The organism is Kitasatospora sp. NPDC127067, from assembly GCF_042724755.1.
Taxonomy (GTDB): domain Bacteria; phylum Actinomycetota; class Actinomycetes; order Streptomycetales; family Streptomycetaceae; genus Kitasatospora; species Kitasatospora lactacystinica.
The window spans coordinates 1-53,796 of the sequence record NZ_JBHXEM010000049.1; the positions used below are offsets into that span (position 1 = coordinate 1).

53 protein-coding genes and 1 riboswitch (1 of these 54 only partly in view) are annotated in these 53,796 nt (G+C 73.0%); of the genes, 27 read left to right on the forward strand and 26 right to left on the reverse strand.

Translation table 11 applies throughout. The annotated features are described in order from the left end of the window. Positions 1 to 294 precede the first annotated feature (294 nt). Positions 295 to 945 carry a hypothetical protein gene (locus ACFWJ4_RS20500; RefSeq protein WP_380545794.1) on the reverse strand — a complete coding sequence of 217 codons (651 nt, stop codon included), beginning with the start codon at positions 943 to 945 and terminating at the stop codon, positions 295 to 297. 100 nt (positions 946 to 1,045) lie between these two features. Here ACFWJ4_RS20500 and ACFWJ4_RS20505 point away from each other — a divergent pair, with 100 nt between their 5' ends. Together ACFWJ4_RS20505 and ACFWJ4_RS20510 are read left to right on the forward strand one after the other, a co-directional pair. Next, a complete protein-coding gene (locus ACFWJ4_RS20505; RefSeq protein WP_380545796.1) occupies positions 1,046 to 1,693 on the forward strand; it encodes a TetR/AcrR family transcriptional regulator in 648 nt (215 codons plus the stop codon). A 5-nt stretch (positions 1,694 to 1,698) separates the two neighbouring features. After that, positions 1,699 to 2,451: a TrmH family RNA methyltransferase gene (locus ACFWJ4_RS20510; protein ID WP_380545798.1), complete on the forward strand. Its 753-nt coding sequence runs from the start codon at positions 1,699 to 1,701 to the stop codon at positions 2,449 to 2,451. Between the two features lie 40 nt (positions 2,452 to 2,491). Here the strand turns inward: ACFWJ4_RS20510 and ACFWJ4_RS20515 are convergent, their stop codons facing one another. From ACFWJ4_RS20515 to ACFWJ4_RS20535, 5 genes are all read right to left on the reverse strand, one after another. Next, complete coding sequence (locus ACFWJ4_RS20515; RefSeq protein WP_380545800.1) at positions 2,492 to 3,790, reverse strand: peptidoglycan-binding protein; 1,299 nt, start codon at positions 3,788 to 3,790, stop codon at positions 2,492 to 2,494. A gap of 157 nt (positions 3,791 to 3,947) precedes the next feature. Continuing rightward, entirely contained in the window at positions 3,948 to 4,856 is a 909-nt protein-coding gene (locus ACFWJ4_RS20520) for a pyridoxamine 5'-phosphate oxidase family protein (protein WP_380545802.1), read from the reverse strand. A gap of 32 nt (positions 4,857 to 4,888) precedes the next feature. Then, a complete protein-coding gene (locus ACFWJ4_RS20525) occupies positions 4,889 to 5,359 on the reverse strand; it encodes a VOC family protein (RefSeq protein WP_380545804.1) in 471 nt (156 codons plus the stop codon). Between the two features lie 196 nt (positions 5,360 to 5,555). Next, positions 5,556 to 6,563 (reverse strand): XRE family transcriptional regulator, encoded by a 1,008-nt coding sequence (locus tag ACFWJ4_RS20530; protein WP_380545805.1) that lies wholly within the window; start codon positions 6,561 to 6,563, stop codon positions 5,556 to 5,558. A 300-nt stretch (positions 6,564 to 6,863) separates the two neighbouring features. Further along, positions 6,864 to 9,020, reverse strand: coding sequence for a protease pro-enzyme activation domain-containing protein (locus tag ACFWJ4_RS20535; protein ID WP_380545807.1), 2,157 nt, complete (start codon positions 9,018 to 9,020; stop codon positions 6,864 to 6,866). A 256-nt stretch (positions 9,021 to 9,276) separates the two neighbouring features. On the opposite strand from ACFWJ4_RS20535, the gene ACFWJ4_RS20540 reads away from it, so the two are divergent. Then, complete coding sequence (locus ACFWJ4_RS20540; protein WP_380545809.1) at positions 9,277 to 9,843, forward strand: CGNR zinc finger domain-containing protein; 567 nt, start codon at positions 9,277 to 9,279, stop codon at positions 9,841 to 9,843. Between the two features lie 151 nt (positions 9,844 to 9,994). Here ACFWJ4_RS20540 and ACFWJ4_RS20545 read toward each other — a convergent pair whose 3' ends face one another. The 3 genes from ACFWJ4_RS20545 to ACFWJ4_RS20555 all read right to left on the reverse strand — a co-directional run bounded on the left by ACFWJ4_RS20545 (position 9,995) and on the right by ACFWJ4_RS20555 (position 14,730). Further along, positions 9,995 to 11,485, reverse strand: coding sequence for an FAD-dependent monooxygenase (locus ACFWJ4_RS20545; RefSeq protein WP_380545811.1), 1,491 nt, complete (start codon positions 11,483 to 11,485; stop codon positions 9,995 to 9,997). Positions 11,486 to 11,630: 145 nt separating this feature from the next. Then, the gene (gene paaN / locus ACFWJ4_RS20550) at positions 11,631 to 13,331 is read right to left on the reverse strand and encodes a phenylacetic acid degradation protein PaaN (protein WP_380545812.1); all 1,701 of its coding nucleotides are present in this window, start codon (positions 13,329 to 13,331) and stop codon (positions 11,631 to 11,633) included. 160 nt (positions 13,332 to 13,491) lie between these two features. Further along, positions 13,492 to 14,730: a hypothetical protein gene (locus ACFWJ4_RS20555; protein ID WP_380545814.1), complete on the reverse strand. Its 1,239-nt coding sequence runs from the start codon at positions 14,728 to 14,730 to the stop codon at positions 13,492 to 13,494. A gap of 159 nt (positions 14,731 to 14,889) precedes the next feature. On the opposite strand from ACFWJ4_RS20555, the gene ACFWJ4_RS20560 reads away from it, so the two are divergent. After that, positions 14,890 to 15,474, forward strand: a complete 585-nt coding sequence (locus tag ACFWJ4_RS20560) for a TetR/AcrR family transcriptional regulator (protein WP_359905207.1) — start codon at positions 14,890 to 14,892, stop codon at positions 15,472 to 15,474. An 81-nt stretch (positions 15,475 to 15,555) separates the two neighbouring features. Here ACFWJ4_RS20560 and ACFWJ4_RS20565 read toward each other — a convergent pair whose 3' ends face one another. Next, positions 15,556 to 16,002 (reverse strand): Lrp/AsnC family transcriptional regulator, encoded by a 447-nt coding sequence (locus ACFWJ4_RS20565; protein WP_359905204.1) that lies wholly within the window; start codon positions 16,000 to 16,002, stop codon positions 15,556 to 15,558. A gap of 164 nt (positions 16,003 to 16,166) precedes the next feature. On the opposite strand from ACFWJ4_RS20565, the gene ACFWJ4_RS20570 reads away from it, so the two are divergent. The 4 genes from ACFWJ4_RS20570 (at position 16,167) to ACFWJ4_RS20585 (ending at position 21,696) form a co-directional block, all read left to right on the forward strand. Next, complete coding sequence (locus ACFWJ4_RS20570; RefSeq protein ID WP_380545816.1) at positions 16,167 to 17,309, forward strand: thiamine pyrophosphate-dependent dehydrogenase E1 component subunit alpha; 1,143 nt, start codon at positions 16,167 to 16,169, stop codon at positions 17,307 to 17,309. A 104-nt stretch (positions 17,310 to 17,413) separates the two neighbouring features. Beyond that, the gene (locus tag ACFWJ4_RS20575) at positions 17,414 to 18,382 is read left to right on the forward strand and encodes an alpha-ketoacid dehydrogenase subunit beta (protein ID WP_380545877.1); all 969 of its coding nucleotides are present in this window, start codon (positions 17,414 to 17,416) and stop codon (positions 18,380 to 18,382) included. Next, a complete protein-coding gene (locus tag ACFWJ4_RS20580; RefSeq protein WP_380545879.1) occupies positions 18,382 to 19,740 on the forward strand; it encodes a dihydrolipoamide acetyltransferase family protein in 1,359 nt (452 codons plus the stop codon). The genes ACFWJ4_RS20575 and ACFWJ4_RS20580 overlap by 1 nt, the downstream gene beginning before the upstream one ends. 234 nt (positions 19,741 to 19,974) lie before the next feature. Further along, positions 19,975 to 21,696 carry a globin domain-containing protein gene (locus ACFWJ4_RS20585; RefSeq protein WP_380545818.1) on the forward strand — a complete coding sequence of 574 codons (1,722 nt, stop codon included), beginning with the start codon at positions 19,975 to 19,977 and terminating at the stop codon, positions 21,694 to 21,696. Here ACFWJ4_RS20585 and ACFWJ4_RS20590 read toward each other — a convergent pair whose 3' ends face one another. After that, entirely contained in the window at positions 21,697 to 22,266 is a 570-nt protein-coding gene (locus ACFWJ4_RS20590; RefSeq protein ID WP_380545820.1) for an NUDIX domain-containing protein, read from the reverse strand. Positions 22,267 to 22,504: 238 nt separating this feature from the next. Here ACFWJ4_RS20590 and ACFWJ4_RS20595 point away from each other — a divergent pair, with 238 nt between their 5' ends. Both ACFWJ4_RS20595 and ACFWJ4_RS20600 read left to right on the forward strand, forming a co-directional pair. After that, positions 22,505 to 23,404: an IclR family transcriptional regulator gene (locus ACFWJ4_RS20595; protein WP_380545822.1), complete on the forward strand. Its 900-nt coding sequence runs from the start codon at positions 22,505 to 22,507 to the stop codon at positions 23,402 to 23,404. A 196-nt stretch (positions 23,405 to 23,600) separates the two neighbouring features. Then, entirely contained in the window at positions 23,601 to 24,026 is a 426-nt protein-coding gene (locus ACFWJ4_RS20600) for an SsgA family sporulation/cell division regulator (RefSeq protein ID WP_359905190.1), read from the forward strand. A gap of 102 nt (positions 24,027 to 24,128) precedes the next feature. Here the strand turns inward: ACFWJ4_RS20600 and ACFWJ4_RS20605 are convergent, their stop codons facing one another. After that, positions 24,129 to 24,509, reverse strand: a complete 381-nt coding sequence (locus ACFWJ4_RS20605; protein WP_359905187.1) for a phage holin family protein — start codon at positions 24,507 to 24,509, stop codon at positions 24,129 to 24,131. 120 nt (positions 24,510 to 24,629) lie between these two features. Here ACFWJ4_RS20605 and ACFWJ4_RS20610 point away from each other — a divergent pair, with 120 nt between their 5' ends. Further along, positions 24,630 to 24,947 (forward strand): cupin domain-containing protein, encoded by a 318-nt coding sequence (locus ACFWJ4_RS20610; RefSeq protein WP_359905184.1) that lies wholly within the window; start codon positions 24,630 to 24,632, stop codon positions 24,945 to 24,947. 26 nt (positions 24,948 to 24,973) lie between these two features. Next, positions 24,974 to 25,645, forward strand: a complete 672-nt coding sequence (tenA, locus tag ACFWJ4_RS20615) for a thiaminase II (protein WP_380545824.1) — start codon at positions 24,974 to 24,976, stop codon at positions 25,643 to 25,645. Between the two features lie 82 nt (positions 25,646 to 25,727). On the opposite strand, the gene ACFWJ4_RS20620 is transcribed toward tenA, so the two are convergent. Continuing rightward, a complete protein-coding gene (locus ACFWJ4_RS20620; RefSeq protein WP_380545826.1) occupies positions 25,728 to 27,017 on the reverse strand; it encodes a hypothetical protein in 1,290 nt (429 codons plus the stop codon). A gap of 260 nt (positions 27,018 to 27,277) precedes the next feature. Between ACFWJ4_RS20620 and ACFWJ4_RS20625 the strand changes: the two genes are divergently transcribed. After that, positions 27,278 to 27,478, forward strand: coding sequence for a DUF5326 family protein (locus ACFWJ4_RS20625; protein WP_049653234.1), 201 nt, complete (start codon positions 27,278 to 27,280; stop codon positions 27,476 to 27,478). A 220-nt stretch (positions 27,479 to 27,698) separates the two neighbouring features. Then, positions 27,699 to 27,833: riboswitch (TPP riboswitch) on the forward strand. Beyond that, the gene (gene thiC, locus ACFWJ4_RS20630) at positions 27,828 to 29,642 is read left to right on the forward strand and encodes a phosphomethylpyrimidine synthase ThiC (protein ID WP_380545828.1); all 1,815 of its coding nucleotides are present in this window, start codon (positions 27,828 to 27,830) and stop codon (positions 29,640 to 29,642) included. It overlaps the preceding riboswitch by 6 nt. Before the next feature lie 109 nt (positions 29,643 to 29,751). Here thiC and ACFWJ4_RS20635 read toward each other — a convergent pair whose 3' ends face one another. Beyond that, positions 29,752 to 30,183: a hypothetical protein gene (locus ACFWJ4_RS20635; RefSeq protein ID WP_380545830.1), complete on the reverse strand. Its 432-nt coding sequence runs from the start codon at positions 30,181 to 30,183 to the stop codon at positions 29,752 to 29,754. A 410-nt stretch (positions 30,184 to 30,593) separates the two neighbouring features. Here ACFWJ4_RS20635 and ACFWJ4_RS20640 point away from each other — a divergent pair, with 410 nt between their 5' ends. Further along, on the forward strand, positions 30,594 to 32,309 hold the full coding sequence (locus tag ACFWJ4_RS20640) for an ice-binding family protein (protein WP_380545832.1): 1,716 nt from the start codon (positions 30,594 to 30,596) through the stop codon (positions 32,307 to 32,309). 387 nt (positions 32,310 to 32,696) lie between these two features. Here ACFWJ4_RS20640 and ACFWJ4_RS20645 read toward each other — a convergent pair whose 3' ends face one another. Together ACFWJ4_RS20645 and ACFWJ4_RS20650 are read right to left on the reverse strand one after the other, a co-directional pair. Beyond that, positions 32,697 to 33,143 carry an SRPBCC family protein gene (locus ACFWJ4_RS20645; protein WP_380545834.1) on the reverse strand — a complete coding sequence of 149 codons (447 nt, stop codon included), beginning with the start codon at positions 33,141 to 33,143 and terminating at the stop codon, positions 32,697 to 32,699. 17 nt (positions 33,144 to 33,160) lie between these two features. Further along, on the reverse strand, positions 33,161 to 33,517 hold the full coding sequence (locus ACFWJ4_RS20650) for a VOC family protein (protein ID WP_380545836.1): 357 nt from the start codon (positions 33,515 to 33,517) through the stop codon (positions 33,161 to 33,163). A 112-nt stretch (positions 33,518 to 33,629) separates the two neighbouring features. On the opposite strand from ACFWJ4_RS20650, the gene ACFWJ4_RS20655 reads away from it, so the two are divergent. After that, positions 33,630 to 34,430, forward strand: coding sequence for a helix-turn-helix transcriptional regulator (locus ACFWJ4_RS20655; protein WP_380545838.1), 801 nt, complete (start codon positions 33,630 to 33,632; stop codon positions 34,428 to 34,430). Between the two features lie 96 nt (positions 34,431 to 34,526). On the opposite strand, the gene ACFWJ4_RS20660 is transcribed toward ACFWJ4_RS20655, so the two are convergent. After that, entirely contained in the window at positions 34,527 to 34,952 is a 426-nt protein-coding gene (locus ACFWJ4_RS20660; protein WP_359905161.1) for a CBS domain-containing protein, read from the reverse strand. A 370-nt stretch (positions 34,953 to 35,322) separates the two neighbouring features. Between ACFWJ4_RS20660 and ACFWJ4_RS20665 the strand changes: the two genes are divergently transcribed. Next, entirely contained in the window at positions 35,323 to 35,718 is a 396-nt protein-coding gene (locus ACFWJ4_RS20665; protein WP_380545840.1) for a DUF5994 family protein, read from the forward strand. Between the two features lie 160 nt (positions 35,719 to 35,878). Beyond that, positions 35,879 to 36,316, forward strand: a complete 438-nt coding sequence (locus ACFWJ4_RS20670; protein WP_380545842.1) for an SRPBCC domain-containing protein — start codon at positions 35,879 to 35,881, stop codon at positions 36,314 to 36,316. A gap of 93 nt (positions 36,317 to 36,409) precedes the next feature. On the opposite strand, the gene ACFWJ4_RS20675 is transcribed toward ACFWJ4_RS20670, so the two are convergent. Further along, positions 36,410 to 36,796 carry a VOC family protein gene (locus ACFWJ4_RS20675; RefSeq protein ID WP_359905153.1) on the reverse strand — a complete coding sequence of 129 codons (387 nt, stop codon included), beginning with the start codon at positions 36,794 to 36,796 and terminating at the stop codon, positions 36,410 to 36,412. Between the two features lie 129 nt (positions 36,797 to 36,925). Between ACFWJ4_RS20675 and ACFWJ4_RS20680 the strand changes: the two genes are divergently transcribed. Continuing rightward, positions 36,926 to 37,849, forward strand: a complete 924-nt coding sequence (locus ACFWJ4_RS20680; protein WP_380545844.1) for a LysR family transcriptional regulator — start codon at positions 36,926 to 36,928, stop codon at positions 37,847 to 37,849. Between the two features lie 48 nt (positions 37,850 to 37,897). Here the strand turns inward: ACFWJ4_RS20680 and ACFWJ4_RS20685 are convergent, their stop codons facing one another. After that, the gene (locus tag ACFWJ4_RS20685; protein WP_380545846.1) at positions 37,898 to 38,734 is read right to left on the reverse strand and encodes a helix-turn-helix domain-containing protein; all 837 of its coding nucleotides are present in this window, start codon (positions 38,732 to 38,734) and stop codon (positions 37,898 to 37,900) included. Between the two features lie 101 nt (positions 38,735 to 38,835). Between ACFWJ4_RS20685 and ACFWJ4_RS20690 the strand changes: the two genes are divergently transcribed. Further along, on the forward strand, positions 38,836 to 39,432 hold the full coding sequence (locus ACFWJ4_RS20690; protein WP_359905145.1) for an NAD(P)H-dependent oxidoreductase: 597 nt from the start codon (positions 38,836 to 38,838) through the stop codon (positions 39,430 to 39,432). Positions 39,433 to 39,532: 100 nt separating this feature from the next. Here ACFWJ4_RS20690 and ACFWJ4_RS20695 read toward each other — a convergent pair whose 3' ends face one another. The 5 genes from ACFWJ4_RS20695 to ACFWJ4_RS20715 form a co-directional block, all read right to left on the reverse strand. Continuing rightward, a complete protein-coding gene (locus ACFWJ4_RS20695) occupies positions 39,533 to 40,093 on the reverse strand; it encodes a hypothetical protein (protein WP_380545848.1) in 561 nt (186 codons plus the stop codon). A gap of 199 nt (positions 40,094 to 40,292) precedes the next feature. Next, complete coding sequence (locus ACFWJ4_RS20700) at positions 40,293 to 41,819, reverse strand: alpha/beta hydrolase family protein (RefSeq protein WP_380545849.1); 1,527 nt, start codon at positions 41,817 to 41,819, stop codon at positions 40,293 to 40,295. 141 nt (positions 41,820 to 41,960) lie between these two features. After that, entirely contained in the window at positions 41,961 to 42,863 is a 903-nt protein-coding gene (locus tag ACFWJ4_RS20705; RefSeq protein ID WP_380545851.1) for a hypothetical protein, read from the reverse strand. 329 nt (positions 42,864 to 43,192) lie between these two features. Beyond that, positions 43,193 to 44,635, reverse strand: a complete 1,443-nt coding sequence (locus ACFWJ4_RS20710) for a metallophosphoesterase (protein WP_380545853.1) — start codon at positions 44,633 to 44,635, stop codon at positions 43,193 to 43,195. Between the two features lie 172 nt (positions 44,636 to 44,807). Continuing rightward, positions 44,808 to 45,965 carry a LacI family DNA-binding transcriptional regulator gene (locus tag ACFWJ4_RS20715; protein WP_359905133.1) on the reverse strand — a complete coding sequence of 386 codons (1,158 nt, stop codon included), beginning with the start codon at positions 45,963 to 45,965 and terminating at the stop codon, positions 44,808 to 44,810. 341 nt (positions 45,966 to 46,306) lie between these two features. On the opposite strand from ACFWJ4_RS20715, the gene hisC reads away from it, so the two are divergent. From hisC to ACFWJ4_RS20740, 5 genes are all read left to right on the forward strand, one after another. Then, on the forward strand, positions 46,307 to 47,386 hold the full coding sequence (hisC, locus tag ACFWJ4_RS20720; protein WP_380545855.1) for a histidinol-phosphate transaminase: 1,080 nt from the start codon (positions 46,307 to 46,309) through the stop codon (positions 47,384 to 47,386). A 342-nt stretch (positions 47,387 to 47,728) separates the two neighbouring features. Beyond that, positions 47,729 to 49,120 (forward strand): efflux RND transporter periplasmic adaptor subunit, encoded by a 1,392-nt coding sequence (locus tag ACFWJ4_RS20725; protein WP_380545856.1) that lies wholly within the window; start codon positions 47,729 to 47,731, stop codon positions 49,118 to 49,120. 8 nt (positions 49,121 to 49,128) lie between these two features. After that, positions 49,129 to 49,953 carry an ABC transporter ATP-binding protein gene (locus ACFWJ4_RS20730; protein WP_380545858.1) on the forward strand — a complete coding sequence of 275 codons (825 nt, stop codon included), beginning with the start codon at positions 49,129 to 49,131 and terminating at the stop codon, positions 49,951 to 49,953. Then, complete coding sequence (locus tag ACFWJ4_RS20735; protein ID WP_380545860.1) at positions 49,950 to 51,161, forward strand: ABC transporter permease; 1,212 nt, start codon at positions 49,950 to 49,952, stop codon at positions 51,159 to 51,161. The genes ACFWJ4_RS20730 and ACFWJ4_RS20735 overlap by 4 nt, the downstream gene beginning before the upstream one ends. 12 nt (positions 51,162 to 51,173) lie before the next feature. Continuing rightward, a complete protein-coding gene (locus ACFWJ4_RS20740) occupies positions 51,174 to 51,881 on the forward strand; it encodes a DUF5666 domain-containing protein (protein WP_380545862.1) in 708 nt (235 codons plus the stop codon). 83 nt (positions 51,882 to 51,964) lie between these two features. On the opposite strand, the gene ACFWJ4_RS20745 is transcribed toward ACFWJ4_RS20740, so the two are convergent. Then, positions 51,965 to 52,216 (reverse strand): hypothetical protein, encoded by a 252-nt coding sequence (locus ACFWJ4_RS20745; protein WP_380545863.1) that lies wholly within the window; start codon positions 52,214 to 52,216, stop codon positions 51,965 to 51,967. Next, positions 52,213 to 52,575 carry an ATP-binding protein gene (locus tag ACFWJ4_RS20750; protein WP_380545865.1) on the reverse strand — a complete coding sequence of 121 codons (363 nt, stop codon included), beginning with the start codon at positions 52,573 to 52,575 and terminating at the stop codon, positions 52,213 to 52,215. The genes ACFWJ4_RS20745 and ACFWJ4_RS20750 overlap by 4 nt, the downstream gene beginning before the upstream one ends. A gap of 217 nt (positions 52,576 to 52,792) precedes the next feature. Here ACFWJ4_RS20750 and ACFWJ4_RS20755 point away from each other — a divergent pair, with 217 nt between their 5' ends. Next, complete coding sequence (locus ACFWJ4_RS20755; protein WP_380545867.1) at positions 52,793 to 53,659, forward strand: helix-turn-helix domain-containing protein; 867 nt, start codon at positions 52,793 to 52,795, stop codon at positions 53,657 to 53,659. Continuing rightward, positions 53,652 to 53,796, forward strand: the 5' portion of a protein-coding gene (locus ACFWJ4_RS20760; protein ID WP_380545869.1) for a DUF397 domain-containing protein. The gene runs 59 nt beyond the window's last position; only the first 145 of its 204 coding nucleotides appear in the window; its start codon is at positions 53,652 to 53,654; the stop codon falls past the right edge of the window. The genes ACFWJ4_RS20755 and ACFWJ4_RS20760 overlap by 8 nt, the downstream gene beginning before the upstream one ends.

Here is a 53,796-nt window from a genome sequence, read left to right on the forward strand (position 1 = left end):
CCGGGGGCGGCTCCGGGGGTGGGTGCTCCGGGGGCTGGATGATTTTCAGACTGCCCACTCCGAGGGGTGGGGCGTTGAGACCGTTGGCAGTCTGAAAATCACCCGTCACGCCCCTCTCCGCACCCACCCCCTGCGCCGCCCCCTTCCGCAGCGCGTCCCTCTCGCGGGGGCCTCGCTGGGGAGGGAGGGGCACCTTTCGCGCTGGGGAGGGGGCACCTTTCGCGGTGGGGAGGGAGGGCACCTTTCGCGCTGGGGGTGGGGGTGCTCCTCCCGGTTGGGGGTGGGGTGTTGGGGTCAGGCGGCATGGGCGGCTTGGAGCCAGTTGGTGAACTCGCAGGCGAAGTGCCACTGGTGGCCGGTGGGGAGGAGGTCGGGGGCGGCTTCCGGGAACTGGACGGTGAGGCGGATGCGCAGGCCGTCGGGGGTGTCGGCGAATTCGTGGAGGACGTGGAGGACCTCGGTGCCGTCGGCGAGGGTGCCGGTGCCGCCGATGCGGACCGGGAAGGTGTCGTCGCCGGGGAGGTCGTGGTGGAAGTGGAGGAAGAAGCGGGCCGGGCCGGTGCCGATGGTTTCGATGATCTCGACCTGCTCGCCGGTGGAGTCGGCGAGGTAGTGCTCGGGGTTGGCGGCGAGCAGGGCGGCGCGGTCGCCGGTCTGCAGGCGGGACTGCCACCAGGTGAGGAAGGTGTCGGCGTCGATGCCGGTGGCGGTGAGTTCGGTGACGGCGGTGCGCCGGCGGCCGGCGGAGGCCCGGGCCCAGCCGGCCAGGGCGGTGTCGGCGGCGGTGGTGTCGGGGGTGAGCAGTTCGCGCGTCCGGTCGTCGCCGAGGCGCTGCTTGAGCAGGCGCAGGGCGGCGCGGGCGCGGTCGAGTTCCCAGGCGAGGACGGCCTCCCGGGGGTGGGGGGTGCCGTCGATCTCGGTGCGGATGGTGAGGCCGGGCTGCATGGCGTCGCTCCTTGAAGAGGGCGAGAAGACGGAGGAATTTTCTCCGCTTCTGGTGACGCTAGCATAGGGGGAGAGATTTTCTCCGGTTAGGGAGTTGTGGATGAGGGCCGACGCGGAGCGCAGCCGGCGCAGGATCCTGGACGCCGCCTGCGAGGTGTTCCTGGAGCGGGGCCCGGACGCCCCGTTGGACGCGGTGGTGCGGCGGGCCGGGGTCGGCCCGGGCACGCTCTACCGGCGGTTCCCCGACCGGGAGGCGCTGGTCCGCGAGCTGGTCACCGACCTGCTGGCCCGGCTCACCGAGGCCGCCGAGCAGGCGCGGGCGGCCGAGCCGGATCCGTACCTGGCGCTGCGCCGCTTCGTGCACGCCGCCGCCGATCTGCGGATGGGGGCGGCGATCGTGGTGCTGTTGGAGCACCTGGTGGTGGACGAGGAACTGGTGGCCGTTCGCCGGGGCACCGTCGTGGCGGTCGAGGGGCTGCTGCGGGCCGCGCGGGAGGCCGGGCGGCTGCGCCCCGACGTGGGGATGGGGGACCTGGTGCTGCTCTGCGTCCGGGTGTCCCGTCCGCTGCCGGGGGCGCTGGCGGCGCTGGACGCGGACGGCTCCTTGGTCCACCGGCACCTGGACCTCGCGCTGGCCGGGTTGGCCGGCGAACCGGACGGACCGCCGGGGCGCGCGTTGGGCTTCGACGAGGTGATCGCCGCGGCCGGGCGGCCCGGTGAGCCGGGTCCGGGGCGGGTGACAGAGTGACCGCCATGGACGAGGACGAGCTGGTGCGGGCCTGGCGGGCGGGCGAGCGGGAGCCGGGGGCGGTGCTGCTGGACGGGTTCCACGCGCTGAAGCACGCGCTGCGGTTCGGCGGCGAGGTGCGGCGGGTGGTGACCGCCGACCGGGCGGCTCTGCTGGCGTTGGCGGGTGAGCTGGCGCCGGATGTCGTGCCGGCGCTGGAGGGGCTCGCGGTGGAGGTGCCGGAGGCCGTGCTGCGGGGGCTGGTGCCGCGGTTGCACCCGACGGGGGTGGCCGCGTCGGCGGTGCGGCCCGGTGCGCGGGCGAACCGGGCGGTGCTGGCCCGCCGGCCGCGGACGGCGCCGGTGGTGGTGCTGGAGAATCCGCGCAACCTGGGGAACGTCGGGGCGGTGATCCGGCTGGCGGCGGGCTTCGGTGCCACCGGGGTGGTGACCACCGGGGACCTGGATCCGTGGCACCCGAACGTGCTGCGGGGCAGCGCGGGACTGCACTTCGCGACCGCGGTCGAGCGCTTGGATCCGGAGCAACTGCCGGACGGGCCCCTGTACGTGCTGGATCCGGAGGGGGCGGACATCCGGGACGTGCCGTTCCCCGACGAGGCGCTGCTGGTCTTCGGCACCGAGCGGCACGGCGTGTCGGAGGAGCTCAAGGCGCGCGCCGACCACCTGGTGGCGGTGCCGATGCAGCCGGGGGTGTCCAGCTTCAACCTGGCGACCAGCGTCGGGATGGGCCTCTTCCACTGGATGTCGGGGCGGCGCTGAGGCGCGGTGCCCGGGTGGGCACCGCGCCCCGGTGGGGCCGTCAGGAGAAGAGCCGGCGCCAGGTGTCGGGGCCCGGGTAGCCGTCGGCCTCGCTGCCGCGCCAGCCCTGGGCCTGCTGGAAGGCCTGGACGGCGCGGCGGTCGCTCTCCGTCCAGCGCGGGCCGGGGCCGACGCCGTACGAGCCGCCGAAGCCCTTGCGGACCAGCTGTTCGCCGAGCAGACGGACGTGGTCGTTGTTCTGGCCGGGGCCGAAGTACCGCGCACCGGGGAAGGCGGAGCCGCCGATGTCGCGGCCCTTGCCGTTGACCAGGTAGTCCCAGGTGTCCTTGCCGGGGATGCCGTCGGCCTCGTTGCCGCGCCAGCCCTGGGCCTGTTGGAAGGCCTGGGTGGCCCTGCGGTCGGCCTCGCCCCAGCGCGGGCCGGGGCCCTCGGAGTAGAACGCGGCGCCGCCGCGCCGCACCAGCAGTTGGCCGAGCTCGGTGACGTACGCGTTGTTGGCGCCGGGGCCGAACTTGGCGGTGCCGGGGAAGGCGGTCGAGGAGGTGCCGCCGCCGTCGTTGCCGCCGGCGGACAGGCCGGTGTACCGGTACGGGACGTAGCCGCCGGAGTTGTTCCAGTACGCGTACGGGGTGGAGCGCTTCTTGGTGGCGGGGCCGGTCTGCTCGTAGGCGACGTACTTGGTGCGGGAGGAGTCGGTCCAGCCGCCGAAGATCGTCACGTGCGAGCCGGCCTGGGGGTTGGCCGGGTTGTTGTAGATGAGGACGTCGCCGGGCTGGAGGTCGTTCTTGCCGATCCGCTCGGCGAAGCCGGGCAGTGTCCAGGTGGTCTGACTGCTGCCCAGGCCCCAGGCCATCGAGACGAAGCCGGAGCAGTCCTGGCGGTAGCCGTCCGACCAGTAGCGGCTCATGCTGTACGGCACGCCCTGGTCGACCCAGGTCTGGGCGCGCTGGATGATCTGGGCCCGGGTGAGCGGCGCCGCGGCGGTGCGCGGGGCGGCGAAGGCGCGGGCGCCGGGGGCCTGGCCGTAGAGGCCGCTGACCTCGCCCTGGGGGGTCTGCGACCGGGCGCTGCTGCTGCCGCCCGGGGTGGGGCCGGGTGCGGGGGCCGCGGTGGCGGAGCCGGCGGCGGCCGTTCCGCCGCCTATCGCGGTGCCCACGGCGGCCATCAGGACGGCGGCCCGGCGGCGGACGCTGCGGGCGGCGGCGTGGCCGCCCTCGTGGACCGGTGCGGCGTGCAGCCGTGCGCGTCGGCGGGCGTTGCAGCCCCCGCATATGCAGTCCTCCGCCGGTTCGACGTCGTCGAACTCGATGAGCGGGGACAGGGGGTCGGTCAGGGTCATGCTCCGCCTCTTTCCCGGACTATTCCGCGTGTTATCCGGACCAAAGTCCCAAAGCGGGCGGGATGAGTCACGGCGGGTTAGGCCGAACGGGTGAGACCCGTTCGGCTCCCGGGCGTGGCGTCGATCGGCGTTAGGGCCTAGGGGAGGTGAGGTGCGGTCAGCGCGGGATGGCGGCCGAGTACTCGGGGTCGCTCCAGGTCAGCGGGGTGGCGTCGGCCAGTTCGACGACGCCGGTGACGGTCAGTTCGACCATCCGTTCGGCGCCCGGGACGCCCTGCCGGGCCTCCTCGGACCAGTCGGTGCGGGCCTCGCCGGTCACCAGCAGTGCCCCGCCGGTCTCCCAGTCGGGCAGCAGCAGGCCGGCGCGCGGGTCCAGCTCCAGGTTCCCGAGCGTCAGGAACATGCTGTTGCCCGGGTACTCCGGCCAGCGCAGCCGGTCCGGTGCCACCGGTCGCAGGAAGCCGGGGAGGCCGCCGCGGTGGGAGGCGTCCACGCTGGCGTCCGGGCCGGTGCTGGCGATGAAGAAGGTGTCCGCGGTGGCCGCCGCCAGGCGCTGCGCGGTGGTCAGCGCCGGACCGGTGGCGACCGTGCGGGGCGGGCCGGCGGCCGGGCGGTCCGTCGGGGTGCGGCGCTGGATGTACTTCGGGCAGTTGGCGACCACCTCCTCGGCGTGCACCAGCAGCCCGCCCCGGCCGTCCGGGACGGAACGCCCGTTGAGCCGCATCCGGCGCCGGCCGGCCGGGTCCAGTGCGATGGTGCCGACCCGGGCCGGGCGGTCCAGCGCCCCGGCCAGCGGGTCGGCCCCGGCCGGGAGGGCGGCGACGGCCAGGGTGTGTTCGTCCGGGGCGGAGAGGAAGCCGGCCGGGCCGGCCAGCTGGGTGGCCCAGACCCGGCCGTCCCGGTCGGCGGCGCCGACGACCAGCATCCGGCGCTCGGTCAGGAAGCGGGCGGCGACCGTCGGGACGGTGCGGCGGATCGACCGGCCGGCGTGGTCGGCCCGTCCGGTCCGGTCGGCCCGGGCCTGGACGGTCCGCTCGCCGGGGTGGTACGGCGTGCTGGTGGTCATGGTCGGCTCCCTGGCGGTGGTCGGGGCGCGTTCTAGAAGAAGCCGCAGGTCGGGGCATCGGCGGTGGGGGCGGCGGCCTCGGTGCCGTCCACGCCGGTGCGGGTGTAGACCTCCAGCCGGATGCCGTCCGGGTCGGTGAAGAAGATGCCGCCGGAGGCCGAGCCCTCGCTGTGCGGGACGACGCCGTCGTAGGCGAACTCCGCGCCGAGCCCGCGCAGCAGCCGTTCGGTGGCGCGTACCTCGTCGAGGCTCTCGACCTCGAAGGAGAGGTGGTGCAGGCCGGGGCCGGTGGTGGCGAAGGTGCCCGCGCTCTGCTGCCAGAGCGTCACCACCAGGCGGCCGTCGCGGCCGAGCAGGGCGTAGCGGCGTTCGGGGTCGGTGCCTTCGGCGGTGACCTCCAGGCCGAACACGGCGCGGTAGAAGTCGAGCGAGCGGGCCAGGTCGGTGACGTTCAGTCCCACGTGGCCGGTCTGCAGGGTGCGGAGCTGGGTGGTGGCGGACATGCCTGGTCACTCCCGGAGGCTTCGGCGTCCGGCGAGGCTGCTGCCTAACCGGTACTCATGAGAGTAAGAGTTAGGTGATGCAGCGTCAACCAGTGAATGGCACTGGAACGGTTAGGTTTTGCGGTGGGTACGCGAAAGCCCCGCCGGGCCTGACGGTCCCGACGGGGCTCGGAAGGAGGGAGGGCCCGGCCGCTGGCTAGGCCCACTCCCAGCGGATGCCGATGTGGCCCGGCTGCTGGTCCGGGGCCAGGACGTGGGCGCTCGCCGAGGCACCGATCCACAGCTGTTCGCGGCGGTGGTCGACGTCGGCGCCGGGCTCGCGGTCGTAGCGCTCGCAGTGCGCGGGGACGGCCGCCGGGTCGAAGTGCACCTGGAGCACGTACTCGCGCACCGGGCTGGCGAAGCGGCGGCTGTACTCCATGGTCGGGCCGCCGGGCGGGATCTCCACCTCGTACTCGAAGACCGTGCTGTCGCCGAGGCCGAGCGGGCGGTCCAGCATCAGCTCGGCGACGATCAGCCCGGCCTCGGGGCGGCGGCGCACCCGGCCCAGCCGGCCGTGCCGCACCGAGGTGATCTCCGGACAGCCGGCCGCCTCCTCGTCGGCCATGTGCACCACCAGGCAGCGGCCGACGCCGCCGACCGTGGCGCGCACCACCTGGCGCATCCGCAGCAGGTTGCCGCGCCGCTCGGCGTCCACGTAGTAGGAGTCGTGGATGCTCAGCCGCTCCAGCTCGCCGGCCGGCGGGGCGTTCAGCTCGGCGAAGATGTTGGCGATCTCCTGCTCGCCCGGCCAGACGTCCTCCAGTCCGAGGTGGCAGGTGTTGGCCGCGGCGGCCCAGCGGCCGCGCGGGCGCGGCGGGCCGAGCAGGGAGGAGAGCGCGCTGTGCGGCAGGCCGAGCAGTTCCTCCAGCAGGTGGACGGCGCGCAGCGAGCTGGCCCGTTCGGGCTGGCTGCGGCCCCGCCGCCAGTAACTCAGGGTCGTGACACTGACCCTGACACCCCGTCCGGCGAGGGCGGCGCGGATGCGGTCCAGGCTGAGGCCGCTGGCCTCGATGGCCAGGTGCAGGGTGTCCGCGAAGCCGCCGACCGGGGCGAGCCGGCCGGGCGTTGGTGCGGGGGCGCTGGCGGGAGCCGGTCCGGGGCGCTCCGTGTGCGACCCGACCAGCCGCAGTCGCGCGGCGTCCTGTGGTTGCTGTGCGGCCATGCGGTGACCCTCCCCACCAGGTGAGTTCGGCGGGACCGGGCCGGCGCCGGGGCGCGCCGCCAGCGGCTTCACCGAGCTTTGGGGAACCCTATGCACGGTCGAGAGGCTACGTCATCAGTCGTGCGTATGACAGTGGTCACGGCAGGTGGACCGAAGGGTTAGCGATCTTGAAACAGTCCGGAAACACGAGCCGCCGACCTGGGCCCGCACACCGCCGTGGGCGGGCCCGGACGGACACCGCCGGGGCGGGCCCTGACGGCTCCGCCCCGGCGGGGGTTCGGTGGTGCTACCGGTCGGTGATCAGCTCACGTTCAGCGCGACGTCGTCGATCACGAAGCTGGTCTGCTGCGACGAGTCCTCGGTGCCGGTGAACTTGATGGTCACGGTCTGGCCGGCGAAGGAGGTCAGGTCCAGGGTGCGCTGGACGTAGCCCGCGGCGGCGTTCGCGTTGGAGTAGGTCGCCAGCGTGGTGCTGTTGGCCTGGACGGTCAGCTTGTCGTACGCGGTGGTGCCGGTCTCCGCGGTGTCGATGTGCAGCCAGAAGGTCAGCTTGGCGGAGGCGCAGCCGGCCGGGATCGAGACGGTCTGCGACATGGTGTCGGTGTGGGCCGAGCCGTAGCCGTTCATCCAGGCCTTCCAGCTGCCCGAGTGGGCCGCCTGGGAGGAGCTGTTGTCGACCACGCCGCTGGAGGTGGTCCACGGGGAGGCGGTGCCGGTCTCGAAGCCGCCGTTGGTGACGAGCTGGGCGGCGGTGCAGCCGCCGGACGGCGGGGTGGTGCCGCCGCCGAGCAGGGCGGTGGTCAGCGCGTCGGCGACCGGGGAGCCCCAGCCGGTGACCTGGTCGTAGCCGGCCTTCGCGGAGAAGTCCTGGTTGGCGCCGGTGGTCACGTCGTGGAAGGTGCTGCCGTAGGCGCTGCTGTTCGCGACCGAGTACAGCCGCGGGCTCGCCTCGCCCAGGACCGGCTGCCCGGCGGTCTTGGCCTTCTGGTTGAACTGGGCCGCGTAGCCGGACCAGAGCGGCGCGGCGGCGCTGGTGCCGCCGTAGACCTGCCAGCCGCCGGCGGTGTAGATCGCGAAGCCGCTGGCCGGGTCGGCGTTGGAGGAGACGTCCGGGACGGTGCGCATGGTGCCGCTGACACCGGTGCCGGTCTGCCAGCTCGGCTTGGCGAACACGGTGGAGACGCCGCCGCCGGCGGTGCTCCAGGCGCTCTCCGAGGAGTAGGCGTTGCCGCTGGAGACCTTGAGGTTGGTGCCGCCGACGCCGGTCTGGTGCGGGCTGGAGGCCGGGAAGTCGACCGCCTTGACGGAGGAGCCGCTGGTGGAGCGGGTGCAGTCGCGGGAGCCGTCGTCGCCGGAGGCGGAGAAGATCGAGATGCCCTGGGCGGCGGCCTGCTTGAAGGCGTTGTCGACCGCGGTCATCGAGGCGGCGGTGGTGTCCGGCTCGCAGGAGCCCCAGGAGATCGAGACCACCGAGACCTTGTTGTCGGTCACGATCTTGTTGGCCATGTCGATCTCGCCCTGGTCGCTGTTGGGCGCCTCGTAGACCAGCTGGGTGGCCTTGGGCGCCGCGCCGCGGACGATCTCGCTGTCCAGCTCGACCTCGCCCTGGCCCTGGCCGGGGGCGGAGTCGTAGTTGGCGCCGTCCACCGAGACGGTGGAGACGGCCGGGCCGGACAGGCCGTACTGGGAGTCGTAGGTGGTCAGGTTGGTCTTGCTGTAGCCGTCGAACTCCCACAGCGCGACCGTGGTGCCGGTGCCGTCCGCGCCGGTCTTGTTGAGGTTGTACGCGCCGGTGTACTGGGCCGGGGCCATGCCGCTCGGGGTGGCGGTCGCCGCGTTCGGGGTGACCGCGTTCGGCGTGGCGATGCGGTTCTTGCGCACCGCGTGGTTGTCCAGGCCGCTGATGCCCTGGACCACGGCGGCCAGGTCGGAGGGGATCGAGGCCGCGGCGTCGTTGGCGAAGAAGGCGCGCTGCAGCTGCGGGTCCAGGTACGAGCTCTCGTGGGTGCCGAAGGCCTGGGAGACCTGGGCGGCGGTGCCGTGGGCGTTGACCACCTGGCGGTTGGCGCTCACGTCGCCGACGGTCAGGCCCTGCTGGGCCAGGTACGTCCTGACCTGGTCGACGGCGGCCTGGGTCGGGCCGAACCGCGCGGTGAACTGCTCCGGCGTCAGGTAGTGGCCGTACTCCGGGGTGCCCGGGGTGGCGACGGCGGTGAGGAAGCGGTCCAGGGCGTCGGTGTCGCGCAGCTTCAGGCTGACGGACACCGCGATCTGCTGCGCGGCCGGAACGTCACCCTTCTTCTCCGAGTGGGCCACCGCGGGGTTCACGGTGTTCGGCAGGGCTACGCGCGGGGTGGCGTTGGGCGTGGCGGCCTGCGCGGTGGAGACACCGAGCGAGACGGCGGTCAGCGGCAGCACGGCTATCGCCGCGGCGAGGGCAAGGGAGCGGGGACGCAACGGATCCTCCTCTGGCCGGCTGTGGGGGCCGGCAAGGGGCCAGGCGTTCAGGGGGTCGAGAACGCTGGCTCGAACATGACAGAACCCGTGTGCGAATTGGCTCATGGTCGGGCAATTCGTTGCTAAAAAACAGTCAACTGTGGAGAGTGGGAAACTCGGCGGTTCCATACAGTGAATGGCCGGGATTCCGGGGCCGGTCCGGCCCGGTCCGGCCGAGGGGGGCGGACGTAGAATCGGACCGAGCCGAGGGAGAGCCATGACCGATGCGCAGCCCGACCCGAGGGACCCGCGACCGCTGATCGGCGAGCCGCTCGCGCTCGACCTGCTCAACACCCGCTGGGCCGGAACGCCCGTCAACGACCTGCTCACCGACGTCGAGGGGTACGCGATCTGGCTCTCCTCCGCCGGGCTGGGCGGACGCTGCGCGGCCGACGAGGCGGGCCTGGCGGCGATCCGGCAGACCCGCGAGGCGATCCTGGCGGCCGCCCGGGACGCCCGCGAGCAAGGCGAGTTGGGCGCCGCGGCGCGGGACGGACTGGACGCGGTGCTGGCGCGCGGACGGATCCGGCGCACGGCGGCACCGGGCGGGGCCGAGGACCGGATCGAGGCCGACGGGCCGCAGTGGCTGGCGCCCTGGCTGGCGGCGGACGGCTTCCTCGCGCTGCTCGGCGAGGGGGCCCACCGGGTCAGGCAGTGCGCGCACGAGGCGTGCATCCTGCACTTCTTCGACGCCTCGCAGAACGGCCGCCGGCGGTGGTGCCGGATGGCGGTGTGCGGGAACCGGGCGAAGGCGGCGCGGCACTATGTGAAGGCCCGGGGCTGACCGGCGGGCTGACTGGCTGACCGGCTGACCGGCGGGCGGGCCTGAGCAGTGCGGGCGGGGGCGCGGGGCCCCCCCCCCCCCCCCTCGGGGGGGGGGGTCCTCGGCTTGGGGGGGGGGCGCGCGCCACCCCCCCCCCCCGCCCGCGGGACGGTCAGGCCGAGGTGCCCAGCCAGTCGGTGAGGGCGGTGCGGAGCTCGCCCTGGCCGGGGTCGACGGCGCCCCAGGCGACGTACCCGTCCGGGCGGATCAGCAGGACGGTGTCGCGCAGCTTGCCGTGCGGGTCGGCGGGGGCGGCGCAGACCACGCGGTCGGTCCAGGGCTCGGCGGCGGCCAGCTCGTCATTGCTGACCAGGACGAACTTCCCGGCGCGCAGCGCCTCGTAGAGCCGCTCCGGGGCGGCGGGGGCGCCCTCGACGGGCTTGCTCAGAGCGGTCAGCCGCAGGTCCGGGACGCGCTTGCCGACCTGCGGGTGGGCGTCCTTGGGGGCGGGGTAGGAGATGCCGATGCCGGAGACCAGCCTGGCGCCGCGCTCGGTGACCGGGTCGAGGTGGCCGCCCAGCGCGGTCAGCGCCCCGCGCAGGGCGCGGGTGGGGGCGGACTCGGCGAGCGCCAGCCGGATCAGCGCGCCGGAGGTGCGCAGCACCGTCCGGCCGACCGGGTGCCGCTCGGTCTGGTAGGTGTCCAGCAGGGCGTCGGTGGCGTGGCCCCGGAGCGCGGCGGCGAGCTTCCAGGACAGGTTGGCGGCGTCCTGGAGGCCGGTGTTCATGCCCTGGCCGCCGGCCGGGGAGTGGCAGTGCGCGGCGTCGCCGGCCAGGAAGACCCGGCCGGAGCGGTAGTTGGGGGCCTGTCGCTCGTCGCTGTGGAAGGTGGAGCTCCAGCGCACCTCGTGCAGGCCGTAGTCCTCGCCGAGGATGGCCCGGGTGAGGTCGGTGAGCTGCTCGGTGGTGGGGGTGGTGCCGTCCGGGTACCGCTCCTCGCGGTCCCAGGCGATGATCCGGAACCAGCCGTCGCCGAACGGGGCGATGAAGGCGAAGCCGGCCTGGTTGGCGCCGACGGTGATCGCCTGGGCGGGCTCGCGGTCCAGCCTTACGTCGGCCAGCACCACCGAGTCGACCACGGACTCCCCGGGGAACGGGATGCCCAGCAGGTCGCGGACGGTGGAGTGGACGCCGTCGGTGGCGACCGCGTACGCGGCGCGGTGGCTGTGCCCGTCCCGGGTCTCCAGCGTCACGCCCTCGGCGTCCTGGTGCAGCCCGGTGACCTCGGCGCCGCGCAGCACGGTCGCGCCGGCGTGCTCCGCGCGCTCCAGCAGCACCCGCTCGACGTTGTACTGCGGGGTGATCAGGACGAACGGGAAGCGGGTGGGCAGCGAGCCGAGGTCGATGCCGAAGCGGTCGAACATCCTCAGTTCGGCGAGCGGACGGCCGGTGGCGATCAGCTCCTCGGCCAGGCCCCGGGCGTCCAGCAGCTCCAGGCTGCGGGCGTGCACGGCGAAGGCCCGGGTGAGGTTGGACTCGGCGGCCCGCTTCTCCAGCACCGTGACGCCGACCCCGGCGGCGGCGAGGTCGCCGGCCAGCAGCAGTCCGGTCGGTCCGGCACCGACGATCAGGACGTCGGTTTCGGTCGTCGGCTTCACGGCCATGTATTCAGCTCCCGTTCCTCGGAGGGCGGTCGGACGCCGTTCCCGGCGTTCTCCCAGCCTCCATCATCGCGGGCGCCGTCGGGGCTGTGAACCGCCGGGTCCCGGCGGTGGGTGACCGCCGGGATCCGGGTACGGGTCGAACGGCTCAGGCGTGCCGGCGGATCTCCACCGTGCGGAACCGGTTGGCGACGAACGCGCCGTCGCAGTAGGCCGCGTTGGCGGCCGGGTTGGCGCCGGTGCCGTGCAGGTCGGAGAAGGCGGCGGTCTGGTTGGGGTAGACCCCGCCGGTGAGGTTGAGCGAGAGCGAGACGCCGGAGTCCAGCGCGGCCTCGACCAGCAGCGCCTCCACCGCGGGCGAGGTGGTGTAGCCGGAGGCGGTCATGGCGCCCTTCTCGCGGACCGTGGTGCGCAGCAACTCGACGGCGGCGGCGGTGGATTCGACGGCGACGGCGAAGGAGACCGGGCCGAAGCACTCGCTGCGGAAGACCGCGCGGTCGTCCGGCTTGTCGGCGTCCAGCTTGACCAGCGCGGGGGTGCGGACGGTCGCGCCGGGGAAGTCCGGCGAGGTCACCGCGCGTGGGGCGAGGGCGAGTTCGCCGTACTCGCCGCCGGCCGCGGCGGCCGAGCGCTGGAGCACCCCGGGGTTGACCACGGCGCCGAGGATCGCCGCGGCGCGGGCGTCGTCGGACAGCAGGCCCTCGATGGCGCCGGCCAGGTCGGAGACCACCTGGTCGTAGGACTTGACGCCCTGGTCGGTGGCGATGCCGCCGCGCGGGATCAGCACGTTCTGCGGGGTGGTGCACATCTGGCCGCTGTAGAGCGAGAGCGCGAAGGCCAGGTTGCCCAGCATGCCCTTGTAGTCGTCGGTGGAGTCGATCACCACCGCGTTGACGCCGGCCTTCTCGGTGTACACCTGCGCCTGCTTGGCGTGCTCCTCCAGCCAGTCGCCGAAGGCGGTGGAGCCGGTGTAGTCGATCAGCTTGATCGCCGGGTGGACGGCGAGCGCCTGGGCGACGGTGCCGCCCTCGTGCTCGGCGGCCAGGCAGACCAGATCGGCGTCGAAGCCGGCCTCGGCGAGCACCTCGCGGGCGATCCGCGCGGTCAGCGCGAGCGGCAGCACGGCCCGCGGGTGCGGCTTGACCAGCACCGGGTTGCCGGTGGCCAGCGAGGCGAACAGGCCCGGGTAGCCGTTCCAGGTGGGGAAGGTGTTGCAGCCGATCAGCAGCGCGAGGCCGCGCGGGACGACGGTGAACTCCTTGGTCATCACCAGCGGGTCGCGCTTGCCCTGCGGCTTGGTCCAGGCGGCCTGCCGGGGCAGCCGGGTCTGCTCGGCGTAGGCGTAGGCGACGGCCTCCAGGCCGCGGTCCTGGGCGTGCGGGCCGCCGGCCTGGAAGGCCATGCCGTAGGCCTGGCCGGTGGTGTGCATGACGGCCTGGGCGAACTCGTGGGAGCGGGCGTTGATCCGGTGCAGGATCTCCAGGCAGACGGCGGCGCGCTCCAGCGGGGTCGCGGCGGCCCAGCCGGGGCGGGCGGCGGTGAGCGCGGCGATCAGCGCGTCCGGGGCGGCGTGCGGGTAGGTGATGCCCAGCTCGACGCCGTACGGGGAGGCCTCGCCGCCGACCTGGTCGCCGTCGGTGGGGTGGCCGTCGAGGGTGAAGGGCTTGCCGAGCAGGGCGTCGAAGGCGGCCTTGCCGTCCGCCGGGCCGCTCTCGCCGTAGGCCTTCGGGAACTCGGGGTAGGGCGACCAGTAGTCGCGCTCGGTGGCGGCGGTGAGCGCGGCGTCCAGGGTGGCCTGGTGGCGCTCGACCAGCTCGCTGACGAGGGGGTGGGTGACCGCTGCGGACATCTGTGCGCTCCTCGGAGGGCCTCGAAAAGCAGGACGGGACACGTCACAGAGTAACCGAACGATCGGTCGGCTCAAGGGGGTGCAGCGGGGGAATCCGGCGGGAACGCACAGGGGGCGCGTCCATGGCGGACGCGCCCCCGCGGGCTCGGGTGATCCGGGTCTACGGCACGCCGAGCTCGAAGATGATGTACCCGGCGTACCAGCCGGAGGCGACCGCCCCGGTGCCCAGGACGGTGGCCAGCACCGGCAGGCTCAGCTTGCGCATCGCCACCGCCAGCGCGATGAACAGCGGGAACACGGGCATCAGGTAGCGCGAGACGTTGCCGAAGATGCCGAGGCTGCCGAGCACCGAGACGATCGTGGCCAGCGTGTAGGCGGTCAGCACCAGCGGCGGGCGCAGCCGGACCAGCAGCACGATCAGCACCGGCAGGCTGAACACGATCAGGGTGGCGAGGAGGTCCGGCACCGGGAAGCCGTAGGGGTAGTCGCTGCGGCCCAGCATCACCCCGCGGATCGCGTGCCAGGTGCCCTGGCCCCAGTCGAAGTAGTGCATCCAGGCGTCCTGCTGGATCCGGAAGTAGCCGCCCCACTCGCCCGTCCGCCAGCCCACCCAGCCGACGTAGCCGAGCAGGCCGACCGGGGCCAGCACCATCGCGGTCAGCGGGCGCAGGACGCCGCTCTCCCGGCGGTACAGCTCGACGATCGCGGCCAGGCCGACGGCACCGATCAGGGCCGCGGAGGTGGGCCGGTTGAGCCCGGCGACCAGGGTGATCACCCCGGCCGCGATCCACTGCTTGGTCATCACGCAGTAGCAGGCCCAGGCGGCCAGCGCGACGAACAGCGAGTCCGAGTAGACGGCCCACTCGGCTCCCGACCCCGGGGCGATCGCCCAGATGCCGGCCGCGATCACGCCCGAGCGCGCGTCCGAGGTGAGCTTCTCCACGACGGCGTAGATGCCGGCCGCGGCGAACAGCGAGGACACCACCGAGACCAGCATCCCGGCGCCGTACAGGCCGAGGCCGGTGGTCTCCGAGACCATCCGCATCAGGCCCGGGTAGAGCGGGAAGAAGGCGGCCGAGTTCTGCTCGATGGTGTAGCCGATCGGACCGTTGGGGATCGGTACGAGCGCCGGGTGGTAGCCGAACTGCGCCACCTGCTGGTACCACCAGCCGTCCCAGGTGGCCAGCACGTCCCAGGGGTTGGCGCCGCCGCCGAACCGGGCCGGCTTCTTGGCGTAGTCACCGGCGAAGGAGAGCAGCTTCATGAAGACGGTGAAGCCGATCAGCTTCAGCACCGCGTAGCACCACACGGCCGGTCCGTAGCGGACCACCAGGTCGCGGCCGCGTTCCTGCCAGGTGCGCCCGGTGTCCGCCGGCTCCTCGCTGCGCTGCTCTGGCATGTCGGAGGCGACTGCCGGTATTGCGTTCATCAGCCGTGGACCCCAGTGCTCTGGACGTGGACGGATCGTCCGGAGATTCTAGGGCCTGCCTTTCCGGGCTGGTGTGGACCAGTCGGACCCGATCGCGTAACGCGGGGGGCGGCCGGGGATACTCGGAGGATGGCCGATCACACCACGCGCACCGCCTACACCGTGGAGTCACTGCTCGCGGTGACCGTCGACGTGTTCAACGAGCGCGGCTACGACGGGACCTCCATGGAGGACCTGTCCCGGGCGGCGGGGATCTCCAAGTCCTCCATCTACCACCACGTGCGCGGCAAGGAGGAACTGCTGCGGCTGGCGGTCGGGCGGGCGCTGGACGGGCTGTTCGCGATCCTGGTCGAGCCGGCCGCGGTCCGGGGCCCGGCGGTGGAGCGGCTGGAGCACGTGGTGCGGCGCACCGCCGAGGTGTTGCTGGAGGAACTGCCGTACGTGACGCTGCTGCTGCGGGTGCGCGGCAACACGGCCACCGAGCAGTGGGCGCTGGAGCGCCGGCGGGACTTCGACCACCAGGTGGCCGAGCTGCTGCGGGCGGCGGTCGCGGACGGCGCGCTGCGCGCGGACGTGGAGCCCAGGCTGGCCACCCGGCTGCTGTTCGGGATGATCAACTCGATCGTGGAGTGGTACCGGCCGGGGCTCAAGGCCGCCGACGGGGTCGCGGACGCGGTGGTCCACCTGGCCTTCGACGGGCTGCGGGCGCGCTGACCGGCCCGGCCCGCCGCGGCGGGCCGACCGGCGGGCCGATCGGTGAGACCGGCGGGCCGGTCGGATCGGCGGGCCAGCCGGTCAGATCGGCGGCACCTGGTCGGTCTCCTCGAAGACCAGCATGGTCCGGGTGCCGAGCACCTGGGGAATGGACTGGATGCTGCCCAGCACCAGCTCCCGCAGGGCCTGGTTGTCGGCGGTGTGCACCAGCAGCAGGACGTCGAAGTCCCCGCCGACCAGCGCGATGTGCGCCACCCCGGGCAGCTCCAGCAGCCGTTCGCGCACCGTCCGCCAGGAGTTCTGGACGATTTTCAGGGTGACGTACGCGGACGCGGTCTGACCTGCCCGTTCGTGGTCCACCCTGGCAGTGAAGCCGCGGATGATGCCGTCCTCGACCATTCTGGAGATCCGGGCGTACGCGTTGGCCCGGGACACGTGCACCCGCTCGGCCACCGAGCGGATGGAGGCGCGACCGTCCTGCTGCAGCAGCCGAAGGATCGACCGGTCGACCTGATCGAGTCTGGACATCTGTTCAGCAGACATGACCCCCCACCCCCACCGATTGGACACACTGCCACCAGTCGACCGCCGAACAGGCCGAATGTCCACCACCTTGTCACGCTTCTGGTCAAGATGAACAGACGACCGAACAATCGGTAGGGAGCCCCCGCCACCCCTGGAGGTGCCCCGAGATGACCGTTCTCGACCACAGACACCACACGAGCGTGCCCGGCTGGCTGCCCGGGGCCACCGCTCCGCGCACCGACCCGGCGCCCCTCCTCCCGGACCCGTCCCCCGTCCGGGCGCTCGGCACCCCGGCCCTGGAGAAGTACGACCCGGCCCTGCTGCGCGAGCTCTACCGCCGGCTGGTCGTCGGCCGCCGCTACAACCAGCAGGCCACCACCCTGACCAAGCAGGGCAGGCTCGCCGTCTACCCGGCGTCCACCGGCCAGGAGGCCTGCCAGGTCGCCGCCGCGCTGGTGCTCGGCGAGCACGACTGGCTCTTCCCCAGCTACCGCGACACCCTCGCGGTGGTCTCCCGGGGCGTCGACCCGCTGGAGGCGCTGACCCTGCTGCGCGGCAACGCCCACACCGGTTACGACCCGCGGGCCAGCCGCACCGCCCCGCTCTGCACCCCGCTCGCCACCCAGGCCCCGCACGCCGTCGGGCTGGCGCACGCCGCCCGGCTGCGCGGCGAGCCGGTGGTCGCGCTGGCGATGCTCGGCGACGGCGGCACCAGCGAGGGCGACTTCCACGAGGCCCTGAACTTCGCGGCCGTGCTCGGCGCCCCGGTGGTCTTCCTGGTGCAGAACAACGGCTACGCGATCTCCGTCCCGCTCAGCGCCCAGTCCGCCGCACCGAGCCTGGCCCACAAGGCCGTCGGCTACGGCATGGCGGGCCGGCTGGTGGACGGCAACGACGCGCCCGCCGTGCACTCGGTGCTGACCGAGGCGGTCGAGCGGGCCCGGGCCGGCGGCGGCCCGACCCTGGTCGAGGCGCTGACCTACCGGATCGACGCCCACACCAACGCCGACGACGCCACCCGCTACCGCACCGAGCCCGAGGTGGCCGCCTGGCGCGAGCACGACCCGATCCTGCTGATGGAGCGCGCGCTGCGCGGGCTCGGCGTGCTGGACGACCGGCTGGTGCGGGAAGCGGCCGACGAGGCCGAGGCGCTGGCGGCCCGGATGCGGGCCGAGTTCCACACCGACCCGGCCCTGGACCCGATGGCGCTGTTCGCCCACGTCTACGCCGAACCGACCCCACAACTACGGGAGCAGGCAGCCCAGTTGGCCGAAGAGCTGGCCGCCGAGGCGGAGGTGGCGGACCGGTGAGCACCTCCCACCCGTCGCCCGCGCCCACCCTCGGCGGGGCCTCCCCCAGCCTCCGGCCGGGGGGACCCCCATCGCGGCGCCCCTCCGACGCCCGCCCGTCGAGCATGGCCCAGGCGCTCAACTCCGCGCTGCGGGACGCCATGCGCGAGGACCCGGCGGTGCACGTGCTCGGCGAGGACGTCGGCGCGCTCGGCGGCGTCTTCCGGATCACCGACGGGCTCACCGCCGAGTTCGGCCCGGAGCGCTGCCTGGACACCCCGCTGGCCGAGGCCGGCATCCTCGGCACCGCGATCGGCATGGCGATGTACGGGCTGCGCCCGGTCGTCGAGATGCAGTTCGACGCCTTCGCCTACCCGGCGCTGGAGCAGCTGTTCTCGCACGTCGCCAAGATGCGCAACCGCACGGCCGGCAGGCTGCCGCTGCCGATCACCGTCCGCATCCCGTACGGCGGCGGCATCGGCGGCGTCGAGCACCACAGCGACGCCTCCGAGGCGTACTACACCAGCACCCCCGGCCTGCACGTGGTCACGCCGGGGACGGTGGCCGACGCGTACGGGCTGCTGCGCGCCTCGATCGCCTCCGACGACCCGGTGGTCTTCCTGGAGCCCAAGCGGCTCTACTGGGGCAGGGCCGACTTCGACCCGGCGACGCCGGTCGAACCGATCGGCCGGGCGGTGCTGCGGCGCACCGGCACCTCCGCCGTGCTGATCACCTACGGCCCCTCGCTGCCGGTCTGCCTGGAGGCGGCCGAGACGGCGAAGGCCGAGGGCTGGGACCTCGCGGTGCTGGACCTGCGCACCCTGGTGCCCTTCGACGACGAGACGGTCTGCCGGGTGGTGCGCTCGCTCGGCCGGGCCGTGGTGGTGCACGAGGCGAGCGGCTTCGGCGGCACCGGCGCGGAGATCGCCGCCCGGGTCACCGAGCGCTGCTTCCACCACCTGGCCGCGCCCGTGCTGCGGGTCACCGGCTTCGACATCCCGTACCCGCCGCCGATGCTGGAGCACCACCACCTGCCCGGGGTGGACCGGATCCTGGACGCGGTCGCCCGGCTCCAGTGGGAGGACCGAGGATGATGCCCGTCGTGCGCGAGTTCCGGCTGCCCGACCTCGGTGAGGGTCTCACCGGGGCGGAGGTGGTGCGCTGGATGGTCGAGGTCGGCGAGGTGATCGCCGTCGACCAGCCGGTGGTGGAGGTGGAGACCGCCAAGGCGGTGGTGGAGGTGCCCTGTCCGTACGGCGGGGTGGTCACCGCGCGGTACGGCGAGGTGGGCGAGGAGATCGCCGTGGGCGCGCCGCTGGTGACGGTCGCGGTGGGGCCGTCGTCGTCGGGGAGCGGTCCGCAGGCTCCGGACGAGCCGGGCGTCGTCGCCGCTCCCGCGGCCTCCGAGGTGGAGCGGCCGCTGGTCGGGTTCGGTGTCGCCGAGCCGGGTCGGGGCGGGCGCCGGCGCCGGGTCGGGGGGCCGGCCGCGGTCGTGGCCGGTGGCGGTGCTTCGGCGGGTGCTGCGGCCGGTACTGCGGTGGGTGCTGTGGCCGGTGCGGTGGCCGTGCGGGCTCCGGCGGTGCCGACCGGGCCCGCGGTGGTGCCGGTGATCTCGCCGCTGGTGCGGCGGCTGGCCCGGGAGCAGGGGGTCGACCTGACCGCGCTCGCCGGGAGCGGGCCGGACGGACTGATCATGCGTGCGGACGTCGAACGGGCGGTCGCGGCCAGGGTGGCCGCTCCGGCGCCCGCCGGGCCGGCCGTGCGGGACGGTGTGGTCCCGCTGCGCGGACTGCGCAAGGCGGTGGCCGAGAAGCTGAGCCGCAGCCACCGGGAGATCCCGGCGGCGACCTGCTGGGTGGATGCGGATGCCACCGAACTCATGGTGCTGCGAAGGCAGTTGAACGCCACGCCGGGACCGAAGGTGAGCGTGCTGGCGCTGCTGGCGCGGATCTGCACCGTCGCGCTGGCGCGCTTCCCGGAGCTCAACTCCTCGGTGACCGAGGACGGTTCGGGCATCGTCCGGCATGCGGCGGTGCACCTGGGCTTCGCCGCGCAGGGCGAGCGCGGGCTGGTCGTCCCGGTGGTCCGGGACGCGCAGAACCGCAGCACCGAACAACTCGGCGAGGAACTGGCCCGGTTGACCGAGGCTTCGCGCGGCAGTGCGCTCACCCCGGCCGAACTGACCGGCGGGACCTTCACGTTGAACAACTACGGGGTGTTCGGCGTGGACGGTTCCACCCCGATCCTCAACCACCCGGAGGCGGCGATGCTCGGGGTCGGCCGGATCGTGGCCAAACCCTGGGTCCACCAGGGGGAGTTGGCGGTGCGCGAGGTGACCCAGCTGTCGTTCACCTTCGACCACCGGGTCTGCGACGGCGGGACGGCGGGCGGCTTCCTGCGGTTCGTCGCCGACTGCGTGGAGCAGCCGGGGATGCTGCTGCGGCAGCTCTGATCCCGGCCGCCGAAAGCGGCGGGCGCGGTCGCCCTGGGTGCGCGGATGGGCACCCAGGGCGACCGCGGACCGGGGAGAGTAGCGCGTCCCCGGCCCGGATGTCCGGGCTTCGCGCGATTCGTCGGAGGAGCGCTCCGGCCGTGCCACGCTGCCCTGGCGCCAGTAGGGACAAGCCGAGTGGTGGCGCAGCCGGCCGGAGGCGAAACGATTCTCTTGGGTACTCGAAACGTAGCGGTGAAGTCCCGCGGGACAGTCCTGGTCCGCACCGGACACGGCTCGGCGGGGGCCGCCTCCGTCCCGGGCCTGCCGACGGGCGCGCCCGGGCGGGCCCCGGCGCGGGAGGTGGCACGGGAGGTCGCCGTCCGGCCGTCGACGCCGCTGGGCCCGCCGGACCTGCCGCCCCTGCCGCCCCTGGCGGCGGAGGCGCCGACGGCGGTGCTGCCGCCGGTGTCGCTGCTGGAGCCCGTCCGGCCGGTGATCCCGGCCCGGCCGCCGCACCCGCCGGCCGTGCCCGCCCCCGCCACCGGCCCCGGCCCCGCTTCCGGTTCCGGCGCCGCGCCCGCCACCGGCCCCCTCCTCGCTCCGGACCTCACCCCCTTCCGCCCGCTGTTCGCCGACGCACCCGGCCTCAACTGGGCCGGGCCGGGCGACCGGTGGACCGAGGCCTGGGGCGTGCGGACCCCCGTCGGGCAGCTCCCGGCCGCACCGCCCGCCGTCGCGCTCCCCGCTGTCGGCCTTCCTGCCGTAGGCCTTCCCGCTGCCGGTCAGGACGGGACCGCCGGCCGACCGCCGCTCACCGGCCGGGAGGTCGCGCTGGTCCGGGCCGGCCTCGCCGCCGTCGAGCCGGACGCCGACCGGGCCACCGCGCACTTCTTCGCGCTGCTCTTCCTGTGCCACCCCGAGCTCCGCCCCTCCTTCCCCGCCGCCATGGACGTCCACCGCGACCGGCTGTTCCGCACCCTGCTGGCCGTCGTGCGCGAGATCGACCAGCCGGGGGCCCTGCGCGCCACGCTGACCGGGCTCGGCCGAGACCACCGTCGGTACGGCACGCTGACCGGGTACGACGCCGCGGTGGAGGAGTGCCTGGTGGCGACGCTGGCCCGGTACGCGGGCGGCCACTGGGACGCCGAGGCCGAATCGGCCTGGCGCCGCGCCTACCGGATGATCTCCTCGGCCGTGATCGAGGCCGCCGAGGAGGACGCCCGCACCTCGCCGCCCTGGTGGCAGGGCGAGATCGTCCGGCACGAGCGCCGCACCCGGGACGTCGCGGCGATCACCGTCCGCCCGGACCAGGCGTACCCGTTCCGGGCCGGGCAGTACGCCGCCCTGGAGACGCCCTGGTGGCCGCGGGTCTGGCGGCAGTACTCCTTCGCCGGTGCGCCGCGCCCGGACGGGCTGCTGACCTTCCACGTCAAGGCCGTTCAGGCGGGCTGGGTGAGCAACGCGCTGGTCCACCGGGCCGCGCCCGGGGACGTGCTGCGGCTCGGTCCGGCGGCCGGCTCGATGACCGTCGACCACGCGGCGGGACCGGACCTGCTCTGCCTCGGCGGGGGCACCGGCATCGCGCCGATCCGCGCCCTGGTCGAGGAGGCGGTCGAGCGCGGCGTGCCCGGCCGCCGGGTCGAGGTGTTCTACGGGGCCCGCCGGGCCGAGGAGCTGTACGCGCTGGGCGAGTTGCGCGAACTGGCCGCGCGGAACCGGTGGCTGACGGTCCGTCCGGTGCTGTCCGGTGGCGCCCCGGCGGGTGTCCTGCTGCCCGGGGGCCTGCTGCCCGGCGGGCCGCTGACCGGTGAACTGCCCGAGGTGGTGAGCCGGTTCGGCCCGTGGACCGGGCGCGAGGCGGTGCTCAGCGGGCCGCCCGCGATGGTGCGCACGGGCGTCGGGGCACTGCTGCGGGCCGGGGTGCCGGCCGAGCGGATCCGGCACGACCCGGTCGGCGACCCGACCGCGGGTTGATCACCTGAGGTCTGGTGCGAGGAGCGCGCGGATGCCCTCGATGTTGGCCGCCAGGTACGCCCGCAGCCGGGGCGGGACCACGTTGACCGAGGTGACACCCTCGCGGGTGAACGGCAGCCGGACCACCTCGTACTCGCCGTTGGGGTCGGTCACTTCGGGCCCGTGCCGCCGGCTGAGGTCCATCGAGGCGAGCCGGCAGACGAAGAAGTGCTGCACCTTGACCCCGTGCGGGTGCGGCAGGGTGCCGTCGTCGACGGCGGTCCCCCCGGCCGGTGGCTGGGGCATGGTGTGGCTGATGGTGTCGACGAAGGCGGGCACCACGTCCACGACCTTGCCGCCGAGTTCCTCGTCCACCTCGCGGTGCAGCGCCTCGACCACCGTCCGGTCCTCGCGCTCGACCCCGCCGCCGGGGGTGATCCAGTACGGGTGCGGCGAGTCCGGCCGGACCCGCCGGATCAGCACGATCGACGCCGGGCCGTACGGATCGTCCGGGTCGAGCTCCAGCAGGATCGCCCGCGCGGTGCGCTTCACGACGGGGCGCGGCGGCGGAGTGCGGTTCTCGGGGCCCATGGCCACCTCCGGGACTGGCGCGTTGTGCGGGATTCTCCCGCGCCGGGGCGGGGGCGAAACCCGGGGAACAGGGCGAAACGCACCGGGAACGGGTCGAAACGCCGACCCGGTCGGGTGCATCCGTTCGGGGCCCCGCTGTGCTGCAATGAGCAGCTATCGGGCAAATCGGAGGTTTCGCTCCGCATGCCCGTTCTGGGCACGGACCTGTACGAGGGACTCGGGCTGGGGGTTGGGTGGCATGGATCGGATCGCACGGCCTTCCGGGAAGACGCAGCCGCTCGGGAAGGCACAGCCCTGCGGGAAGTCGCAGCCGTCCGAGCGGACGCGGCCGTTCGGGACCGCCCGGGAGCCCAGGATCGCCCGGGAGTCCGGGGCGGCCGGGTCGCGGCGGGCGGCCGCGGACCGCGGGCCCACCCTGATCGGCTCCGTCCAGCGGGCGCTGCGGCTGCTGGAGGCGGTCGGCGGCTTCCGGCACGGCGCGACCGCCAAGCAGCTGGCCCGGGCCGCCGGACTGCCCCTCGGCACCGCCTACCACCTGCTGCGGACCCTGGCCCACGAGGGCTACCTGCGGCGCTCCGAGGGGCGCTTCTTCCACGGGGAGGCGCTCGACGGCATAGCCCGCCCCGGCGCGCGGCCCGGCGATCCCGACCTGCGGACGCGGATGCAGTTGCTGCGGGACGAACTCGGCGCCGCCGTCTACTTCGCGCTCTACCGGGACGGCGAGGTCCACGTGGTGGAGGTGGTCGAGGACCCGAGCCGGCCCGCCGTCGAGCCCTGGGCGGACTTCCGGGCCACCGCCCACGCGCACGCCATCGGCCAGTGCCTGCTCGGCCAACTGCCCGAGGAGGAACGCCGTGACCACCTCGCCCGCCACCCGCCGGCCGGGCTCACCCCGTCCACCCTCACCGGTGAGAGCGCGGTGCTGCGTCGGCTCGCCTCGCTGCGGCCGACCATGCCCGTGCTGGAGCGGCAGGAGTACGTGCTCGGCACGGTCTGCGCGGCCGTCCCGATCACCATAGGCCCGGTGGTCGCCACCATGGCCCTGTCGCTCCCGGTCGACCAGGCCGACCGGCTGGGGCCCGCCGCCCGCCAACTGCGGCGCGGGGTGGGGGCGATGAGCCCGGCGTTCATCTCCTGACACCACTTGGTCTGGACCAGCTCCGGCTCGTTCACCATTTGAAAAAGCACACCTTGTCCGCTACATCCCCAAACGGGACGATGATGATCGAACGTGGATTGGTTGCATAAACCGTCACAAAAACCGTCGAAAACATGTCCGGCCGCCATCGGGCCAGCAGACCGACGGCGCGGGCAGAACGAGAGGTACTGGCGCCATGCAGCACAGCACAGTCCAGGGTCACCTGGTGATGAACCTCGTGGTCTCGCACGAGCTCTCCTTCCGCCTCCCGGTGGACCTGGCGTACGAGGCCGACGATCCGTACGCCGTCCGGCTCACCTTCCACCTCCCCGGAGACGCCCCGGTCACCTGGTACTTCGCGCGGGAGCTGCTGCTCGACGGGATCAGCGGGCCGGCGGGCGAGGGCGACGTGCACATCCGCCCGGTCGGCGACGAGCTCTCGGAGGTCCGCATCGTGCTGCGCTCCCCCGACGGCGACGCCCTGCTGTGCGCCTCGTCCGCACCGCTGATCGCCTTCCTGGCGCGCACCGACCGGCTGGTGCCGATGGGACAGGAGTTCACCGGGCGGGACATCGACGCCCAGCTCGCCGACCTGCTCAAGGGGCGCGAGAACGCGGGGTGAGCGGTCCGGCGCCGGCAGGCCGCGCGGCGAGAACGGCGAAGGGGCCCGTACCCGGTGGAACACCCGGGTGCGGGCCCCTTTCGGCTGTCCGCGCGCCGCCGGTCAGTCGTCGTCCAGGGCCAGGTGCAGGCCCCACGAGACCAGGCTGATGATCAGCGAACCGACCAGCGCGGAAACGAAGTTGGTCACGTGGAAGTCCAGGCTCAGCTTCCCGGAGGCCCAGGAGGTGAGCAGGAGCATCAGGGCGTTGATCACGAAGGTGATCAGACCCAGCGTGAGGATGAACAGGGGCAGCGAGAACAGCTTGACCACCGGCTTGATCAGCCAGTTCACCACGCCGAACACGACGGCGACGCCGAGCACCGTCAGCGCCTTGTGCTGCCAGTCCGCGTTGCCCTCGGCGAGTTGGATGCCGCTGACGATCCAGGCGGCGACCCAGATGGCCGCCGCGTTGATCAGTGTCTTGATGACGAAACCCTTCATGCCGCCCAAGCCTGACAGGTACCCCCGTCCCGGCGGAACCACCGGACGGCGGGGTGGTGTTGAATGCCCCTGGTCCGGGAGGTGGACGGACGGGCCCGAGAACGAGGGAGGACGGCGGCGGTGAAGCTCTTCCGGCTGGACGGACTGGACGCCGAACGGGCGGCCAACGACGGTGCGTACCTGCGGTTCCTGCGCGAACCGCGGATGTCCGCCGGGCTGTACGCGCTCGCCCCCGGCGACACCGACACCCAGACCGCGCACGACCAGGACGAGATCTACCAGGTGATCAGCGGTCGGGCCGAGCTGACCGTCGGCGCCGAGACCGCCACGGTCGGCCGCGGCACCGTGGTGTACGTGCCGGCCGGCACCCCGCACCGGTTCCACCACATCACCGAGGAGCTGCGCGTCCTGGTGGTGTTCTCCCCGCCGGAGGACTGAGCGCCCCGCCGGTTAGGGTCGGCGTCATGAGCACCAAGACGCTGACCGAAGAACTCTGGGCGGCCATCGAGCCGGTGTACGCCGAGATCCTCGCCCACCCCTTCCTGGCCGGGCTCACCGACGGCACCCTGCCGCGCGCGGCCTTCCGCCACTTCGTCGTCCAGGACTCGCACTACCTGCGCGACTACGCCCGCGCGCTCGCCGTCTGCGCCGCCAAGGCGCCCGGCGAGCAGGACGTCCGGGCCTTCGCCGACGACGCGGTCGGCGCGCTCGCCGCCGAGCAGGGCATGCACGCCGAGTTCCTGACCGCCTTCGGCGGCACCGCCGAGGAGGCCGCCGCCGAGCCCGTGCTGCCCACCACCCGGGCCTACACCAGCTACCTGCTGGCCACCGTCTACGGCGGCTCGTTCGCCGAGGCGGTCGGCGCGGTGCTGCCCTGCTACTGGATCTACGCCCGGGTCGGCGAGGCGCTGCTCGCCCAGGGCTCGCCCGACCCGCTGTACAGCAAGTGGATCGCCACCTACGGCGACGAGGCCTTCCAGTCGGTGGTCCGCCGGGCGCTGGCGCTCACCGACCGGCTCGGTGAGGAGCTGTCCGCGGCCGAGCGCCGCAAGGTGGTCGAGCACTTCGTGACCACCTCGCGCTACGAGTGGATGTTCTGGGACGCCGCCTGGCGCGGAGAGCGCTGGCCGGTCTGAAGCCGCGCGGGTGCGGCCGCCCGCCGTCCGCCGTCCGCACGGCACCTGTACGACGGGCGGACGACGGGCGGGCGGTGCCCGGTCAGCCGGTGACGAAGTAGCCGGTCAGGTCGGCGACGACGTTCACCGGGCCGCCGTGGTTGAAGACCGAGTAGGTGCCCCCGCCGGTGACCCCGGTGGTCACCGAGTTGGCGACGGTCTGCCCGGGTTCGACGTTCACGGTGGAGGTGTTCGGCGGCAGGCCCCCGCCCGGGAACACCGTGAGGTGGCCGGAGTCGGTGACGTCGGTGATCGTGACGTTGGCCTCGACACCCAGCACGTTCGGGACGGAGCCGTCCGCGGGCACGGCCTGGACGGTCGTGGTCGCCCCCTGCTGGAGCTTGCCACCGGTGATCCGGGTGTCGAGGTTGCGGACCGGCGTCGTGAGCGCGCTGAACAGGCCCCTTCCGGACGGCCCGTAGTAACCGACGACGTCGACGATCACGTGCACCCAGCCGGCGCGGTTGTAGACGTCGATCCGCCCGTCCGCGCCGACCGGCACCACGACCTGGTTCGCGACCGTCGATCCCACCGGGAAGTTGACGTTCGAGCCGTAGGCGGGCCGCTGCGTCCCGCTCGGGTACGCGGTCAGGAAACTGTCCCAGGAGCCGTCCGTGGTGGTGACGTTGAGGACCACCGAGGTGGCGTCCGCGGTCCCCAGCTCGGGGCGGGCGACCTGGTAGCTGCGCACCGCGTCGCCGCCGAGCCGCCCGGTGCCGTCGCTGCGGCTGTCGGCGATCCGGGTCGGGGTCAGCGGGCCGTACTTGTCGGTCGCCGCGGTCCGGTAGTACCCGACCACGTCGAGCACGACATGGGCGGTGCCCGCGTTGTTGTAGACGTTGATCCACGGGGCGCCCCGACCGACCGGACCGACCGCGATCGTGACCAGGTTGGAGATGGTCTGGCCGGCCTTGAAGTTGATGCTGGAGGTGGCGGGCTTGGTGCCGGCCGGGCCGGCCTTGGGGGCGAGCGTGACGAAGCCGTCGGCGGTCGGGTCGGTCACGGTGAGGTTGACCACCACGGCCGTGGCGTCGGTCGGCACGGCGGAGCCGCAGTACATCGGCGGGTGGTTGCCGCAGCGCTGCGAGACCGGGGTGCTGTAGTACTCGCCTTCCTTGAGCGGTCCGAAGTGGTCGTGCGACGGGGTCTGGTCGTAGGAGCGGGTGTCCAGGATCCGGGTCGGGGACATCCCGACGAACCCGGCCGGTGCGGTCACGTCGGCGGCGGCGGTCACGGCCGCCGGTGCCGCGGTCGCCGGGACCGCGGCGAGCGCCGCCACGGTCAGGTTGAGCGCCGCGAGAGCGGCGGTGGACACGGCTGTTCTGGCCCGCATGATCAGGTTCCCCCCTGGTCGATGGCACCGGACGGGTGTTCTTCCGGCACTGGTTGGACGCTTGGGAACGCCGGGGGTTGTACGCCGCCGGACGAATTCTCGGGGGTCACCCGGGGGGTCGGGCTCGGGGTGATCTCGGGGTTCTCTCCGGGCCGTTGGGCCTCGTTCCGGCACTCGCGCCACCGTACGATCGAAGTACCGAAAGCAAGCGGGATGCGGCACCGGACGGCGGCCGACCCGAGGGGAGAAGAGGAACCGACATGGCTGAGCTCTGGAAGTCGCTGCCCTCCTGGGTGCGCAACATCGTCATCCCGGTGCTGGTCCTGGTGCTGGCCTGGAACATCGTCGCCTTCGTGTTCGGCGTCGTCGGCGCCCTGCTCTCGATCGTGATCAAGCTGCTGGTGGTGGTCGGCATCGCCGCCGCCGTGGTGGTCCTGGTGAAGAAGGCCGCCAAGAGCTGACCCACCACCCCGTAACGCCGCCCTGAGGCCCGGCCCCCACGAGAGGGGGACCGGGCCTCGGCCGTTCTCCGGTATCCGATCGGCTACTGGTTGCGGTAGTAGCCGAAGAGGTCGACGACGACACCGGTCGCTCGACGGGACGGGGTGACCGGCTCGTGGGGCGCTCTGGACCTGCGGCGATCGGCTCGCTACGGTGTTGGGCGTCGTGTGCAGGCAACACCGCCTGCGACGCGGGAGCTCGGAGCACCGGGCTGAGAGGACGCTGACCGGGACGTCGACGGACGGACCGACGGCTGCGTCGACCGCAGGAACCTGACCGGGTAATGCCGGCGTAGGGAGTAGAGGTCAGATGACCACGTTCGAAGCACAGCCGCAGTCTGCCCAGGGCGCCCCCAGCAGCGAGCGCACCGGCTACCCGACCCCGGCCTGGCGCAAGTCCTACCGCGAGGGGTCGCGTCCCGACCTGCGCGTTCCGTACCGCGAGGTGCGGCTCACCAACGGCGGGTCCGTCCCGCTGTACGACACCTCCGGCCCGTACACCGACCCGTCCTTCGAGCCCGATGTGCGGCGCGGCCTGCCCGCCCTGCGGGACGCCTGGATCCGCCAGCGCGGCGACGTCGAGGAGTACGACGGCCGCGAGCCGCGCCCCGAGGACGACGGGATCAAGCACACCTCGCCGCGCGGCGGGAACCTGCGCAACCTGGACGCCGTCTTCCCCGGCCGGCCGCGTCGCCCGCTGCGCGGTCGCGGTGGCGCCGCCGTCACCCAACTCGCCTACGCCAAGCGGGGCGTGGTGACGCCGGAGATGGAGTTCGTGGCGCTGCGCGAGGGCCTGGCGCCGGAGTACGTGCGCGCCGAGGTGGCCCGCGGCCGGGCCGTCATCCCGGTCAACGTGAACCACCCGGAGGTGGAGCCGGCCGTCATCGGCACCAACTTCCTGGTGAAGATCAACGCCAACATCGGCAACTCCGCCGTCACCTCCTCGATCGAGGAGGAGGTGGAGAAGATGACCTGGGCCACCCGCTGGGGCGCGGACACCGTCATGGACCTCTCCACCGGCCGCAACATCCACACCACCCGCGAGTGGATCCTGCGCAACTCCCCGGTGCCGATCGGCACCGTGCCGCTGTACCAGGCCCTGGAGAAGGTGGACGGCAGGGCCGAGGAGCTGAGCTGGGAGGTCTACCGGGACACGATCGTCGAGCAGTGCGAGCAGGGCGTCGACTACATGACCGTCCACGCCGGCGTGCTGCTGCGCTACGTCCCGCTCACCGCGCGCCGCAAGACCGGCATCGTCTCGCGCGGCGGCTCGATCATGGCGGCCTGGTGTCTGGCCCACCACCAGGAGAACTTCCTCTACACCAACTTCGAGGAACTCTGCTCCATCCTGGCCTCCTACGACGTCACCTTCTCGCTCGGCGACGGCCTGCGCCCGGGCTCGATCGCGGACGCCAACGACGAGGCGCAGTTCGCCGAGCTGAAGACCCTCGGCGAGCTCGGCCGGATCGCCCGCGAGCACGACGTCCAGGTGATGATCGAGGGCCCGGGCCACGTCCCGATGAACAAGATCAAGGAGAACATGGATCTCCAGAAGGAGATCTGCGACGAGGCGCCGTTCTACACCCTCGGCCCGCTGACCACGGACGTCGCCCCCGGCTACGACCACATCACCTCGGGCATCGGCGCGGCGATGATCGCCTGGTGGGGCACCGCGATGCTCTGCTACGTGACCCCCAAGGAGCACCTGGGCCTGCCCAACCGGGACGACGTCAAGACCGGAGTGATCACCTACAAGATCGCCGCCCACGCCGCCGACCTGGCCAAGGGCCACCCCGGCGCCCAGGCCTGGGACGACGCCCTCTCCGACGCCCGCTTCGAGTTCCGCTGGGAGGACCAGTTCAACCTGGCCCTCGACCCGGAGACCGCCCGCGCCTTCCACGACGAGACCCTCCCCGCCGAGCCCGCCAAGACCGCGCACTTCTGCTCGATGTGCGGCCCGAAGTTCTGCTCGATGAAGATCTCCCAGAAGATCCGCGACGAGCACGGTGACGGATCGACGGCCGTCACCAGCGAGTTCGGCGCCGAGGCCCTGGCGGGCATGGCCGAGAAGTCGGCCGAGTTCGCGGCCCAGGGCAACCGGGTCTACCTTCCGCTGGCCGACTGACGGCAGGTGTCGAGGCGCTGCGCTGGGACCCCGACGGCGGTGTCCGGCGCAGCGCCGCGCACGTTCGGGTGTGCAGGTGGAATCCGGTGGCCGGATTCTCGGGTGTGGGTCAGAGCCCGAGGATTTCGCGAATGAGGCCGAGCTTGCGCTCCGGGGAGAGATTCTGGGGACGGCCGGTGAGCAGGCCGTTCAGGACCATGGGGACGTCGGAGCCGTCGGGAGCCTGGACGGCGTCGATGACCTGGCAGCGCAGGCCACCGTCCCGGAGGAACACCCACAGGTCGTGTTCCTTCCGCGGCTCGCCGTTCTCCCTCGGGGAGAGCCGCCACGCCGGGAACCAGCCGAGCCCCTCCTCGGTAAGGCGCTCGGCCAGTTCTTCCAGGACGTACTTGCCGAGTCTTCGGTAGCCGACTTCCGCGCGCAGTTCACCGAGGGTGACCCTGAGCAGGCCACCCGCGGCACGGCAGCGCTCGGCCACCGTGTCGGCGTCACCGGCGGCCGCAGTGAGCGCCTCTTCCTGCGGATTCGTTAGGTCGTTCATGATCGGGCCAACGATTGGGATCACGGGGCGATACGTGATTCACCGGCCCGGGCGCGGCCAAGAGGAAAAAACGGTACTGCTATGGCGTTGGCGGCGACCGGGGTAGCCCCCAGCCCCCCAGCCGACAGCTGCCGGCCTTCGGCTGCCAATGGAGTGACAAACCCGCCATTTGGTGCGTAGACGAATGATGGCCGCGGGATGGGGCCATTCCCCGATCGGCGCTGGTGCGTCACTCCGTTGCATCTTTATCACTCTCTTCTTTTCATGTTGTTGTTGCACGGTGTAGTGAGTTGATGACTCTCCATCACCTGCACTGGTCGGCTCCCGATCGTCGAAAGCCCTCCGGCGCGAGTGCGAGGGCGTGAGGCCTGACCGGAAACCACCAGCGGCGCTCCGAATGCCCTCTTCGGGTGACGGAGTTCAACGGCGACAAGAAAGGGTCCTGTCCTATGGCAGTCGATGCCATGTTGTCCGCTCCACCGGGACGAGGGCGTAGACGCGCTCGACTCGCGGGGGCGTCCGTCCTGCTGTCCGGACTGACGTTGCTCGCGACGGCCGGCCTGGTCCCCAGCCCCGCGCACGCCGCAACCGCACCGGTGGGGCTGGGGACTGATACCAGCTATGCGATCCTGGCGGGCTCAACCGTCACCAACACCGGCCCCAGCGTCATCAACGGCGACCTGGGGCTCTTCCCGGGCACCAGCGTGACGGGCTTTCCCCCCGGAGCCGTGAACGGGGTTCAGCACGTCAACGACGCGCAGGCGGCGCAGGCCCAGTCCGACCTCGTCATCGCCTACAACGATGCCGCCGGCCGGGCCCCCACGGCCATCCTGACCTCGCCCGGCGACATCGGAGGGCTGACGCTGACACCCGGTGTCTACAAGGCGAGTTCGTCGCTGAACCTCACCGGGACCGTCACCCTCGACGCGATGGGCGACCCGAACGCCGTCTTCATCTTCCAGATCGGCTCCACCCTCATCACGGCTCCGTCGAGCGTCGTCAGCCTGGTCAACGGGGCACAGCCCTGCAATGTGTTCTGGCAGGTCGGTAGCTCCGCCACCATCGATGTCGACTCCTTCTTCAAGGGCAACATCCTGGCCCTCACGTCCATCAGCGTGAACCACGCCTCGGTGATCGAAGGCCGCGCCCTGGCGCGCAACGGCGCTGTCACTCTGGACGACAACACCATCACGAGGGCGGCCTGCACCGTCGGCCCGCCCGGACCGAGTGGCCCGCCCGGACCGAGTGGGCCGCCCGGACCGAGTGGGCCCGCCGGTCCTCCTGGTGCTGCCGGTTCCCCGGGTGCACCTGGACCTAACGGTGCTCCGGGGGTGGCGGGCTCCCCGGGCGCTCCGGGTGCTCCTGGCCCCAATGGTGCTCCCGGTGCCAATGGTTCGCCCGGCGCTCCGGGTGCTCCTGGCCCCAATGGTGCTCCCGGTGCCAATGGTTCGCCCGGCGCTCCGGGTGCTCCTGGCCCCAATGGTGCTCCTGGCGCCCCCGGTGCCAATGGTTCGCCGGGTGCCAATGGCTCGCCCGGTGCCAATGGCTCGCCGGGTGCTAACGGTTCGCCGGGTGCCAATGGTTCGCCCGGTGCCAATGGCTCGCCGGGTGCCAATGGCTCGCCGGGTGCTAACGGTTCGCCCGGTGCTAACGGTTCGCCGGGCGCCAATGGCTCGCCGGGTGCCAATGGTTCGCCGGGCGCCAATGGCTCGCCGGGTGCTAACGGTTCGCCCGGCGCCAACGGCTCGCCCGGCCCTGCTGGGCCTGCTGGTCCGGCCGGCCCATCAGGTCCTGCTGGTCCGGCCGGTCCTGCTGGTCCGGCCGGCCCGCCCCAGTCTCCAGGCGGTCACGGCGGGCAGGGTCACGGCGGCCATGAGCAAGGTGATCACGGGAAGGACCAGGGCAACCACGTCAACGTTCCGGCCGACCACGGGAACGGCAATGGCGGTCACGAACAGGGTGTGCCGGCCGTGCGTCCGCACGAGTCGGGGCAAGCACTCGCTGCCACCGGCTCCGACAAGTCGATCGTCATGGCGGTCGGTTCGGCGGCCGCCGTCGTGCTGGGAGGCTCAATCCTCATCCTCGTGAGGCGCAGCGGACGAGCCGCAGCTCGCCGTCGGCACTAGCCCTCGCCGTGATGGGCGGCGCGCGTCCGGAGTGGGTCCACTTCCCGCCGACGGACTGACGCTCGACCACGCGTGGCGCTGTCCTGGGCAACAAGCTCTACCTGCCCCTGGTCGACTGACCCGGGACACCTGAGCGCCGCCCCGATCACCTCGGGGCGGCGCTTCGCCGTCTTCGCCGTCTTCGCCGTCCTCGGCTACTTCTCGGCGTCGCCGAAGACCATGCGGTGTCCGCGCGCGGTGTCCATGTACTCACGGACGCGGTGGATCAGCCCGTCACGGAGTTCGAAGACCGGGCAGTAGTCATTGGCGTGGTGAAGACCGCGGAGATTTGATCGGCGTCTTGGCCGGCGAACGCCTTCCAGGCGGCCTGGACGATGTCGTGGCTGCTCATCGAGCCGTGGTCGAGACGGGCGCCGGTCCGGGCGCGGCCGATGAAGCGGCCTCCAGCGTGCGGCGGATCACCGCCGAACCGTGCTCGACGGACTCGGCGATCGGTGCGGCCAGCGCGTCGGGCAGGACATCGGTGTGCCACACGAATCTCGTCCGGCCGCCGGCCTCCGGAAGGGCCTGCATGGACGCGTGGTGGTGGGACGGATGGAGGCTGCCGCCGACGACCGTGTAGGCGACCCGCATCGCCTCGTGGTCGAGGTCGACGAGCCGTTCGAACACGATCGTGCCGTCGGCGAAGGTGACGGTCCGCGTGTCCGAGCTCAGTCGGGTGTCGGTGACGAACCCGGGCGCCAGCCGCTCGTGCACCGCGCCGTAGTCGCTGAGCACCGACCACACCGCCTCGGGGCGGGCGTCGATGACGATTTCCTTGTGGATCGAGGCCATGGGTGATCGACTCCTCGTCAGGCCGAAGCGATGCAGAACAGGTGGCCCTCGGGGTCGGCGAGAACGGTCCACTCGCCTTCGCCGGGCTGGAACTCCGGCTTGGTCGCCCCCGCCGAGAGCAGCTCCTTCACCGTGACCTCGGGATCGGCCACCGTGAAGTCGAGATGGGCGTGCTTCGCGGCGTCGGGCCAGCCGGGCCCCCGGTAGCCGGCGACCCGCTGGAAGGCCAACCGGACCGGCCCCCTGCCGAGTTGGACGAAGTCGTCGTCGGCCTGCCCGAGGTCCCAGCCGGTGACCTTGCGGTAGAACTCGGCGAGGGCCCCGGGATCGGCGCAGTCGATGGTGATCGCGGTGAGCTCCGCGTGGACGGCCATGGATGGCTCCCTTCGTGTCATCACGTGAGCCCCAGCATCCGGGCAATGGCGCCGAAGGTCTTGAAGATCCTTGCGGGCCGTTCTGTCGTACCCGGCGGATACCGTTCGCGGCATGCTGTCCGCATCGACCCTCGCCGCCCGGCCGGAGTTCACCGTGGCCGTGGTGGGGTGCCGTTCCGACCGCGCCCGGTGGTCGCAGCCGGAGACCCGCGACGACCACCGCCTGGTGCTGGTGCGACGCGGCAGGTTCCGGCGGTCGGCCGACGGCACCGACACCGATCTGGACCGGACCACGGCCTACTTGGGCGCGCCCGGCGAACAGGAGCGCTTCGCACATCCGGCCGGCGGCGACGTCTGCACGTCGGTCAGCTTCGAGCCCTCCCTCCTCGGGCGCCCGCCCGCCGCGACGACGGTGTATGTCGACGCGCGCGTCGATCTCGCCCACCGCCGTCTGGTGGCCGCCGCGGCCGCCGGCGACATCGACTACGCGCTGGCGGAGGAGCTGCTCCGCCTCGTCGCGGCCGCGGCCGGTGAGCCGACCTTCCGCTCCCGGCCGGCCGACCGGGCGCTGGCCGCCGCGGCGCGCGAGGCGATCATCGAAGAGGCCCCGGAGGCCGGAGGGCTCTGCGCACTGGCCGCGCTGCTGGAGGTGTCGCCCTACCGACTGAGCCGGGTGTTCTCCAGGGAGACGGGCGTCTCGCTGACCCGCTACCGCAACCGCGTACGCGTCACCCGGGCCATGGACCGGATCGCCGAGGGCGAACCCAGCCTCGCCGCCCTGGCAGCACAGCTCGGCTTCGCCGACCAGGCGCACCTGACCCGCATCGTCCGCGAGCACGTGGGACACACCCCGACGGTGCTGCGTCGGCTGCTTGCCCCGGTTCGCGCCCGTCATGAGCCAACGGGCCGATGAATGTGCCGCCGGACGGGCTTCCGGGAGCGGGTTCGGCGGGGTCGGCGGGGCGCGGGGCGCGGGGTCGACCAAGCGCCGGGTGCCGGGCGCCGTGGGTCACGCGGGCTCGGCGGCGAGCAGGTCGGTGGTGCGGTCCGCGGTGAGCACGCCGAGGATGTAGCCGTCCTCGTCGACGACGGGCCAGACCGCCAGGTGCTTGATCCGCATGGCGATCGCGGCCAGGGTCAGGCCCATGGTCGGCCAGGCGAACGGGCCGCGCTGGTGGGTGGTGGCGCTGATGGCGGTCCGCTCGGTGTACCAGGAGCGGGTGAGGAACGGGTGAAGTCCGGTGCGGGTGACCAGCCCTTCGCACCGGCCGTCGTGGCCGCGGACGAGGAGGTAGTCCAGGTGGGCGCCGCGGAGGATGTCGTCGGCCCGGTCGACGGTGCTGTCGTCGGCTATCTGGTAGTCGCAGGGTTCCATGGCGTCGGCGACCGTGAGGCCGTGGCCGGGCCGGGCGGGTTGGGGCGAGTGAGTGGTCACGGGCGAGTGAGTGGTCACGGCGTTCACCGTTCCCGTCTCCGGCCACCCGCCGGGGCGGGGTCTGCCGGGCTGTCCTGCACCCAGAACGAGGCCGGAACGGGGACCGGGATACGGGATGCCCTGGATGTCTCCGAGGCTACTCCTGCGGTGGTCGGCCCGGGGGAGGCTACGGCGGAGTAGCGTGGGGAGTAACCGAGGACATTTCGGACACCGGCATCAGCGTCGACGTCGCCCTGGGTCATGACGGGTCCCTCGTGGACCGGACGGGCGGCCTCAGATGATGCCGATCCCCCTCCCCATTCCTTCCTCCCCCGGGCCGTGGACGGTGCCTGGTGCCCCGCTGCTGCCGCGCTTGGAGCTGGAGCCGACGATGTCGCGGGACGGTGTCTTCGACGGGGCCTGGTGGCCCCGTTCGAACGAGGTCCTCGCCGAACTGCCGGACCTGATCACCGCGCTCGGCGCCCACTTCGGGCAGATCCTGCGGGTCGGCCTCGACACCGAGGCCTGGGACGGTGTGCCCCGGTCCGTCGCCGCCAACGGCCTGATGGTCAGGATCAACTGGTTCGCCGGCAGCGACGCGACGATCAGCGTCACCCGGGGCCTCCAGGACCACTTCCTCCTGCTGGTGGTGCCGCCCGGCACCGACCCGACAACGGCCGCCTCGGCGATGGCCGGAGCCTCCGCGACGGGGAACCACACTCCGGCGGCGGAGCTGCTGCTCGGCCGACCGGTGGTGGTCGTCGCGCCCGGCCGGGTTCACGGCTGATGCCGTTCTCCATCGGTGGAGAACACCGGTGGAGAACACCGGTGGAGAACACCGGTGGGAGAAGTCGTCGAAGAACCTTCGCGGGGAGCGATGAGTTTCCGGGACGCCCGGGGTCTACCTCTGTGCAAGCGACGGACGTGACCACGGAGGAGATCCCGAGATGACCGAGAACCTGGGCGAGCTGACCATCACCCGCGAGCTGCCGGGCGCCCCGGCCGCCGCGTTCGAGGCCTACTTCGAGCCGGAGCAGTTCGTCCGCTTCTGGGGTCCGGTCGGCACCCACGTGCCGCTGGAGACCGTGACCGTCGAGGCGAAGGAGGGCGGTCGCTACGACAGCACCATGGTGATCGACGCGACCGGCGACCGGTACCCGCTGAAGGCCGAGATCACCGAGATCCGGGTCGGCGAGTTCTTCGCGATGGTGGAGGAGGGCTCGGGCATGCGTTCCGCCCTCACCTTCACCGGGCTCGACGGGGGCGGCACCCGGGTGGTGCTGCACCAGACCGGGGTGCCGGAGATGTTCCGCGGCCCGGAGGCCGAGGCGGGACTCAACTCCAGTTTCGACCGGCTGGTCGAGCACCTCGCCGGCCGGAACTGACGGGCGCGGCGCTTCCGGCGTGCCCGCCCCGGGCCACCCCCGTGGGCCCGGGACGGGCACGCGGTCTGTTGGCCGTGCGCTGGGGGTGGACGGTCAGTTGGCCGCGTCCTGGGGGTACCAGCGGAGTTCGACGGTGTTGCCGTCCGGGTCCTGGACGTAGACGGAGGTGGCGGTGCCGCGGGCGCCGTAGCGGGGGACGGGACCCTCCAGGACGGTGAAGGTGCCCGCGTCGATGACCTCCTGCCAGTCGAGGGGCTCGACGGTGAGGCAGAAGTGGTCGACGTTGGACTCGTGCCGGGGGCCGTGGGCCAGGTCGATGATGGTCTCGGCGCTGACCCGGATCGACGGGAAGGACACCTTGCCGGCGCGCCATTCGTCGACGCGGACGGGCTCCAGGCCCAGGAGGCCGGCGTAGAAGGCCAGCGAACGCTCGACGTCGGCGACGTTGAGGACCAGGTGGTCGAAGGCTACGACGCGCATGGGTGATCGGCTCCGCTCGGGTGGGGCTGTCGGGGACGGGTTCAACGATCCTCTCGGCCGGGCGGGTGATCAATGCGTGATCGCCGTAGGATCGTTGAGCCGGATTCAACGATCGAGGGGCGGGGCGGGATGCTGGAGCGGTTGGAGATCGAGGTCTTCCTCGCGCTCGCCGGGGAGCTGCACTTCGGCCGGACCGCGGAGCGGCTGCACCTGACCACCGGGCGGGTCAGCCAGGTGGTGAAGAAGCTGGAGCGCCGGATCGGCGGGCAGTTGTTCGACCGCACCAGCCGGTCGGTCCGACTCACCCCGGTGGGGCGGCAGTTGGCGGACGACCTGGCCCCGGTGGTGGCGGCGATGGAGGCGGCGCTGCGCCGGGCGGAGGACGCGAACCGGGGCGTCACCGGGGAGCTGCGGGTGGCGTTCCTCGGCGAGTGGACGGCGCCGGTGCTGCTCAAGGCGGCCGCGCTGTTCGGCGAGCGGCACCCGGACTGCCGGGTGGACGTGCGGGAGGTGCATCTCTCCAACTCCCGGGCGAGCCTGGTGGACGGTTCGATCGACGTCCTGATCGCCTCCTACCCGTTCGACGGCATGGCCCGCGGGCCGGTGCTGCTGACCGAGCGGCGGGTCCTGGCGGTGGCGGCCGGGCACCCCTTGGCCGGCGAGCGGTCGGTGTCGCTGGAGGTGCTCGCGGACCATCCGGTGGTGCAGTACCCGGAGGTCACCTCGGCGGGCTTCAAGCGCGACCGCACCCCCGGCCGGACCCCGTCCGGCCGCCCGGTGCCCAAGGGGCCGTCCGGCGGCACCTTCTCCGAGATGCTCAGCCTGGTCGCGATGGGCCGCGGCGTCCTCCCGGTCGGCGAACACTCCCGCCACTACTACCCGCGCCCGGACGTCGCGTACGTGCCGATCCATGACGCGCCCCCGATCGAGCGCGGCCCGGTCTGGCTGGAGAGCAACACCACCGCCCGGGTCCGCGCCTTCGTCCGGGCGGCCACGGACGCCGTTGCGGAGTCGGCCGACCGGGCGACGCCGTTGTGCGTGCCGGCGGAGTGACCGCAGCAGGCGGAGTGACCGGTAGTGGCGGAGCGACCGGTGGGGGCTTCAGGAGATCGCGCGCAGCCGGGGCCGCTCCGGGGCGAGCAGGCGGTCGAGGTGGGCGGCGGTGTCGTCGTCGGCGGGGAGCAGGACGAGGAGCTGCTGGGCGTCGTCGGTGAGGTCCAGGGTCTCGCGGTGGAGCCGGAGTTCGGGGCCGGACGGGTGGCGGAGGCGGAGCGGGCCCCGGCGGGGGACGAGGTGGTTGCCGATCCGGCGGGTGAACTCGGGGCCGGCGAGCGGGGCGAGTTCGGTGCTGAGCCATTCGGCGGACTCGACCGAGGGCCCGAGCCAGATGTCGAAGGCCTGCTCGTCGGCGATGTCGTCCCAGTCGGCGAACAGGGTGCGGGCGCGCGGGTCGGTGAAGACGTAGCGGGTGAGGTTCGGGGCCGGGGCGTCGAGCAGTCCGGCCGCGCCGAGGACGGCCGCGTAGCCGCTGGTGTGGGCGAGGACGTCGCCGAGGCGGTTGGTGACGGCGGCGATGCCCGGTTCGAGCAGGCGCAGGGTCTCGCGGACGGTGGGGCGCAGCTCGCGCGGGGCGGGGACGGGCCGGGCGTGGCCGGCGCACGCGCCGCCGGTGATCTTGGTGAGGTAGCGCAGGTGGTTGCGTTCGGCGGGGTCGAGACTGAGGGCGTCGGCGAGCGCGTTGACCACGGCGGTGGAGGGGTTGCGGTCGCGGCCCTGCTCCAGCCGGGTCAGGTACTCGACGCTGATGCCGGCCCGGACGGCCAGGTCGGAGCGGCGCAGGCCGGGCGAGCGGCGGCGGCCGTGGTCGGGCAGGCCCAGCGTCTCCGGCTGGATGCTGTCGCGCTTGGCGCGGATGAAGTCCCCCAGTGGTGTGCCCATATGGCGAGCGTACGGTTGATCGTCGCGCGGAGGGTGGCCCTGCGGGGGCCAGCCTGGGCACGGCCTGGTTGCGGCCGTTCGGCGGGCGGAGAGTGGTCGCCATGGAGACGAACACGCACAAGCTGGTGATCATCCTCGGCAGCGTCCGGGAGGGCCGGTTCGGCCCGGTGGTGTCCTCGTGGGTGGCCGAGCAGGCCGCCTCGCACGGCGGCTTCGAGGTCGAGACGGTGGACCTCGCCGAGGTCGATCTGCCGCTCGAACTTCCCGCCGCCTCACCGAAGTTCGCGGGTGATGGTTATCCGCGTCCGGCCGGGATGGCGAAGCTGACCGAGGCCCTGGAGGGCGCCGACGCCTTCGTCGTCGTCACGCCGGAGTACAACCACAGCTACCCGGCCTCGCTGAAGGCCGCGATCGACTGGCACTTCACCCAGTGGACGGCCAAGCCGGTCGCCTTCGTCAGCTACGGCGGTGCGGCCGGCGGCCGGCATGCCGTGCTGCACCTGGAGAACGTGCTGACCGAGCTGCACGCGGTGACCATCCGGGACGGCCTGGCCTTCCCGAACTACTTCACCGCCTGGGCGGACGGCCGCCCGAACGATCCGCAGGCGCCCGGCTACGCCAAGGTCCTGCTCGACCAGCTGTCCTGGTGGGCGGGCGCGTTGAAGAACGCGCGGGCTGCCGCGCCGTACCCGGCATGACCGGAGCGGGGAAGGGGCCGGAGCGGGGAAAGGGGCGGAGCGGGGAAAGGGGCGGAGCGGGGAAAGGCAGCAAGGAAGGGGCCGGAGCGGGGAAGGTGCCTCAACTCGCCCTGCGCCGACGGTAGTAGTGCACGGTGAGCAGGGCGAGCAGCGGTCCCCAGGCGGCCAGCGGCAGGTAGCCGGCCCAGAACACGACGGTCTGCCAGCCGTGCGTGATGATCCCGTCCTTGTCGCCCCGGATGGTCAGGCCGAGCGAGAACATCACCATCGCGTACGGGAAGACCATCAGCGCCGCCGAGCCCAGCCCGGCCGGGACCACGGCGGCGAGCACCGGGACCGGGCGGCCGCCGAGGACGGGGATCCAGCGCGGCCACACCTCGCCCCAGCGGGCGACCAGGCCGAAGCAGAGGAGCGCCAGCGCCTCGCTGACCACGCTGAGCGCGAGGATGTACGCCCAGCCGCCGTCGAACGAGGCCGGGTCCTGCTCCGGCGGTGTCGGGCCGTGGTCGAGCAGCGGCAGCCCGAGGATGAAGCCGCCGATCCGCCAGAGGCAGGACGGCAGGACCGCCAGGGTGATCGCGTAGCCGGTCCGGACCGCCCAGCGGGGTACGCCCGGTGCCGGTGTGCCGTGCAGTCGTGCCGCGATTGTCCGTGCGCCCATGGTTCCGCCTCCCGGTCCGGGCGGACGCCGTCCGTCCGCCACCGCTCCGACCTTCCCGGAGCGCGCGGGCGGGGGCGTCCTCACCCGGGCTGAAACCGGGCGGGCCCGCTCCCCCGGGCGGGGGAGCAAGCGGTCGCCGCGGTAGGAGGCCACGGGGGCTGCCGCCCGCCGCGGTCAGGAGGCCACGGCGGTGACGGGGTCAGGGCAGCAGCAGCCCCCAGGACAGGGCCCAGGGCAGGAAGACCACCCCGGCCAGCAGCAGGGCGCCCAGCCGGACCCGGTCGGCCGCCGGGCCGGCGGCCAGGGCGGCCCGCTCCCGCCGGGCACCGACCGCGGCGACGGCGGCCGACCCGAGCGCGAACAGCGCGAGCAGCTGGACGGCCAGCCAGACCACCGGGCGGCCGAACAGGACCGGGCCGGGGAACATCGCGGCGGTGACCATCAGGAAGAGCAGGTACCCGAGGGCGCCCAGGAGGGCGGCCGTTCCGGTGAGGGCGGCCCAGCGGGCGGCCCGGGGCAGGGCGGCGGGGCGCGGCCGGCGGCGCAGGTGGCGGGCGGCGCCGGTCAGCGCGTAGCCCGCGAAGCCGGTCAGGCACAGCAGGGTGGCGACGGCCTCGACCCAGGTGGACTCGTACCCGGGGAGCGGATCGAGCGCGCGGCTGCGGGTGTCCTGCTGCGGGGCCTGGTCGGCGGAGGCGGTGGGCAGGCCGGTGGCGAGCCGCTGGATCCAGGCGGACTCGGCCTCGGCGTAGTCCGCCGGGAGCCGGTCGGGCCGGTCGTAGCCGTCGTCCGCGGTGAGGTGCAGGTTGTGCCGGACGTCGGGGACGGTCCGCAGCGTGTAGTGGGTGTTGCCGCCGCGGTCGAGGGCCCGGCGGATGATCGTCGCGCTCTCCTCGGGGGCGGCCTCGCGGTCGAGGGTGCCCCACTCGGCCAGGACCGGCTGCCGGACCCGCTCCCACGCCGGCACCGGATCGTAGTCGGCCTGCGGGAAGAGTCCGGCGCCGGTGAGCTGCCGGACGGAGGTGTCCGAGAGCGCGTCGATCAGTGAGCCGTGGACGCCCGCGTGGCGCAGGTAGCCCCGGTACGCCCAGGCCTGTTGGCGAGCGGGGGTGAGGCCGACCGCGCCGACGGTGACCAGGTACGTCGCCTCGGTGGAGCGGGTGGCGGCGAGCGAGGCCACCCAGGCGCCCTCGGACAGGCCCCACAGGCCGACCCGGTCCGGCGCGACCTCCGGCCTGGCGCGCAGCAGCCGGACGGCGGCCAGGGCGTCCTCGGCCAGCTGCCCGTAGTCCCGGTGGGTCATCGAGTAGCCGTCGGTGCGCTTGTCGAAGACCAGCGTGGTGACGCCGTGCCGGGCGTACGCCTCGGCGGCGGCCCGCAGTTCGGCCAGCGGGCCCGGCCCGGCCCCGGGGACCATGACCAGCCCGGGGCCGCGGGTGCCGGCCGTCGCGGCGGGGGCGGCCAGCAGCAGGCCGTGCAGGACGGTGCCGCCGGCGCCGGTGAAGTCGACCGGGCTGGCGACCGGATCGCCCGTCGCCGACGTGGTGTTCGTCGACGTGGTGTTCGCGGGTGTGGCGCTAGCGGGTGTGGTGCTCCCTGCCGTGCCGCTCACGGCCGCGGCGCCCGCCGGTCCGCCGGTGAGGAGCAGCCCCGGCAGGGCCGCGAGTAAGGCGGTGAGCAGCAGCGCCGCTCCGGTGCGTGCTGGTCGGACGGGTCCGGTGCTCATCGCCGCTCTCCCCCGGTCGTTCTCCTCTTGTGGGTTCCAGCCTGGCGGGCGGCGGAGTCCGGGGCGATGGTGGTCGCACCCGGACCGGGGGTGGGGATGTCCCCCGGAAGCGCCCCGGGCACCCGGGGCGTCGCGGAGGGCTCAGCGGACCTCGTCGGGCCCGGTGAAGTCGGGCGGTGTGTACCCGGGGCCGGTGAAGTCGGGCGGGGTGAAGGCGGCCGGGCGGGTCGTGCGGCCCCGGGGGTCGGTCAGCCCCTCGGGGCCGGGGCTGGTGAACGCGGGCGAGGTGTAGCCGGGGCTGCTGAAGTCGGGGCCCTCGTAGCCGCCGTCGTGGTCGGGGTCGTCGTGGTCGGGGCTCTCGTGGCCCGGGCCGTCGTGGTCGGGCCGGGCCGCCGGGCCCGGCACCGGCGGCAGCGCGTCGAGCAGGTACGGGAGGATTCCGCGCTCGCGCAGCGCGCCGCGCCACTCGCGGTGGGCGTCGCCGAGTTCGGCGGCGAGCTCCGGGTCGGTGCCGGCCGGGGCGGTCGCGGCGCCTTCGCGCAGGGCGGTGAGCAGCAGCCCGATGACGCCGATGGCCATCGCGGCGACCCCGGCGGCGAGGGCCACCCATCCGGCCGTGACCAGGGAGCGGGCGAGGGCGAGGTCCGGACCGGCGGCGCGCAGCAGGTAGCCGATCAGCAGCAGGAACAGGGCGGCGGCCCAGGCCAGGATCGGGGTGAGCACGGTGAGGACGGGGAACAGTCCGGCGCCGCCGCCCCCGGAGCGCAGCTGGCTGAGCAGCCCGGGGGCGGCCGGTTCGCTGCCGGGCGGCGGCGGGGGCGTGCTGTGCAGGCTGTCGCGCAGCCGGGTGTAGTGGGTGTACTCGGTGGCGGCCGCGGCGTTGACGCGGTCGGCGTCGCGCAGGGCGCGGATGCGCAGCTGGTCGGTGGTGAGCGCGCCGGGTGCGCGCAGGGCGGTGAGGACGGTGCGGTCGCGCAGGGCTTCCGTGAGGAGGCGCTCGTACTCCGGGCGGTCCTCGGCGAGCAGTGGCGGGGGGTTGGACATGGGGACCCCGTTCGTGCGGACCCCGTTCGCTCCGCCCCGGGGGCGCGCGGCCCTCAGGACGCCGAAACGGGCGCGGAGGCGGGCCGCCGGACGGGCGGCCGGGTGTGGTGTGCCTCATGGTAGGGGCGGGCGCGCCCGGGCTGACAGTCGGTTTCCGGAATTTCGCGCCCCGGGACGCGTGCGTGCGACCGCCCGAGCGCCGGGAACAACTGTTCTACGGCGATGGTCGGTTGACGATCGGTCGGCAGCCGGAGGGCGATCCGGTCGGCGGTCGGCGGTCGGCGGTCGGCAGCCGGAGGGCGATCCGGCCGAGGGAGCGGCCGCGCGCCTCAGCCGATGGGCAGCCGGGCGACCAGCAGCCGCCCCTCCATGGTGACGCCGCCGTCCATCGCCACCGCGAGGTCGTCCGCGTACACGTACGGCCCGGGGATGTGCGGCGGCTGGCCGTCGTCGTTGTGCACCGCGCCGGTGAGGTACGGGATGGGGCTGTGCCCGTGCACGATCCGGCTGCCGCCGTAGGTGTCCAGCAGCTCGTGGACGGCCATCGGGCCGGCGTCGCCGCGGAAGGCGAACCGCTTGGTGAAGCGGCGGAAGCAGTCCCACCACTCGTCCACGCTGCCGTCGGCGAGCAGGCCGTGCACCGCGTCGTTGACGTCGGGGATGGACTCGCCGTACTCCAGGTACGCGGTGGTGTCGGAGTGCAGCAGCAGGTGGCCGTCCTCTACCGCCATGGCGGGCAGCCGGGAGAGCCAGCTGATGTGGTGCGCCTCCAGCCGGTCCAGGTCGCTCTGCTGGCCGCCGTTGAGCCGCCAGGCGGCGAGGAAGGAGGCGGTGCCGGCGGTGGACTGGACGGGCTCGTCGCCGTACTTGGCGGCGCCGAGGAAGAGCAGTTCGTGGTTGCCCATCAGGGCGCGGCAGTAGCCGCCGGCCGCGGCGGCCTCGGCGGCCAGCTGCATGACCAGGTCGATGACGCCGATGCCGTCGGGGCCGCGGTCGGTGAAGTCGCCGAGGAACCAGATCCGGGCGCGGCCGGCCGACCAGTGGCCGTCGGCGTCGATCAGGCCCTGGCCGTGCAGCGCGGCGCGCAGCTCCTCCAGGTAGCCGTGCACGTCGCCGACGACGTAGACCGGGCCGGGGGGCTCGCCGGGGCCGGGGGCCGGGTACGGGTAGGTCGGCGCGGCGGGGTCGGGCAGCGGCGGGCCGAGTTCGATGGTCGGCGGGTCGTCGCGGCCGTCGAGCCCGAGTGCGGGGGAGGGCTGGTCGGGCAGGGTGGGTTCGTATCCGGCCTGGTCCCGGCCGTCGTAGCCGCCCTGCTCGCGCGCGTCGTAGCCGCCCTGGTCCTGGCCGTCGTAGCCGGCCTGCTCCCGGCTCTCGTAGCCGCCTTGCTCCCCGCCCGCGTAGCCCGTGCGCTCCTCGTACCCGGGGCCGTCCTCGTAGCCGCCCTGCCCCTGGTGTCCCTGGTGCTCCTGCTGTCCCTGGTGTTCCTGATGTCCCTGCTGCGAGAAGGCCGGGGCCTGGTCCATGCCGATGCCCTGGGCGTGCACGGTGTGGCCCTGGCCGTCGGCGGGCCAGTGCTGCTCCAGGTAGCGGGCTCCGCCGTAGCCGCTGTAGGTCTCCCCGTCGTGGCCCTCCCCCTCGTAGGGTGCGGCGGGGTAGCCGGTGGCGGCGTCGGGTTCGTAATAGGTGCCGTACGGCAGCACGTCGAGGTCCGGCTGGTGGCGGGGGACCGAGTGGGGGTGCTCGGGCCCGGGGAAGCGGTCCTCGGGTGTCATTCGCCCATCATAGGAAGACCACTCTCCCGGCGTCGTCACCTGGTGGGTATCCAATCCTCCGGAGCGTCAGCCGGGCGGTTCCGCAAGGTCCGTTTTGTCCCGGCTCGGCATGGTCTCGTCAGCTGTGGCGGGGCCGCGCGGCCCGGCCTCGGGGCCGCTGCGGCGTGGTGGTCTATACCTCGCCCGGGGCCCGGGGCGGGCTGACGGTGGTGCGCGGACTCCGGCGCTGGGAGGAGGCGCGGACGATCAGCTCGGTCGGCATCAGGGTGCCGGGCGGCGGCCCGGTGCCGGCGGTGCGGAACCGCGGCGGGAAGAGCCGGGCGATGTCGACGCCCGTCCCGGAGTCCACGCCCTCGATCGCGTCGATGAGCAGGTTGACCACCGTGGTGCCGATCTTGCGCGGTTTGAGCGAGAGCGTGGTGATCGGCGGCTCGGTGGTCGCGTAGACGTCGCTCTCGCTGCAGCAGACCAGCAGCAGGTCGTCCGGCACCCGCAGGCCGTAGCGGCGTGCGGCGGCCAGCAGGTCGGTGCCGTTGGGGTCGAACAGTCCGTAGACGGCGTCCGGCCGGTCGGGGCGGGCGAGCAGCCGGTCGGCGGCGACGGCGCCGGCGGCCGGGTCGTGCGCCGGGTAGGTCTCGTACACCGGCTCCTGCCCGACCTTGGCGCACCAGCCGAGGTAGGCCTCGGTGGAGAGCCGGGTGTAGGTGTCGGTGCTGGTGCCGGTGAGCAGGCCGATCCGGCGGGCGCCGGCCTCGGAGAGGTGGTCGAGGATGCCGAGCACGGCGGCCTCGTGGTCGTTGTCGACCCAGGCGGTGACCGGGCAGTTGCCGGGCTTGCCGTCGCTGACCACCGGCACGCCGGACCGGTACAGCTCGCTCACCAGGGGGTCCTGGTCGGGCGGGTCGATCACCACGGTGCCGTCCAGGGCGATGTTGCCCCAGACGTCGTGGCGGGAGGAGGCGGGCAGCACCACCAGCGCGTAGCCGCGGCCCAGGGCGGCGCTGGTGGCGGCCCGGGCCATCTCGGCGAAGTAGGCGAACTCGGTGAAGGTGAACGGCTCTTCACCGTAGGTCGTGACGGTCAGGCCGATCAGGCCGGACCGTCCCGTGCGCAGGGTGCGGGCGGCCGCGGAGGGGCGGTAGCCGAGGCGCTCGGCTACCTCGCGCACCCGGCTGCGGGTCTCGTCGGGCAGGCGGCCCTTTCCGTTCAGCGCATCGGAGACAGTGGTGATCGACACTCCGGCGGCTGCTGCCACATCCCGGATGCCGGCCCGCTCCAGACGCCGTGAGGTGGTGGGACGCCGACCGCTCTGGTTGGCTGCTGCTGTCATGGCGGACCGATCGTATGGCTCCTGACAAGGGTCTGTGACCGGCGCATCGAAAGCCCCCGGAGATACGTTTCTCCAAGAGTGAGCCGGGGTGCGCCCCTTCGATACCCGCCTGAAACCAGGCCTCTTACCTCTGACATGTGCCAAAGGAACCGGGCAGAATGGCTGATCTGCGCCTGTAACCCGACCGGGCATCTCACTCCTACGGGTGAGGGCGGTCGGTATCGTGCAAGGCACCCGACCGGGGAGTCCGGGCGCGTCACGAGGTCCCGGGCACGGAGGCGACCCCGTCCGTGGCGGGCGAGCGCACCGGAGAGTTCCGCAACTGGAAACGGAGTACGACCGTGAGCAGTGGTACGTCAGCGCAGGGCCCGCGGCTGCGGCCGACCCTCGACGGCATCCCCACGTACAAGCCCGGCAAGCCGGCCGGCGCCGACGCCTACAAGCTGTCCTCGAACGAGAACCCCTACGAGCCGCTGCCCGGTGTCCTGGAGACCGCGGTCAAGGCGGCCGGTTCGCTCAACCGCTACCCCGACATGGGGGTCACCGAGCTGACCTCGGTGCTGGCCGAACGCTTCGGGGTGCCCGCCGAGCACATCGCCACCGGCACCGGCTCGGTCGGCATCGCCCAGTCGCTGGTGCTCGCCACGGCCGGCCCGGGCGACGAGGTGGTCTTCGCCTGGCGCTCCTTCGAGGCGTACCCGATCGTCGCCACGGTCTCCGGGGCGACGCCCGTCCCGGTGCCGCTCAAGGCGAACGGCGACCACGACCTGGACGCGATGCTCGCCGCGGTCACTCCGAACACCCGGCTGATCTTCGTCTGCAACCCCAACAACCCCACCGGCAACGTGATCCACCGCGCCGAGCTGGAGCGCTTCCTGGACGCCGTCCCCGGCGACATCCTGGTCGTGGTGGACGAGGCCTACATCGAGTTCATCCGCGACCCCGAGGTGCCCAACGGCATCGACCTCTACCGGGACCGCCCGAACGTGTGCGTGCTGCGCACCTTCTCCAAGGCGTACGGCCTGGCGGGCCTGCGGGTCGGCTTCGCCATCGCGCACGAGCCGGTGGCGGCCGCGCTGCGCAAGGTCGCCACCCCCTTCGGCGTGAGCCGGATCGCCCAGGACGCCGCCATCGCCTCGCTGCGCGCCGAGGAGGCGCTGCTGGAGCGGGTCGAGGCGCTGGTCGAGGAGCGCACCCGGGTGGTGGCCGGACTGCGCGCCCAGGGCTGGGAGATCCCGGACTCGCAGGCCAACTTCGTCTGGCTCTGGCTCGGCGAGCGTTCGCCGGAGTTCGCCGCCGCGTGCGCCGAGGCCGGCGTGATCGTGCGGCCGTTCCCGGAGGGCGTGCGGGTGTCGATCGGCGAGGCCGAGGGCAACTCGATCTTCCTGTCGGTGGCGGAGGCCTTCCGCAAGTCGCTCTGACGTCCTGTTGGTGATCGCAGGGGCGTGCCGGTTTTCCGGCGCGCCCCTGCGGCGTTCCGCGCCCTGGGGTGTCCCGGGGCCCCGGCGTGTCCCGGGCCGTGCGGCGTTCCGCACGGCTGCCGCAGGCCCGGCCCGACTCCGTGAGAACGCCCTCAGAACGTCCTGCCGGATGCCTGGAGGTCGCTGGGAGCCCGCTGGGAGTTCCACCAACGGCCGCCCACGGGACCGCCAAGGCGCCCGCACGGGAGGGGCGCTCTGTCCGCAATGCCCGGATCCGGCCGGTCAGGCTTCTCCCAGCCGGTGTCCAGGACGACGCAAGAGGGCCCCGGGAAGCTGTCCCGCATGAAGGTGCTCCCACGGCGGCGAGGCGCCGTCCTCGTCAATTCCGCGCTCGGCGTGGCCCTGCTGGGCGGTGCCGCCCTGGTGTACGCCACGGTCAGCGGCAGTTCCGGCCCGGCTTCCGCGAAGCCCGTGGCCCGCACCGCGACGGTGTCCAAGGGCACCGTCCTGGCCACCGTGTCCGGATCCGGCACCCTGGTCTCACCGACCGACGCGGCCCAGGACTTCACCACCGGTGGCAGGCTCACCGCGGTCGAGGTCGCGGTCGGGGACGCCGTGAAGAAGGGCCAGGTGCTCGCCACCGTCGACACCACGGCGGCCCAGCAGCAGGTGGACGCGGCCCGGTCCGCGCTCACCACGGCCCAGGCCAACCTCACCAAGGCCCAGGCCGGGGTCACCACCACGACCACCGAGCAACTGCCGGGCGCCACCTCCGCCGCCTCTCCGGGCGCCGGGGCCGGCAGCGGTGGACGCGGGGCGGGCGGGAGCAGTACGCCCGCCCCGCAGACCACCACCATCACCACCACCAAGGTCGACGACGCGGCCGTGGCCCAGGCCCAGCAGCAGGTCGCCACCGCGCAGACCAACCTCGCCAACGCCCAGACGGCGCTGACCGGCACCACCCTGACCGCCTCGGTGGACGGCACGGTCGCCTCGGTCTCCGGCAAGGTCGGCGACACCGTCGGGGCCACCGGCTCCGGCTCCTCCTCGTCCTCCTCCACCAAGTCCACGGGCGGCGGCGCGAGTTCGACGTCCGCTCCGAGCGGCTTCATCGTGCTCACCAACCCGACCGGGATGCAGGTCACCGCGAACTTCTCCGAGCTCGACTCGCTCAAGCTGAAGAAGGGCGAGGCGGCCACCGTCACCCTGAACGCCCAGTCCGACACCAAGCTCAACGCGACCGTCCTGTCGGTCAGTTCGCTGCCCACCAGCAGCGGCTCCGGCGGCGCGGCCGGCTCCGCGGCCGTCCAGTACGCGGCCACGCTCCAGATCACCGGCGACACCAGCACGCTGCGCACCGGCCTGAGCGCCACCGTCCAGGTGATCACCGGCGAGGCCGACAACGCGCTCTCGCTGCCCACCTCCGCCCTCTCCGGCACCGGAACGTCGCGCACCGCGACCCTGGTGCAGCCGGACGGCGCCTCCGAGCGGGTCACCGTCGGCGTCGGGGTCGAGGGCGACAGCACCGTGCAGGTGGTCTCCGGGCTGAAGGAGGGCGACAAGGTCGAACTCCCCACCACCAGCGGCGGAAACGGCTTCCCGAACGCCTCCTTCCCGGGCCTCGGCGGCAACCGGGGCGGGGCCGGCGGAGCCGCGGGCGGCGGGGTCTTCCCCGGCGGTGGCTCCGGCGGCGGTGGCGCCGGTGGCGGGGCCGGTCGCGGCGGCAAGGGCTGAGACCGATCATGCGTCACGTCATCGACAAGCGCGTCCCCGCGCATCCCGTCCCGGTGATCCGGATCCGCCGGCTCACCAAGGCGTACGGACACGGCGACGCCACCGTGCACGCACTGCGCGGCCCCTCCGACCCGGAGACCGGCGAGCCGCAGGGCGTCGACCTGGACATCGAGCAGGGCGACTTCGTCGCCGTTATGGGCAGCTCCGGCTCCGGCAAGTCCACCCTGATGAACATCCTCGGCTGCCTGGACGTCCCGACCGCCGGCCGCTACCTGCTGGACGGCACCGACGTCGGACACCTGGACGAGCAGCAGCTCGCACTGGTGCGCAACCGCAAGATCGGCTTCGTCTTCCAGTCCTTCAACCTGGTGCCCCGCACCACCGCCCTCGCCCAGGTCGAGCTGCCGCTCGCCTACGCGGGCGTCCGCACCGCCGAACGGCGCCGCCGGGCGATGGCCGCGCTGTCACTGGTCGGGCTCGCCGAGCGGGCCGGGCACAAGCCCAACGAGCTCTCCGGCGGCCAGCAGCAGCGCGTCGCGGTGGCGCGGGCACTGGTGACGGCGCCCGCGATGCTGCTCGCCGACGAGCCGACCGGCAACCTCGACAGCCGCTCGACGGAGGAGGTGCTCGCCCTGATCGACGGGCTCAACGCCACCGGCCGCACGGTCGTGCTGATCACCCACGAGGACGAGGTCGCCCGGCACGCCAAGCGGGTGCTGCGGCTGGTCGACGGGCAGATCGTGAGCGACCTGAGGCAGGCGCCCGTGGAGGGGCCGCCGCCCTTCCTGGACGCGGCGGTCGCGGAGGCCGCGGTCGCGGAGGTGTCGGCGTGATCCTCTGGCAGACGCTCCGCTTCGCGGTCGGCGGCCTGGCCGCCAACAAGGTGCGCTCGGCGCTCACCATGCTCGGGGTGCTGATCGGCGTGGCCTCGGTGATCCTGCTGCTGGCGGTCGGCAACGGCTCGTCCGTGGCGGTCAAGGACTCGATCACCTCGCTCGGCACCAACTCGCTGACGGTCAGCTCCGGTTCGGCGAACGGCGGCTCCCGGGCCACCTCCGCGGTCAAGAAGCTCACGGTCGCCGACGCCAAGGCGCTGGCGAGCGACGGCGGCTCGGGCGCCATCAAGTCGGTCGCCCCGGTGGTCACCACCAGCGGGACGGCGCTGTACGGGAACATCTCGTACAGCCCCGGCTCGATCGTCGGCACCTACCCGTCGTACTTCGAGACCGCCAACCAGAAGGTCGCCCACGGCGAGTACTTCACCGACGACGACGTGCTCGCCTCGCGCAAGGTCGCGGTGCTCGGCGCGACGACCGCCAAGCAGCTGTTCGACACCGAGAACCCGGTCGGCAGGTCCGTCGTCCTCGGCGGAACGCCGTTCACCGTGGTCGGCGTGCTCCAGGCCAAGGGCGGCAGCGGCTTCACCGACCCGGACGACGTGGTCATCGCCCCGCTCCCGACGGTGCAGAACGCCTTCACCGGCTTCGGCCCGGTCAACCAGATCCTGGTGCAGGCCTCGAACGCCGACAGCACCACGGCGGCCCAGTCCGAGATCACCCGGGTGCTGCTCGGCACGCACGCCATCGCCGACCCCGCCAAGGCGGACTTCCGGATCACCAGCCAGGCCTCGCTGCTCACGGCGCGGGAGAGCACCACCAAGACCTTCACCGTGCTGCTCGGCGCGGTGGCGGCGATCTCGCTGCTGGTCGGCGGGATCGGCATCACCAACATCATGCTGGTGACGGTCACCGAGCGGACGCGCGAGATCGGCATCCGCAAGGCGCTCGGCGCGCCGCGCGCGGTCATCCTCGGGCAGTTCCTCACCGAGTCGACGCTGCTGTCGGTGATCGGTGCGGGGTTGGGCGTGGCGGCCGGGATCGCCGGCTCGCACTTCAGCATCGTCGGCATCAAGCCGGTGGTGATCCCCGAATCGGTGCTCGGCGCGTTCGCCATCGCCGTCGCCATCGGGCTGTTCTTCGGCAGCTACCCCGCCAACCGGGCCGCCTCGCTGCGGCCGATCGACGCCCTCCGGCACGAGTAGGACTCCACTGTCATGAGCAAAGAGATCGCCACGGTCAGCCCGGACGCCGGCACTCCGGCCGAGCAGCTCGCCCTGCTCGCCACCCCGCCGGACGCCCGCGACGTGAGCGCCGAACTGGCCGCGCCGCCCCGGCGGAAGCTGCCCTGGCTCAGCCTGGTGCTGGCGGGCGGCGTGATCGCCACCGGGGCCTTCGCGGGCGGGGTCTGGTACCAGCAGAACAACGGGACCGCGGGCGGCGGGAAGTCCTCCGCCCGGCCGGCCGCCGCCGCGGCTTCGGGCGGCGGCTACGGGCAGGGGCAGAACGGCTCCCGCCGTGGCGGGCAGGGGCAGGGCGCCGGGCAGGGAGCGGGCCAAGGGGCAGGCCAGGGCGGGCAGGGCAAGGGAGGGCAGGCCGGCTTCGCCAGGGGCACGGTCAAGGCCGTCGACGGCAACACGGTGTACCTGACCGACACCAACGGCAACACCATCAAGGTCACCACCGGCGACGCGACGAAGGTCCAGCTCAACAAGGAGGGCAAGGTCGGAGACCTGCAGCCCGGCCAGAGCGTGACCGTCGTCGGCACCCCCGACGCCAACGGTGGCTACACGGCCAGCCAGCTCGTCGAAGGCGCCGCCGGTGCGGGCGGCTTCGGTGGCTTCAGCGGTGGCGGTGGTGGCGCCGGTGCCGGGGCCGGTGGCAGTGCGGGTGGCGGTGCCCCCAGGAACCCGTCCGGCGGCTGACCCGGAGCCGACGGACGCCGCGAGGCCCTCGCCCCTTCGGTGGGCGAGGGCCTTCGCATGTGCTCAGCGCGGTAGGAGGCGCCTCACCGGTTCCACACCGATTCCCGGTCCAGGTCCCGGAGCAGGTGGAGGAGGTTGAGGAGAGTGCTGACGGGCGCGTTGCCGAAGTCCACCAGGAGACGCCCGTCGAGGATGGTCTCACCGGCGGAGGCCGAACCCCAGAGCAGCCCGTACCGGAGACCGCGCCGGTGCAGCTCCCCGAGCAGGACCGTGATGTGCGCGGCGGTGAAGTCCCGCATCCGGGGGTCGTCCGGCGCGACCGGTTCGCGGGTCACGCGACGGAGTCCAGCTCGTACCAGACCGTTTTGCCGCGCTTCTGGGGGTCGACGCCCCAGCGGTGGGTGAGCCCGGAGACGAGCTGGAGGCCCCGGCCGGTCTCGGCGAGGAGGGGGAGGTCCTTCCCGTGGGGGAGGGTGGAGCTCTCGTCCGCGACGCAGACCCGGAGGGTGCGGTCGTCAAGGGAGAAGTAGACGACGGGCGAGGCGGTGTGAGCGTGCCGCCACGCGTTGACGATGAGTTCGCCGAGGGCGAGTTCGGCGTTGAAGATGGTCTCGGTGTCCCAGGCGGCGCGGGTCAGGACGTCCCGCAGGGCCTGCCGGGTGAGGGTGAGGGAGGGGGTGTTCAGGGTGCACACAGGAACCTCCGAGAGGCATGAGTGTGGAGGGGGAAGCCGTGAGCCAGGCCAGGGGGTGGTTGCTCTTCGGCGGGAGGGCAGCAGGCGCCTACTGCGCTGAACCAAAGCGTGTCTGACGATCCATCGGATCGTTCTGAGGATGACGATAGCGCGCGTCGCCACAGATTTGTGGCGATAGGCGAGAAGTTCCCCCGAACGGGGCTGGCAGACTGGTCCCATGGCCCTTCGATCGAACCCAACGCTCCGCCAGTTGAGGTTGGGTGCCGAACTTCGCAGGATGCGGGAGCAGGCCGGCCTCGGCGGCAGCCAACTCGCCCGCGCACTGGGCATCAACCCCGCCCACGTGACCCAGATGGAGAGCGGCAAGACCGGCATCAGCGTCGAACGCCTGCGCACGATCGCCGCGTTGTGCATGTGCGTCAACGAACCCTTGATCGACGCGCTCGCGGACATCATCACGGACCGGGACAAGGGCGGCTGGTGGGAGGAGTACCGCGGAAACCTCTCGCAGGACTTCCTTGAGGTCGCTGAGATCGAGGCTCACGCACAAGGGCTCTCGGTCTACACGATGGCCTTCATTCATGGGCTGCTTCAGACCAACGCCTATGCCTCTGCCGTCTTTGCTCGCTCCTACCCGCCACTTCCGGAGCACGAGGTCGATCTGAGAGCGGCCTTTCGCTTGCGACGTCAGCACATCATCCGCTCTGAGGCGACTCCGTACACCGCGTACATCCATGAAGCAGCGCTGCGCATGCAGTTCGGTGGGGCCAGGGTCCAAGCCGAGCAGCTCGGCGCCCTTGTCGAGGCCTCGGAGAGGCCCAACATCTCCATCCGAGTCGTGTTGTTCGACGTCGACATGATCCCGCTGCCCAATGAGAACTTCACCTACGTCGAGGGGCCGGTTCAGGAGCTTGACACGGTTCAGTCGGACTCGGGCGTCGGAAACCTTCTCTTTGATGCCCCAGCCCACACCGCCAGGTTTCGGTCGCTGCTCGCCCGGATCGGTTCGGCTGCTCTCTCAGCGGAGGAGTCCCGAGAGTTTATCCGCTCCATTAAGAAGGACATGGAAAGCAAATATGCGTAACGCCACCTGGCAGAAGTCCAGTTTCTCGGGCTCGAACGCCGACTGTGTTGAGATGCGGGCCATCGCTGGTGTGATCGAACTCCGAGAGTCCGACGAGGGTGACGTCATCGTCCGCACCACCGCCCCCAACTTCGCGG

Excerpts from the sequence above, each read along its gene's own strand:
- ACFWJ4_RS20525 (WP_380545804.1), bottom strand. The coding sequence starts at position 5,359 with ATGTCCGCCACCACCCAGCTCCGCACCCTGCAGACCGGCCACGTGGGA.
- ACFWJ4_RS20590 (WP_380545820.1), bottom strand. The coding sequence starts at position 22,266 with ATGGGCCCCGAGAACCGCACTCCGCCGCCGCGCCCCGTCGTGAAGCGC.
- ACFWJ4_RS20675 (WP_359905153.1), bottom strand. The coding sequence starts at position 36,796 with ATGCGCGTCGTAGCCTTCGACCACCTGGTCCTCAACGTCGCCGACGTC.
- ACFWJ4_RS20725 (WP_380545856.1), top strand. The coding sequence starts at position 47,729 with ATGAAGGTGCTCCCACGGCGGCGAGGCGCCGTCCTCGTCAATTCCGCG.
- ACFWJ4_RS20620 (WP_380545826.1), bottom strand. The coding sequence starts at position 27,017 with ATGCGGGCCAGAACAGCCGTGTCCACCGCCGCTCTCGCGGCGCTCAAC.
- ACFWJ4_RS20700 (WP_380545849.1), bottom strand. The coding sequence starts at position 41,819 with ATGAGCACCGGACCCGTCCGACCAGCACGCACCGGAGCGGCGCTGCTG.
- ACFWJ4_RS20520 (WP_380545802.1), bottom strand. The coding sequence starts at position 4,856 with ATGACCACCAGCACGCCGTACCACCCCGGCGAGCGGACCGTCCAGGCC.
- ACFWJ4_RS20690 (WP_359905145.1), top strand. The coding sequence starts at position 38,836 with ATGGAGACGAACACGCACAAGCTGGTGATCATCCTCGGCAGCGTCCGG.
- ACFWJ4_RS20545 (WP_380545811.1), bottom strand. The coding sequence starts at position 11,485 with ATGGCCGTGAAGCCGACGACCGAAACCGACGTCCTGATCGTCGGTGCC.
- ACFWJ4_RS20755 (WP_380545867.1), top strand. The coding sequence starts at position 52,793 with ATGGCCCTTCGATCGAACCCAACGCTCCGCCAGTTGAGGTTGGGTGCC.
- ACFWJ4_RS20575 (WP_380545877.1), top strand. The coding sequence starts at position 17,414 with ATGGCCCAGGCGCTCAACTCCGCGCTGCGGGACGCCATGCGCGAGGAC.
- ACFWJ4_RS20650 (WP_380545836.1), bottom strand. The coding sequence starts at position 33,517 with ATGGCCGTCCACGCGGAGCTCACCGCGATCACCATCGACTGCGCCGAT.
- ACFWJ4_RS20715 (WP_359905133.1), bottom strand. The coding sequence starts at position 45,965 with ATGACAGCAGCAGCCAACCAGAGCGGTCGGCGTCCCACCACCTCACGG.
- paaN (WP_380545812.1), bottom strand. The coding sequence starts at position 13,331 with ATGTCCGCAGCGGTCACCCACCCCCTCGTCAGCGAGCTGGTCGAGCGC.
- ACFWJ4_RS20680 (WP_380545844.1), top strand. The coding sequence starts at position 36,926 with ATGCTGGAGCGGTTGGAGATCGAGGTCTTCCTCGCGCTCGCCGGGGAG.
- thiC (WP_380545828.1), top strand. The coding sequence starts at position 27,828 with ATGACCACGTTCGAAGCACAGCCGCAGTCTGCCCAGGGCGCCCCCAGC.
- tenA (WP_380545824.1), top strand. The coding sequence starts at position 24,974 with ATGAGCACCAAGACGCTGACCGAAGAACTCTGGGCGGCCATCGAGCCG.
- ACFWJ4_RS20670 (WP_380545842.1), top strand. The coding sequence starts at position 35,879 with ATGACCGAGAACCTGGGCGAGCTGACCATCACCCGCGAGCTGCCGGGC.
- ACFWJ4_RS20635 (WP_380545830.1), bottom strand. The coding sequence starts at position 30,183 with ATGAACGACCTAACGAATCCGCAGGAAGAGGCGCTCACTGCGGCCGCC.
- ACFWJ4_RS20555 (WP_380545814.1), bottom strand. The coding sequence starts at position 14,730 with ATGCCAGAGCAGCGCAGCGAGGAGCCGGCGGACACCGGGCGCACCTGG.
- ACFWJ4_RS20500 (WP_380545794.1), bottom strand. The coding sequence starts at position 945 with ATGCAGCCCGGCCTCACCATCCGCACCGAGATCGACGGCACCCCCCAC.
- ACFWJ4_RS20565 (WP_359905204.1), bottom strand. The coding sequence starts at position 16,002 with ATGTCCAGACTCGATCAGGTCGACCGGTCGATCCTTCGGCTGCTGCAG.
- ACFWJ4_RS20645 (WP_380545834.1), bottom strand. The coding sequence starts at position 33,143 with ATGGCCTCGATCCACAAGGAAATCGTCATCGACGCCCGCCCCGAGGCG.
- ACFWJ4_RS20655 (WP_380545838.1), top strand. The coding sequence starts at position 33,630 with ATGCTGTCCGCATCGACCCTCGCCGCCCGGCCGGAGTTCACCGTGGCC.
- ACFWJ4_RS20540 (WP_380545809.1), top strand. The coding sequence starts at position 9,277 with ATGACCGATGCGCAGCCCGACCCGAGGGACCCGCGACCGCTGATCGGC.
- ACFWJ4_RS20605 (WP_359905187.1), bottom strand. The coding sequence starts at position 24,509 with ATGAAGGGTTTCGTCATCAAGACACTGATCAACGCGGCGGCCATCTGG.
- ACFWJ4_RS20705 (WP_380545851.1), bottom strand. The coding sequence starts at position 42,863 with ATGTCCAACCCCCCGCCACTGCTCGCCGAGGACCGCCCGGAGTACGAG.
- ACFWJ4_RS20685 (WP_380545846.1), bottom strand. The coding sequence starts at position 38,734 with ATGGGCACACCACTGGGGGACTTCATCCGCGCCAAGCGCGACAGCATC.
- ACFWJ4_RS20600 (WP_359905190.1), top strand. The coding sequence starts at position 23,601 with ATGCAGCACAGCACAGTCCAGGGTCACCTGGTGATGAACCTCGTGGTC.
- ACFWJ4_RS20740 (WP_380545862.1), top strand. The coding sequence starts at position 51,174 with ATGAGCAAAGAGATCGCCACGGTCAGCCCGGACGCCGGCACTCCGGCC.
- ACFWJ4_RS20560 (WP_359905207.1), top strand. The coding sequence starts at position 14,890 with ATGGCCGATCACACCACGCGCACCGCCTACACCGTGGAGTCACTGCTC.
- ACFWJ4_RS20710 (WP_380545853.1), bottom strand. The coding sequence starts at position 44,635 with ATGACACCCGAGGACCGCTTCCCCGGGCCCGAGCACCCCCACTCGGTC.
- ACFWJ4_RS20510 (WP_380545798.1), top strand. The coding sequence starts at position 1,699 with ATGGACGAGGACGAGCTGGTGCGGGCCTGGCGGGCGGGCGAGCGGGAG.
- ACFWJ4_RS20580 (WP_380545879.1), top strand. The coding sequence starts at position 18,382 with ATGCCCGTCGTGCGCGAGTTCCGGCTGCCCGACCTCGGTGAGGGTCTC.
- ACFWJ4_RS20625 (WP_049653234.1), top strand. The coding sequence starts at position 27,278 with ATGGCTGAGCTCTGGAAGTCGCTGCCCTCCTGGGTGCGCAACATCGTC.
- ACFWJ4_RS20530 (WP_380545805.1), bottom strand. The coding sequence starts at position 6,563 with ATGGCCGCACAGCAACCACAGGACGCCGCGCGACTGCGGCTGGTCGGG.
- ACFWJ4_RS20595 (WP_380545822.1), top strand. The coding sequence starts at position 22,505 with ATGGATCGGATCGCACGGCCTTCCGGGAAGACGCAGCCGCTCGGGAAG.
- ACFWJ4_RS20730 (WP_380545858.1), top strand. The coding sequence starts at position 49,129 with ATGCGTCACGTCATCGACAAGCGCGTCCCCGCGCATCCCGTCCCGGTG.
- ACFWJ4_RS20515 (WP_380545800.1), bottom strand. The coding sequence starts at position 3,790 with ATGACCCTGACCGACCCCCTGTCCCCGCTCATCGAGTTCGACGACGTC.
- ACFWJ4_RS20505 (WP_380545796.1), top strand. The coding sequence starts at position 1,046 with ATGAGGGCCGACGCGGAGCGCAGCCGGCGCAGGATCCTGGACGCCGCC.
- ACFWJ4_RS20665 (WP_380545840.1), top strand. The coding sequence starts at position 35,323 with ATGTCGCGGGACGGTGTCTTCGACGGGGCCTGGTGGCCCCGTTCGAAC.
- ACFWJ4_RS20695 (WP_380545848.1), bottom strand. The coding sequence starts at position 40,093 with ATGGGCGCACGGACAATCGCGGCACGACTGCACGGCACACCGGCACCG.
- ACFWJ4_RS20570 (WP_380545816.1), top strand. The coding sequence starts at position 16,167 with ATGACCGTTCTCGACCACAGACACCACACGAGCGTGCCCGGCTGGCTG.